At 35.1% G+C, this 57,671-nt stretch carries 67 protein-coding genes and 2 pseudogenes; 43 read left to right on the top strand and 26 right to left on the bottom strand.

The window, feature by feature from the left end; genetic code table 11:
- Positions 1-67: 67 nt before the first annotated feature.
- From LNN34_RS05030 to LNN34_RS05015, 4 genes and pseudogenes are all read right to left on the bottom strand, one after another.
- Positions 68-328, bottom strand: coding sequence for a permease (locus LNN34_RS05030; protein ID WP_229042872.1), 261 nt, complete (start codon positions 326-328; stop codon positions 68-70).
- Positions 329-383: 55 nt separating this feature from the next.
- Positions 384-515 (bottom strand): hypothetical protein, encoded by a 132-nt coding sequence (locus LNN34_RS05025; protein ID WP_153912259.1) that lies wholly within the window; start codon positions 513-515, stop codon positions 384-386.
- Between the two features lie 10 nt (positions 516-525).
- Entirely contained in the window at positions 526-741 is a 216-nt protein-coding gene (locus LNN34_RS05020; RefSeq protein WP_069322698.1) for a hypothetical protein, read from the bottom strand.
- Between the two features lie 3 nt (positions 742-744).
- Positions 745-1,002, bottom strand: a pseudogene (locus LNN34_RS05015) (hypothetical protein).
- A gap of 70 nt (positions 1,003-1,072) precedes the next feature.
- On the opposite strand from LNN34_RS05015, the gene LNN34_RS05010 reads away from it, so the two are divergent.
- Positions 1,073-1,252: a hypothetical protein gene (locus LNN34_RS05010; protein ID WP_019712287.1), complete on the top strand. Its 180-nt coding sequence runs from the start codon at positions 1,073-1,075 to the stop codon at positions 1,250-1,252.
- A 38-nt stretch (positions 1,253-1,290) separates the two neighbouring features.
- On the opposite strand, the gene LNN34_RS05005 is transcribed toward LNN34_RS05010, so the two are convergent.
- The 18 genes from LNN34_RS05005 to LNN34_RS04920 all read right to left on the bottom strand — a co-directional run bounded on the left by LNN34_RS05005 (position 1,291) and on the right by LNN34_RS04920 (position 13,176).
- On the bottom strand, positions 1,291-1,548 hold the full coding sequence (locus LNN34_RS05005; RefSeq protein ID WP_229042871.1) for a hypothetical protein: 258 nt from the start codon (positions 1,546-1,548) through the stop codon (positions 1,291-1,293).
- Between the two features lie 21 nt (positions 1,549-1,569).
- Positions 1,570-2,397: a hypothetical protein gene (locus LNN34_RS05000; protein WP_162105577.1), complete on the bottom strand. Its 828-nt coding sequence runs from the start codon at positions 2,395-2,397 to the stop codon at positions 1,570-1,572.
- 44 nt (positions 2,398-2,441) lie between these two features.
- Entirely contained in the window at positions 2,442-2,717 is a 276-nt protein-coding gene (locus LNN34_RS04995; protein WP_229042870.1) for a hypothetical protein, read from the bottom strand.
- 34 nt (positions 2,718-2,751) lie between these two features.
- The gene (locus LNN34_RS04990; protein WP_229042869.1) at positions 2,752-3,138 is read right to left on the bottom strand and encodes a hypothetical protein; all 387 of its coding nucleotides are present in this window, start codon (positions 3,136-3,138) and stop codon (positions 2,752-2,754) included.
- A gap of 100 nt (positions 3,139-3,238) precedes the next feature.
- Positions 3,239-3,466, bottom strand: coding sequence for a helix-turn-helix domain-containing protein (locus LNN34_RS04985; RefSeq protein ID WP_229042868.1), 228 nt, complete (start codon positions 3,464-3,466; stop codon positions 3,239-3,241).
- 200 nt (positions 3,467-3,666) lie between these two features.
- Entirely contained in the window at positions 3,667-4,368 is a 702-nt protein-coding gene (locus tag LNN34_RS04980; RefSeq protein ID WP_229042867.1) for a hypothetical protein, read from the bottom strand.
- Positions 4,369-4,409: 41 nt separating this feature from the next.
- Positions 4,410-4,682, bottom strand: a complete 273-nt coding sequence (locus LNN34_RS04975; RefSeq protein ID WP_229042866.1) for a hypothetical protein — start codon at positions 4,680-4,682, stop codon at positions 4,410-4,412.
- Positions 4,683-4,979: 297 nt separating this feature from the next.
- Entirely contained in the window at positions 4,980-5,147 is a 168-nt protein-coding gene (locus LNN34_RS04970) for a hypothetical protein (protein WP_229042865.1), read from the bottom strand.
- A 15-nt stretch (positions 5,148-5,162) separates the two neighbouring features.
- Positions 5,163-5,396, bottom strand: coding sequence for a hypothetical protein (locus LNN34_RS04965; RefSeq protein ID WP_229042864.1), 234 nt, complete (start codon positions 5,394-5,396; stop codon positions 5,163-5,165).
- Complete coding sequence (locus LNN34_RS04960; RefSeq protein ID WP_229042863.1) at positions 5,377-5,595, bottom strand: hypothetical protein; 219 nt, start codon at positions 5,593-5,595, stop codon at positions 5,377-5,379. Before LNN34_RS04960 ends, LNN34_RS04965 begins: the two co-directional genes overlap by 20 nt.
- Before the next feature lie 46 nt (positions 5,596-5,641).
- Positions 5,642-5,896 (bottom strand): hypothetical protein, encoded by a 255-nt coding sequence (locus LNN34_RS04955; RefSeq protein ID WP_229042862.1) that lies wholly within the window; start codon positions 5,894-5,896, stop codon positions 5,642-5,644.
- 52 nt (positions 5,897-5,948) lie between these two features.
- Positions 5,949-7,550 carry a class I SAM-dependent methyltransferase gene (locus LNN34_RS04950; RefSeq protein WP_229042861.1) on the bottom strand — a complete coding sequence of 534 codons (1,602 nt, stop codon included), beginning with the start codon at positions 7,548-7,550 and terminating at the stop codon, positions 5,949-5,951.
- 48 nt (positions 7,551-7,598) lie between these two features.
- Positions 7,599-9,470, bottom strand: a complete 1,872-nt coding sequence (locus tag LNN34_RS04945; protein ID WP_229042860.1) for an LPD29 domain-containing protein — start codon at positions 9,468-9,470, stop codon at positions 7,599-7,601.
- 328 nt (positions 9,471-9,798) lie between these two features.
- Positions 9,799-11,016 (bottom strand): hypothetical protein, encoded by a 1,218-nt coding sequence (locus LNN34_RS04940; RefSeq protein WP_229042859.1) that lies wholly within the window; start codon positions 11,014-11,016, stop codon positions 9,799-9,801.
- Positions 11,017-11,103: 87 nt separating this feature from the next.
- Positions 11,104-11,262: a hypothetical protein gene (locus tag LNN34_RS04935; protein WP_229042858.1), complete on the bottom strand. Its 159-nt coding sequence runs from the start codon at positions 11,260-11,262 to the stop codon at positions 11,104-11,106.
- 44 nt (positions 11,263-11,306) lie between these two features.
- A complete protein-coding gene (locus tag LNN34_RS04930; protein WP_229042857.1) occupies positions 11,307-11,558 on the bottom strand; it encodes a hypothetical protein in 252 nt (83 codons plus the stop codon).
- 18 nt (positions 11,559-11,576) lie between these two features.
- Positions 11,577-11,753, bottom strand: a complete 177-nt coding sequence (gene yonT, locus LNN34_RS04925; RefSeq protein WP_202663971.1) for a type I TA system toxin YonT — start codon at positions 11,751-11,753, stop codon at positions 11,577-11,579.
- Between the two features lie 922 nt (positions 11,754-12,675).
- Positions 12,676-13,176, bottom strand: a complete 501-nt coding sequence (locus LNN34_RS04920; RefSeq protein WP_229042856.1) for a hypothetical protein — start codon at positions 13,174-13,176, stop codon at positions 12,676-12,678.
- A gap of 372 nt (positions 13,177-13,548) precedes the next feature.
- On the opposite strand from LNN34_RS04920, the gene LNN34_RS04915 reads away from it, so the two are divergent.
- From LNN34_RS04915 to LNN34_RS04895, 5 genes and pseudogenes are all read left to right on the top strand, one after another.
- Positions 13,549-13,728, top strand: coding sequence for a hypothetical protein (locus LNN34_RS04915; RefSeq protein WP_229042855.1), 180 nt, complete (start codon positions 13,549-13,551; stop codon positions 13,726-13,728).
- Positions 13,729-13,763: 35 nt separating this feature from the next.
- The gene (locus LNN34_RS04910) at positions 13,764-16,289 is read left to right on the top strand and encodes a hypothetical protein (protein ID WP_229042854.1); all 2,526 of its coding nucleotides are present in this window, start codon (positions 13,764-13,766) and stop codon (positions 16,287-16,289) included.
- A gap of 244 nt (positions 16,290-16,533) precedes the next feature.
- Complete coding sequence (gene hupN / locus LNN34_RS04905; RefSeq protein ID WP_004399274.1) at positions 16,534-16,812, top strand: HU-related DNA-binding protein HupN; 279 nt, start codon at positions 16,534-16,536, stop codon at positions 16,810-16,812.
- Between the two features lie 557 nt (positions 16,813-17,369).
- Positions 17,370-17,477 (top strand): annotated as a pseudogene (locus LNN34_RS04900) (hypothetical protein); the annotation flags it as partial.
- A gap of 420 nt (positions 17,478-17,897) precedes the next feature.
- Complete coding sequence (locus LNN34_RS04895) at positions 17,898-18,413, top strand: hypothetical protein (RefSeq protein WP_061187729.1); 516 nt, start codon at positions 17,898-17,900, stop codon at positions 18,411-18,413.
- A gap of 441 nt (positions 18,414-18,854) precedes the next feature.
- Here LNN34_RS04895 and LNN34_RS04890 read toward each other — a convergent pair whose 3' ends face one another.
- Positions 18,855-19,037, bottom strand: coding sequence for a hypothetical protein (locus LNN34_RS04890; protein ID WP_229042853.1), 183 nt, complete (start codon positions 19,035-19,037; stop codon positions 18,855-18,857).
- Positions 19,038-19,308: 271 nt separating this feature from the next.
- On the opposite strand from LNN34_RS04890, the gene LNN34_RS04885 reads away from it, so the two are divergent.
- From LNN34_RS04885 to LNN34_RS04765, 25 genes are all read left to right on the top strand, one after another.
- Positions 19,309-19,500: a YonK family protein gene (locus LNN34_RS04885; RefSeq protein WP_229042852.1), complete on the top strand. Its 192-nt coding sequence runs from the start codon at positions 19,309-19,311 to the stop codon at positions 19,498-19,500.
- A 12-nt stretch (positions 19,501-19,512) separates the two neighbouring features.
- Positions 19,513-20,730 (top strand): hypothetical protein, encoded by a 1,218-nt coding sequence (locus tag LNN34_RS04880; protein WP_229042851.1) that lies wholly within the window; start codon positions 19,513-19,515, stop codon positions 20,728-20,730.
- A 299-nt stretch (positions 20,731-21,029) separates the two neighbouring features.
- Positions 21,030-21,554: a hypothetical protein gene (locus LNN34_RS04875; RefSeq protein ID WP_229042850.1), complete on the top strand. Its 525-nt coding sequence runs from the start codon at positions 21,030-21,032 to the stop codon at positions 21,552-21,554.
- 106 nt (positions 21,555-21,660) lie between these two features.
- Positions 21,661-22,581, top strand: coding sequence for a hypothetical protein (locus LNN34_RS04870; RefSeq protein ID WP_229042849.1), 921 nt, complete (start codon positions 21,661-21,663; stop codon positions 22,579-22,581).
- Positions 22,568-24,337 carry a terminase large subunit domain-containing protein gene (locus tag LNN34_RS04865; RefSeq protein ID WP_229042848.1) on the top strand — a complete coding sequence of 590 codons (1,770 nt, stop codon included), beginning with the start codon at positions 22,568-22,570 and terminating at the stop codon, positions 24,335-24,337. Before LNN34_RS04870 ends, LNN34_RS04865 begins: the two co-directional genes overlap by 14 nt.
- 17 nt (positions 24,338-24,354) lie before the next feature.
- Positions 24,355-25,875, top strand: coding sequence for a hypothetical protein (locus LNN34_RS04860; RefSeq protein WP_181219563.1), 1,521 nt, complete (start codon positions 24,355-24,357; stop codon positions 25,873-25,875).
- 30 nt (positions 25,876-25,905) lie between these two features.
- Positions 25,906-27,342, top strand: coding sequence for a hypothetical protein (locus LNN34_RS04855; RefSeq protein WP_229042847.1), 1,437 nt, complete (start codon positions 25,906-25,908; stop codon positions 27,340-27,342).
- A 24-nt stretch (positions 27,343-27,366) separates the two neighbouring features.
- Entirely contained in the window at positions 27,367-27,903 is a 537-nt protein-coding gene (locus LNN34_RS04850; RefSeq protein WP_229042846.1) for a hypothetical protein, read from the top strand.
- Positions 27,904-27,940: 37 nt separating this feature from the next.
- On the top strand, positions 27,941-28,957 hold the full coding sequence (locus LNN34_RS04845) for a hypothetical protein (RefSeq protein ID WP_229042845.1): 1,017 nt from the start codon (positions 27,941-27,943) through the stop codon (positions 28,955-28,957).
- A gap of 35 nt (positions 28,958-28,992) precedes the next feature.
- On the top strand, positions 28,993-29,463 hold the full coding sequence (locus tag LNN34_RS04840) for a hypothetical protein (protein WP_229042844.1): 471 nt from the start codon (positions 28,993-28,995) through the stop codon (positions 29,461-29,463).
- A 14-nt stretch (positions 29,464-29,477) separates the two neighbouring features.
- Positions 29,478-29,873 carry a hypothetical protein gene (locus LNN34_RS04835; RefSeq protein ID WP_041054460.1) on the top strand — a complete coding sequence of 132 codons (396 nt, stop codon included), beginning with the start codon at positions 29,478-29,480 and terminating at the stop codon, positions 29,871-29,873.
- On the top strand, positions 29,870-30,124 hold the full coding sequence (locus tag LNN34_RS04830; RefSeq protein WP_229042843.1) for a hypothetical protein: 255 nt from the start codon (positions 29,870-29,872) through the stop codon (positions 30,122-30,124). The genes LNN34_RS04835 and LNN34_RS04830 overlap by 4 nt, the downstream gene beginning before the upstream one ends.
- The gene (locus LNN34_RS04825) at positions 30,108-30,758 is read left to right on the top strand and encodes a hypothetical protein (protein ID WP_144460152.1); all 651 of its coding nucleotides are present in this window, start codon (positions 30,108-30,110) and stop codon (positions 30,756-30,758) included. Before LNN34_RS04830 ends, LNN34_RS04825 begins: the two co-directional genes overlap by 17 nt.
- Positions 30,755-31,261, top strand: a complete 507-nt coding sequence (locus LNN34_RS04820) for a hypothetical protein (RefSeq protein WP_229042842.1) — start codon at positions 30,755-30,757, stop codon at positions 31,259-31,261. The genes LNN34_RS04825 and LNN34_RS04820 overlap by 4 nt, the downstream gene beginning before the upstream one ends.
- Positions 31,258-31,986: a hypothetical protein gene (locus tag LNN34_RS04815; RefSeq protein WP_229042841.1), complete on the top strand. Its 729-nt coding sequence runs from the start codon at positions 31,258-31,260 to the stop codon at positions 31,984-31,986. Before LNN34_RS04820 ends, LNN34_RS04815 begins: the two co-directional genes overlap by 4 nt.
- Before the next feature lie 35 nt (positions 31,987-32,021).
- Positions 32,022-32,816, top strand: a complete 795-nt coding sequence (locus LNN34_RS04810) for a hypothetical protein (protein ID WP_229042840.1) — start codon at positions 32,022-32,024, stop codon at positions 32,814-32,816.
- Positions 32,817-32,833: 17 nt separating this feature from the next.
- Positions 32,834-33,445, top strand: coding sequence for a hypothetical protein (locus LNN34_RS04805; protein WP_229042951.1), 612 nt, complete (start codon positions 32,834-32,836; stop codon positions 33,443-33,445).
- Positions 33,445-33,672: a hypothetical protein gene (locus tag LNN34_RS04800; RefSeq protein ID WP_009967521.1), complete on the top strand. Its 228-nt coding sequence runs from the start codon at positions 33,445-33,447 to the stop codon at positions 33,670-33,672. The genes LNN34_RS04805 and LNN34_RS04800 overlap by 1 nt, the downstream gene beginning before the upstream one ends.
- Before the next feature lie 63 nt (positions 33,673-33,735).
- Positions 33,736-34,092 (top strand): hypothetical protein, encoded by a 357-nt coding sequence (locus LNN34_RS04795; protein ID WP_165634508.1) that lies wholly within the window; start codon positions 33,736-33,738, stop codon positions 34,090-34,092.
- Between the two features lies 1 nt (position 34,093).
- Entirely contained in the window at positions 34,094-35,311 is a 1,218-nt protein-coding gene (locus LNN34_RS04790) for a hypothetical protein (protein WP_229042839.1), read from the top strand.
- A 10-nt stretch (positions 35,312-35,321) separates the two neighbouring features.
- Positions 35,322-35,672 carry a hypothetical protein gene (locus LNN34_RS04785; protein WP_017696884.1) on the top strand — a complete coding sequence of 117 codons (351 nt, stop codon included), beginning with the start codon at positions 35,322-35,324 and terminating at the stop codon, positions 35,670-35,672.
- Positions 35,669-35,848 (top strand): XkdX family protein, encoded by a 180-nt coding sequence (locus tag LNN34_RS04780; RefSeq protein ID WP_229042838.1) that lies wholly within the window; start codon positions 35,669-35,671, stop codon positions 35,846-35,848. The genes LNN34_RS04785 and LNN34_RS04780 overlap by 4 nt, the downstream gene beginning before the upstream one ends.
- Before the next feature lie 51 nt (positions 35,849-35,899).
- Entirely contained in the window at positions 35,900-36,388 is a 489-nt protein-coding gene (locus LNN34_RS04775; RefSeq protein ID WP_114168621.1) for a hypothetical protein, read from the top strand.
- Positions 36,388-36,807 carry a hypothetical protein gene (locus tag LNN34_RS04770; protein WP_229042950.1) on the top strand — a complete coding sequence of 140 codons (420 nt, stop codon included), beginning with the start codon at positions 36,388-36,390 and terminating at the stop codon, positions 36,805-36,807. Before LNN34_RS04775 ends, LNN34_RS04770 begins: the two co-directional genes overlap by 1 nt.
- A 13-nt stretch (positions 36,808-36,820) precedes the next feature.
- Entirely contained in the window at positions 36,821-37,828 is a 1,008-nt protein-coding gene (locus tag LNN34_RS04765) for a tyrosine-type recombinase/integrase (protein ID WP_072183687.1), read from the top strand.
- A gap of 128 nt (positions 37,829-37,956) precedes the next feature.
- Here LNN34_RS04765 and LNN34_RS04760 read toward each other — a convergent pair whose 3' ends face one another.
- Both LNN34_RS04760 and LNN34_RS04755 read right to left on the bottom strand, forming a co-directional pair.
- Positions 37,957-38,643, bottom strand: a complete 687-nt coding sequence (locus tag LNN34_RS04760; RefSeq protein WP_229042837.1) for a hypothetical protein — start codon at positions 38,641-38,643, stop codon at positions 37,957-37,959.
- A gap of 24 nt (positions 38,644-38,667) precedes the next feature.
- Entirely contained in the window at positions 38,668-38,844 is a 177-nt protein-coding gene (locus tag LNN34_RS04755; protein ID WP_009966645.1) for a hypothetical protein, read from the bottom strand.
- Positions 38,845-39,190: 346 nt separating this feature from the next.
- On the opposite strand from LNN34_RS04755, the gene LNN34_RS04750 reads away from it, so the two are divergent.
- The 12 genes from LNN34_RS04750 (at position 39,191) to LNN34_RS04695 (ending at position 56,959) form a co-directional block, all read left to right on the top strand.
- The gene (locus LNN34_RS04750) at positions 39,191-39,601 is read left to right on the top strand and encodes a hypothetical protein (protein ID WP_229042836.1); all 411 of its coding nucleotides are present in this window, start codon (positions 39,191-39,193) and stop codon (positions 39,599-39,601) included.
- A 71-nt stretch (positions 39,602-39,672) separates the two neighbouring features.
- Positions 39,673-40,299, top strand: a complete 627-nt coding sequence (locus LNN34_RS04745) for a hypothetical protein (protein ID WP_229042835.1) — start codon at positions 39,673-39,675, stop codon at positions 40,297-40,299.
- A 52-nt stretch (positions 40,300-40,351) separates the two neighbouring features.
- A complete protein-coding gene (locus LNN34_RS04740; RefSeq protein WP_229042834.1) occupies positions 40,352-47,245 on the top strand; it encodes a phage tail tape measure protein in 6,894 nt (2,297 codons plus the stop codon).
- Positions 47,246-47,285: 40 nt separating this feature from the next.
- Positions 47,286-48,047: a distal tail protein Dit gene (locus LNN34_RS04735; protein WP_229042833.1), complete on the top strand. Its 762-nt coding sequence runs from the start codon at positions 47,286-47,288 to the stop codon at positions 48,045-48,047.
- A gap of 12 nt (positions 48,048-48,059) precedes the next feature.
- Positions 48,060-50,702: a DUF7361 domain-containing protein gene (locus LNN34_RS04730; RefSeq protein WP_229042832.1), complete on the top strand. Its 2,643-nt coding sequence runs from the start codon at positions 48,060-48,062 to the stop codon at positions 50,700-50,702.
- A 15-nt stretch (positions 50,703-50,717) separates the two neighbouring features.
- The gene (locus tag LNN34_RS04725; protein ID WP_229042831.1) at positions 50,718-51,539 is read left to right on the top strand and encodes a hypothetical protein; all 822 of its coding nucleotides are present in this window, start codon (positions 50,718-50,720) and stop codon (positions 51,537-51,539) included.
- Positions 51,540-51,575: 36 nt separating this feature from the next.
- Positions 51,576-53,510 (top strand): phosphodiester glycosidase family protein, encoded by a 1,935-nt coding sequence (locus LNN34_RS04720; protein ID WP_229042830.1) that lies wholly within the window; start codon positions 51,576-51,578, stop codon positions 53,508-53,510.
- Between the two features lie 173 nt (positions 53,511-53,683).
- Positions 53,684-54,751 carry an N-acetylmuramoyl-L-alanine amidase family protein gene (locus LNN34_RS04715; protein ID WP_229042829.1) on the top strand — a complete coding sequence of 356 codons (1,068 nt, stop codon included), beginning with the start codon at positions 53,684-53,686 and terminating at the stop codon, positions 54,749-54,751.
- Positions 54,752-54,865: 114 nt separating this feature from the next.
- A complete protein-coding gene (locus tag LNN34_RS04710; RefSeq protein WP_229042828.1) occupies positions 54,866-55,258 on the top strand; it encodes a hypothetical protein in 393 nt (130 codons plus the stop codon).
- Between the two features lie 19 nt (positions 55,259-55,277).
- Positions 55,278-55,529, top strand: a complete 252-nt coding sequence (locus tag LNN34_RS04705; protein ID WP_229042827.1) for a phage holin — start codon at positions 55,278-55,280, stop codon at positions 55,527-55,529.
- Positions 55,530-55,656: 127 nt separating this feature from the next.
- Positions 55,657-56,793, top strand: coding sequence for an aspartate phosphatase (locus LNN34_RS04700; RefSeq protein ID WP_229042826.1), 1,137 nt, complete (start codon positions 55,657-55,659; stop codon positions 56,791-56,793).
- The gene (locus LNN34_RS04695) at positions 56,783-56,959 is read left to right on the top strand and encodes an aspartate phosphatase (protein ID WP_229042825.1); all 177 of its coding nucleotides are present in this window, start codon (positions 56,783-56,785) and stop codon (positions 56,957-56,959) included. Before LNN34_RS04700 ends, LNN34_RS04695 begins: the two co-directional genes overlap by 11 nt.
- Positions 56,960-57,000: 41 nt before the next feature.
- Here LNN34_RS04695 and LNN34_RS04690 read toward each other — a convergent pair.
- Positions 57,001-57,671: DNA polymerase thumb domain-containing protein (locus LNN34_RS04690; RefSeq protein WP_416378565.1), on the bottom strand; the 671-nt coding region annotated here is incomplete at its 5' end.

Raw genomic sequence — 57,671 nt, 5'->3', positions numbered from 1 at the left:
TATTACTATTATACTACAATTTTCCATGGTCACACTAAACAAAAAGCAGTCTATTCAGATCTGCTTTTTATTGTTTTCCTTCTTTTAAATTTTTGTTTAGTTTGAACCCAATTAAGATATTGACAATAGCTGCTGGAAGATATAAAACTCCTGCACCTATTATTCCTAATGCAGTACTTGAGCTCACTATAAATGTCTGCATTTCTGTGTTTCTGGACTTCAAGCAAAGTAATACTAGGAGCCCAGCTAAAACCCCCATAAGCCTTGCAATACCTGGAATAAAGAAATCTGTTAGGGCTCCAAATAATTGCCCTATAATTGATAGCACAATCCCTAAAAAGCTGGACAATAAAACTAAATTTTTAATGGCATTTCACCCCTTTTCAAAGCCGCTTCCATTCAACACACTCAAACCGCTTCTGATACAAGTCTTCAAGTATAGCAGCCCATTCAATCCAACCTTCTGCAACAATGCTTTTCATTTCTCCATCCTCAATCCACTCTATCCAATACACTTGAACACTCCTAACGCTTTACGACTTGAATTTCTCTTACCTCACATTGGACATTACACTTTGTTTTAAGCTCACTTGCCACTTCAATGACCTCATACATTGTTTGCAATTTAGAAGCTCCATGGAGGTCGCTAGATGTCAAATAACCATCCTCATCTAATTTAAATGATTTGAAGTATTCCTTGTTTTCAAACTGCAGTACATAAAAATAATCAAGCAAAGGCATAAATCAACCTCTTTTAAATAATTTTGTAATCCTCATTGCTAATGGCAGTAAACCAATTAACATGAAAAAAGCAATAACGTTAAGCTTATTTTTGAAAAACAGGCTGGTCAAATTTCAAATTTCTTTCCATGCATCTGCTGTTTCTTTATCCATGAGTTCTTTAAACTCTTCATCATAGATCTGATCAACAAAAATAAACTTAATGCCAGTCAACAATCCAGCTCCTAGCCAGATAATTAAAAAATAAGCCAAACCAATCATTCGTTCCCTCCCTATATCGAACGAAATTTGCTATTCTTGAGTATGTTGAATAAATTATGTGGGTGATCTTGTGGAAGAGAAGTTTGAAACAAACGGGTATGACACTTCAATCGTTTATGATTACAAAGAATATCCTGATGTAAAATACGGCCGCTGCGACAATTGTGATTACACTTTGTTCAAAAGCTCAGTAAAAAGTGGAATATTCTTGCGTGAGTGCCGGCGCTGTGGAATGAAAAAGAGCATTTAGATTAATGCTCTTTTTTAAAATTTGTCTAAAACTTTCTTTTATCTTAAATGTGTTTTTACAGTATAATTTACAATGTCATTGGTTTTATAGACATTAGTTTCATTAAGGTCGAAGATTATGGTTTCATTATGTTTAATAAAAGACTCTAAATCTTGCTGTAGACGACTGGGTACTATATTATAGTTAAATGAATAAATTCCAGTTCGTTCCCCTTTAATTAATCCATCATAGTCAAATATTTTTTTAGTTCCATCGCTAAACTCGAAAAACACTTCAATATTATCCTTTGTATTCACTTCCAAATGCCTCCTTGTTTTTCACAACTCTAATTTAGCATCCATTGATAATTTGTTTTCCATTAATACGAAGGACTTGGTCATTTCTGATATTATTATTGCTTCTTTTTTATTAATACTAGGAGCACTGGTGCTTCCATGACCAGCTAGGGGTTCTAAATTTCTTTTTTTATAAATATCATGGATATAATCTAAAATTTCATTTGGCAATCTTGATTCTTTTCTGTATAAATCAAAAAAAGAACCAAGACTTTGATCTCCTATTGTGTCCCTATCAATAATGTCTTTTGCCAATGTTTCTAAAATTGTCGCTGAAGTATGTAACACTCCAGAATAATCCTGTTTATCAAACAATAAATTCATTCGGTCTATCAACAACCTAATATTTGGGTGCTCCTCAATATCATTGAACTGTGCTTCTTCTGTTAACGAAAATGTAGTTAGTTGAAATCCATCCTCAGTTTCTTCAATATAAAAAGAAGCTGAACTTTCATTGAATAGTTTTGAAACAACATCTAAAGACAGTATTCCTTGTTCCAACAAATCAATAATTATTTCAATAAATTGAATAGTGTTTGGTATTCTTAGAATCAACTCCAACTCACCAAAATGCCATCCATATTCAATTTCAAGAAGACCATCATCATACTGTGGGTCTAGAACATAGTTCTTTCTCCCAATTACACTATTGGCTATATTTATTATTCTATTTAAATGGACGATTCTCACTTTTTTCTCATCATCTAAACATTGACTTCTTATGTACCGTGTGAACTTTAACCTAGTTTCAGGTGAAATGATCTCGTATTTTAGGATCTCTTTCTCATTTTTAGTTAGACCCAAAAACATTTCCTCTCTCCTATCTTTAAAAGAATGATTTTAACTTAATTACTTTAATCATTTAAGTATTCTTTTTCCGTTTCAGATCTTATTCCGCCCCACTCAAATGACCACAGTGTAAATGTTTTGTCGTTTGTTAATTTAACGAAAATCGGGTAGGAATCAACTGGTTCTATTCTTGCCTTTTGTCCCAACACCTCTGAGTAAACTCCTTCAAAATCTTGTTTACTTGACCAGGAAGGCTTTTTAATGTATGCATATTCCACCACATCACCTAAAATATCTTTCATTTCTTTAGTTAGAATAATTGTGTCATTGATTAGTTGCATATTGCACCCCTATCTAGTTAAAAGTACGATTTTATTAGGAAACTTCATTTTCATATGATAATTGATATGTTGCAATTTCAGAAACTACAATGTCTCCAGAGAAATTGCCATCAACATATTCTTGTTGCAAGTAAATTTCTTCCTCATTTTTGAAGAGATTCTCTGCATCTTGTATATCAGATACGGCTTCTGATCCCATCTGATCTTCGACCGTAAAGACTAAGCATTTTTTCAGTTCAGTCCCATCCTTAAGAGTTAAGTTTGCTAGTACATATCCATCAGGCTTAAGTTTTTCTATTTCTGATAATCGGTTCTCGATAGCCTCCTGGAGGACTAATGAAACAGTTCTGTTATTACTTTCGCTTAATGCTATCTCTAGTTCACCAATTTCCTCTTTTAGTACTTTAATTTCTTCTCTCATTTTGTTTTTCTCTCCTATCCATTTTTATCTGAACTTCACTTTATGTAGACCTAGAAAAATTGTAATTCTTTCCTATGATTATAACTTTAGTATATCATTTTCATCCTTTGTGATCGATATGATTATGGTTTTTCTGGAATATCAATAATTCATGCAGCTCGATGTTTAGGTATGTACAGACTTTATCCAATAGCTCTCTTGGATAACGCTCCATTTCGTCATTATATAGCTTTCTGACAGTCGGATACTCGTGATCGATATCCCTGGAAAGTTTCCGGATACTGATCTTTCTTTGGTCTAATATGGGCTTTAAATTAGATTTAATCATTGTTATCACCTCAATTTTGATCACTTAAAATGATCATTGAATTTATAGTAATGGCTAAGGCTTTAAATCTGCTTTGACTCTAAAGAAGCTTAATATGGATAATCTCGGGCTCTTCCTGGTCAATCCCATATTTGCCTTTGATTTTCTCGTCCCCACAACCAGGATTCTTTTCGACTCATAACGAGCTTCACTAGCTGCGCTCAATGTTTTTCGTAATAATAGGATTTGACCCAATGATAATTTCTGCCCTTATTTTCACACCATTCAATAAATCCCTTTGATTGTTCTTCTGTAAACAACACCCAGTCATTCAACAGATCTTGATAATAGTTAAGTGCTTCGGTATTGTTATTTTTTGTTTGTTGACATTCTACCTTGTTGTTTAACTGCAGCGACTTAATAATAAGTGCTGTATCTTCTTTAATATCACCAAGGTACAAATCTTCGGATATATGATGAAATGAATACCAAAGTGCGTTCAAATTTATATCGATTAGCGTTAGTAAGGATAATTGTTCATTGCTGCCACCAAGTCTAAGCGCATTGTCTAAGTAATCGACACGTTTTTCAGTATTTAAAAACACGCCATACCACCTATATGGACTTGGATCTTCCGGATTACTCTTCATCCATCCCTCAAGTAAAGGCTTTAAAAGTTCCTCTTCCAAAGGATGAACGAGTACATGGTGAATATCATCTGATGCTTCAAATAAAGCAAATAGCCAACAAGCAAACTTCTGTTGGGCATTATTATCCCACGTCTTTGCTTCATCAATAAAAGAAGATAATGCTTTAAAGGATTCCTTACGTAACCCTTTTTCTTTGAGGGAGCAGAACTTTTGAAATAATGGATATTCATCCAATCTGTCACTTTTCAAGATTTTAGTTAAGATATTTACCATTGCTCACATCTCTCTTCGTTTAGAATAAAGTCCATGTTTTATCAGAACTTAATGTCCTTTGTTCCTTTCCCTCTTCCGTCCATTGCTGATGCTAGCCACTTCATATTTTCTTCACTATAGTTTTCAATAATAAAAGCTCCATGGCAATCTTCATGAGAAAAGGTCATATTATGCCGCTTGCACACAGCTTCAACTTCTTTTAAGAAAAATAGGATTTCCATGGGTGTTTCAGTACATTCTTCATTCTCTATATTCCAAGTTTTTGTTTCATTGCCTAACCATTGCTCAAGGTTAACCTCTTTTTTAGATGACACTTTGATCTCTCCATTCTGTGTGAAATTGTTGTTTTATTCACCTTCTACCTTGTCCCATTTCTCTTTGCAACTACTACAAATATAATAATCCTCGGTACCATCGTTCTCTACATAAAACTCTACTCCCTTTTTCATGTGAGAATTGATATTCATTCCACAAGTAGTGCAATGTTCTATAAAAAATAAAGGCTCAACGTTATACATTATTTACTCCCCTTTTAGAAAGATATATTGTTATTTAACATTACTAATTAGACATGATCAATAATCAATAAAGAATATTTCTTTATCCAAATATTATTTCTGCTTTTTATTAATATCCTCATCAAGTTCATACAGGTCAATACCTATTCCACGTTTAACCATAATGCATGCATGGTATTTCCGCCTATTGATGACCCAATCATGATCTGTTTTATTGCTCTCAACGATAGGCAACTGCCAGACTATATTATTATTTGTCATCTTCACGTCACCTTTTTAACCCATGTTATATATTGAACTGATTTCACCGATTAAATTTTCCTCATGGTCATAAACTTTTCTTGTTTCGATACAGACAACAACATCACCCATAGGACTAGAGAAAACAATCCTATCACCGTCATTAAACATAAATTCTAACCCATCCAATTTAAAGACTGTTTCAAGGTATTGTTTTACTGTACTCTCATTCGACTCTTCTCCTTTCTGTTTATGATTTACTCTTTTCACACAGTAAACCCTCGTTATGCAATTTTTCTAATAGCTCTACTTTTGATTTTGTACCCATAACCATTAGAGCTAATACAGCGTTATTAGACGTGTTCACATTAGAACCTGTATTCATATGCGTTTCAATTTGTTGTTTGTCGTATATTAGATATTCACCGACGCAATATTTTTCCATCCACTCAGGCATTTTCCAAGTCATTTTAATCTCTCCATTCTGTTTAAATTGTTATTTTATTCGTATTTCTTTAAGGTAATAAAGCTACACTTTCCCCTGTTTGAATAAAGTAAGCATGTTGTAAAAATGTTACAGTGTGGTCATATTTACCTTCCATGTATTCTTTTGCTTCCTTCTTCCTCCATGCGAAATACGATTCACGATCATTCACATAAACTTTTCCACTTTTAACTTCTTCAATACAAGCTATGGCATTATCAGCAAACCATTTTCTTGTTTTTTGAATTGATTCTTCTGTTAGTTGTACCCCATTAAATTTTGTCATACTATCACTACCATTCTGTTTAAAATATGCATTTTATTTGAATTCAAGAATGTTATGATGTAAGCATGAGAAGCTTTGATGTATCAATGATGTAATATGATCTGTTATTTAGCGTTTCACTGTATGATAGCTCGCCCTCAAAATCATTTATCACATCTTTTTCTTCTGTAGTCATATCTTGATACTTAACCTTCCCATATGATGGAGGAAGCCAGTTTTTCTTTTGGCTGCCAAAAACATTAAACTTCTTAAGTATTTCCTCATCTTTAAACTCGATGTGACATGTCCCTTTTTTATAGAAAGTTACATAGAAGTACTTTAACTCTATTTTTTTCGTCTCCCCATAATACTCAGCTAATTTTAAAGCTTCATCAATATTTATGTCTTCTGTCAATCCATTGTCAAGATAATTGAAAACTTTTTCGATATCTTTCAACTTTTCTAAGACCTTATAGTCTGTTGGATTAAACCGACCATCTAGCCAGCTATAAACGTTCAATGGGATAATCACTTTTTTGTTAATCTTGTACGATTTATTTGTTTTCCACCCATTATATAAGTGCACATTTTTTGATGATTCGTCATAGTAATGCTTGTGACTGAATTCTTCAAAAAGATTAAGTATTGTATCTTCTACACCTTGTGTCATCTCTTTGCTCATCTGGATTCTTAATGTATAGATATTGAATAAAGAAAAGTCATAGTCTTTTAATTCCTCAACATGCTGCAAATATTTTTGCTTCAGATTGCTTGTAAAGAACCCCATAAATTGATCATTATTAAATAACGTATTCCAATACTTCGCCCTAATTTGTTTTATATATGCATTCTCTATATCATTTTCTTCATTATTCTTATCAATTTGCAGCCTCAATATTGGAGTACTATTATCATTGAAACTATGTAGCATTAAGGGTTTTAAACTATTGTATTCATTGATTAGCTTTAAACCCGCTTTGATTTCATAATTGAATTGTTCTACAATCCCTTTTATAAAGTCTGCATTCACTAACTGTGTTGCTTTATAGTCGATATTAACTTTATGAGACTCATCTTTTTTTAAGTCTTCTATTAGGACACTGCTATATTCTTGTTTTTCAATGCTTATGTATATTAGAGCCGTTTCAACTTCTGTGCTTCGCTCTGAGTTCGAAAAAGCGTTTTGAATGTATTCAACTTCTGCATTTATTTCCTCTAGCTTACGAAACAAAAATTTCCTGTCATTTGAATACGGATTTTTTAATGTTTCGGCATTTAGTACGCAAACAATTTGACCAGGTCTTTGTTGCTTCTCTATTAATTCAATCGCCTTTAATAAGTGTTTAACACCGCTGCTAAAAGGTGGATTCATAAAAATCAAATCGTACTTCTTGTAAGTGTTAAAGGTCAAAAAATCGTCTGCTATCACTCTGTAATCTTTGCCTTTAAGTATGTGCTGTAAGTTTTCATCTTGCTCAATTGTATCCACGTCATACTTTGAATTCCTTCTGTAGTTCTTAGTGTTTTTAAATTGAGTGTAAATGGCTTCTACTAAGTTTCCTTTACCTGCTGACGGCTCTAGAACAGAGTTAATGTACTTCCATTCTACTTTAGATGTCATTTTTCTAATTAATTGCGTTGGTGTTGGATAAAAATCTGGATTATCTTTAAACATTTTGATTTCCCCTTTTGTGAGGGAATGAGATGTTTACCCATCCCCTCTTTATAGACTAGGCTTATAAGTATTGATTAAAGGTCTGAAGCTTTTTTCGTTTAAGTAGTCTAAAACCTCATCAAATTGTCTTTTGTCACAAGAGTGGTACTTACTATGAACTATTTTGATTCCCTCTGGTCTAACCTCAACATTATTCAATACTGTGTCGGGCAGTGAGTGCCACCCTTTGAACATCAATAAATCTGAATAGAAGTGACGGTAATATAAATTTCTTTTATTTTCGGGTTTGTATGTCAACTTGATTGCATTATCATATTGAGCATATTTCAATGGCCGATAACTTTCATATGTTACTCTTTCGCTAATCAAAGACCCAAGATCAGATATGTAGAATAGAGTATATTTTTCACCTTTTTCAAGTTCAGCCTTTTTGAATTGCTCTTGAATACTGTCAACTTCCTGGAGAATTCTATATAAAGAAATTTTCAATTCTTCAATTTCTACTTGCTGGATAATATTTTTATTCAACTTGAAATTATTTAATCTTAGCTTTTCTTTCAACGCAGCTTTATATTTGTTCCAATCTTCCTTTTTCCAAGTCTCAAATATATTCAATTCTTCAATGACCGAAGTTGAAATGTCTTCTAACTTATCTGCTTGATCTTTTAACTCCTGCAATTCTCCTTCATTTAACGCTTGCTTATGAGAAATCGACTTTTCAATTTTTGCATTATCCACTAAACCGACATATCTTGCATAAGAGTAGCCTTGAGCATCTACAATAAATTGTAATTTGCCATTGTAGTACACACCTACACCGTACAAATTCCATTGAATCGTTCTCTTTTCTAGGTCGTCCATATTGTAATAGTCAATCATTGAATTGATTCTATTGTCTTCCGTAAAGCTCCCACCTGTTTCAGCTAAGAAATCAAATTCATTTAGTAGCATGTTAGAAAAGTTGTTTAGAGCTTCTTCGGTATTGAAATGCACTTCCTTTATTATTTTTACATTTTCAAGAGTAAAATCACCTTTAATAACCTCATCTTTATACTGATTAAGTGTGCAATTCTTATTTAAGTTTGCGAACTGTGAATCAATAACAAAATACTGTTGTTCTCCGTTCAATTGTTTTACTACAATGCTGCTATAGATATTTTCAATTTGCTTCTTTTCTTCTTGTTGTTGTCTCTTATATTCAGCATTTTTGATTTCTTGTTCTTTTAGATATTCTTGAAGTTCTTTTTCTTTTCTTGCTTTCTCGGCTTCTTCAAATTCTTCAAGCTTTGAATCAAACAATGTCATATCTTCTTTAATTTCTTTTGTCTGTTCTGTCTCTTTGTATTCCCAATCTAATGAAACATGACCATAGAAATTGTAACTGCCAGCATAATCAGTATATGGATCAGCTGAGCTGTAGCAATGGCGATAATTGTTTAAAAGACTGTTGCAATAATCATAGATTGCAGTCAAATAAACTGAACCTTTTTCATAAGGGCTTGACTTGATTGTAATGTTAATCGTGCTATGTAAATAACTTCCTCCTGTAGTAACAGAGAATTTGCATTGCGGGAAACGTTGTCTTACATGCTTTCTTATTTCCTTAGCCATTTCTTTAACTTCTTGTTCCTTATTAACTTCGAACTCATGCCAATGTGTTGCATCCCACAAATCAATATTTTCAACCTTAGATTTCTTTTTGATTTTAGTGATTGTTTTAGAAGATGTAATTTTTTGTTTTGTTACGCTATTAGCTACTTGCATAGACTTTTCTGTGCGTTTGTTCCACCAGCATTTTTTGAATCCAGAGTATCGAAAACCGTTTGATTTAAGATGAGTTAACACCTCTTGTTCTGGTTTGCTTTCAAAATAAAGCTCAATTCCGTTTAACTCTTCATTAATTCTTAAAACAACTGTCATTTTCAACCTCTCCATCCATCATAGTAATTTTATTTTTATTCTTATTTTATGTAATAATTTCTCATTCCCTTAACTTGCTTTAAGTATAACATGATCATTATAAAATATCAAAGGTTATTTTATTTTTATTCTAATAAATTTATATAAGTTTTCGTTCAGCTTGCTGAACAAAACCGGACGTAAAGCGCCGTTCTTTACGGACGTATGTACTTAAAATGTTCTCCCTTTTTTAAAATTTATTTTTATACCCTTTCCCTAAAGACTTAGGCTCTGAAACCCTTGATATGACTGACTTTTTTTCAAAGTTTAAGAGGTTTGTTCTATTAACCTATTTATTTAACCATTCTAAAAGTAGCTTCTTCATCCTTAAAGATGGAATGAATAATGTTATTTCTTTACCATCTCTTATACCTGATCTCCATATCCACTGTACTAATTCAGATAAAGCAAATAAATCCTGATCAATTGCAATATTATATTTATTCTTAAAGTAACTATAAAGGATTGTATTAACGTATCTGTTTATTGTATAAGCTAAATGTTTCTTATGTTTAAATTCATTTGTAGCACGTGCATTGCAGGAAACAAAACCTTTTGTATATCCATTACCTTTTATTTTATTCTTATGTTCTGAATAGGTCGTCCACATTGCTTCATCACTTGATGACTTAACAATGTTGTTAAAGTAATTGAATACATTGTTCTTTACCTTCTTGATTGTATAAGGTGACTTATCTTTGTACCAGGTTGATGATAATGAATAATCTAACTGGCCTACAGCATTCAAGTTACCTTCATAAATTTTAATCTTATTACGGATCATTTCCTTAACGTTGTTCTCAAAGTCTTTATTGTATTGAGTAAACCGGTATTCTCCATCTACATAGGATGAGACATATTTTTCATAAGCAATATTATTTACATCATAATAATACCTTTGTATCTGAGCATCAAACATGTAAGTTAATATGTAAACCTCTTTAAACAATTTGAATACCTCAGCTGGAAAGTTCCAAATCAATATACTGTCTTTAAAATACACAAGATTATTGTTCAATGCCATATCTCTAATGTCATTGTAACGTGTCTCATAATCCCTTTTATCTTCGTTCCATTTAACAAATCCATCTTCAACATAGATAAGATTAGAATCAAATAGTGTTGTAAGATCATGTGTCTTCACTTGTAGCTGCTCAACTACTTCCATAACCTCGTCTAATATTAAAGTGTAGTTACCTGAAAGGATCAGCTCTTTTGTTTCATCGTTTGCATTCTTAAATAAGTTATGTGTTGCAACAATGTTTTTATTCTGTGATAAGAGTTCATGAAGTGATTCAAATTTATATTGAGTCTTATCCCCTTTTGTTCTTACTTTAGGTTCATACATTTGTCTGTTGGTTACACTTTTCTTTATCCGCTCAACCTCATTAAGATAAGGTGTGACAAATATAAAGTTATCTTCTGCGTTAGAGTTGTTCATGTAGTTAATAGCTGCTGATGTCTTACCAGATCCCATTATGGAATCAACTACTTTAACTTTATTCATTTAGCATCTCCTTTTGATTTAATTAAAATAAAGGAACGATAAATGTTTACCGCTCCTTATTTACAGTTTGATATTTAACTGGTGTGTTCAAGGTTCATGTTGTTTAACTTTGCTTATCTCTTCTCTGTACTCTAAAAGGTCTGAATCAATTCTGTCAGTTGTTTTCTTGATGGTGTCTATATCTTTCTTGAGCATTTCCAATTCCTTAGTAAGCTGCCGAATAGCATCCAGGAATTTATTCTCCACTCATCTCACCTCAATAATTCAATTATATCATGAGGCCTATGTGATTAGCGTGACTTGTTACTCAGTTTAGCAAATACAAAAAAGATGATCCATAACAGTATGGCAATGATACATGTGACTACAAAAATTGTGTTGATTAGTGCCTTTCCTTCGCTGCTGAAGTAATCTTTGATGAGTTGAAACATTAAGAATAAGCCAATGAATGTAATATGGGTAAACCATAGTGAGAATCGTTTCATGTTTACAATGTGCTTGATCATGTTATAATATGGGTAGGAACTAAAGGAGAAGTTCATTCCCCTTTAGCTTAGCTCTCATCGGCGTATACGTTGGCGTTGTCTCTTTGGTCGGAGCCGCTTGCGTATACGCTTTTTCTTTTTGCTTGTCCCATTCTTTAGGTTTCTTATCTTCTCAACTATTGTTAGACTGTTGATTGTAAGAACCGTTAAAGATATGAGGAAAGCAACCATGATACCCACTTTCTCAAGCACTATGTACACCTCCTTTCCTATGACTCTATTATAACACAGTTTATCTTATAAGTCATTTTATTTTTACTCTAAATAATTATATTTTGTTGAAATAATTATATTTTGTTGGTGATTGTAATGATGCATTAATATTAGTCTGTATGGTGGTTTAGCCGTTAGGACAGCAATGATATGGGGATGGACATTGGATGGCTTAGATAGGTGTTATATTGATTGTGAGAGCGTGTGTGAAGAGTAATAACGAAGAGTATATGATTATATAAGATATGGTTTTGTATAGTGATGAGTATAAAATAAATATGTCTTCGATTCCCTCGGATTCGTTATAAATACGATTATCTTTAATGAACGGTTATTCATTTTTTATATTGCCGACCAATTTATTTTTTAAAATTTATTCTTGTGTTTGGCCTGGAATTATGTTAGATCTGTGTTGAATAAACAGGATTAAGTAATTCCCTACATAAGGTATATTATATAGGGTTTTCACTTCCAGTATACGGGGGTATATTTACATCTAATGGTAAAATAAGAGGAACAAATGTGCCCATAGCACTTCCATTTCCACACCCTATCCAAATTTACATTTTTCCAATTCCACATTAAATCGTCCTTTTTCACATCGTAATCGTTATCGTAAAAACCTATATTATCAATGTTTTTTCCTCTTCAAATTTCTACTTTTTCATTAATATCTCCTTAAAACAACTTCTTTCCCCTACTCCCACTTACGTTTTACGATCGTTTGTCCCCTATTCAAAAATTAAAGTGTCAATAATCCTTATGTTTACTGTCTTTTTCAGCCCTTTATAAATTATTACGATAAGCATGTTTTTCGAGTACAAATAACATTACGATATGCAAACCAAATCCAAAAAATAAAATAGGTGATCTTAATTTCGATCACCACCTTTTCTTGTGTCTATTCCCATTTTTCATCAACTGATATCCACTTATTTGCTCGTAAATCCAACGACTTATAATCATCATGAATAACAAAGTATGAAGGCAAGTTCATTATATGACCTTGAGCTGCTTTCCAACATTCATAAAACCACTCTGTGAATGCTTTATGTTCTTCCCTTTCTATTTCAATATCGTTGTTTTCATAAAACTCGTTAAATTCCTTTTTATTCTCCATAGATAGTTGAAAATATTTAATATCAGGTATAACTTGAGTGCTCCCTGAAAAGATTGTTTTGTCTTCTCCTTCATAAAACACTTCATTTGCCTCTTTATCCATTGAAAACATTCTTATTGATATCTCAAATCTTGTTGGATCAATAAAGGCCATGTAGTCCACTAAATCAATACCATTATAAAAATTGTAGTTGATTGTTTTTTTGATTTCCCTTGTTAATAAAGCTGAGTGTTGACCGAGATTTTGCTGAACTGTTTTGATATAGTCTTCCAGTGAGAACATTTAATTACCCCTTTTTCTTATTTGTTTGTTTAATAAAGTAGTAAACCATCCATCCAATTAAGATGACAGACAACCCCCAATACTTTTGCTCAGTTGGAAGCATGTAAGATACTAAAATAGATAAGACTAGTGACGGCAACATAATCATGTAGTATTTCTTTCTATTTTTCATAATCTTCTTCCCCTTTTTGTTAATAACCTTAATACGCTTATATCGCCTATTAGTTTCGATAATACATCTCCAATTTAAAAATTTTTAAAATTTATGTTTACAAGAATAAAAATAAAATATATAATCAAGTCACCTGCTACCACAGGGATTTTTATTAGTTTTTTTAGAGTAAAAATAAAATTACTTATGGGGGTGATTGAATGAAAAAACAATATATGTTTAGTAACTTAATTGGTTTTCTTGAAACTAAAGTTATTAATGAAACAGCAACACCAGAAGAAGAAAACCTTTATCAAGACTATTTGTGGTACGGAACAGTTAATAAAAAAAGTCATACATACAAAAATTTAGTGTCTCAATATTTAAATAGCAGTTATTAAGAATAAAAATAAAATAGTTATAAGGGGAGAATTTATTGAAAGGAAAAAAAGACGGTCTAAATAAGCAAGTACATATTTACAGTATTGATACTTCTGCTTTTTATAATGATCAAGAAAACAAATTACATAACAAGATTTTAAAATCATATAGGTACAGAGATCATCTCAAAAAACTTGAACATGTTGATAAAAAACATAAGAAGTACATAACGCAAAGGATTATTTCCTTAAAAGAAAATCTTTATAACGCCTTTAACCATCATAATCAAATAAGAACACTTAGAACAGATTCCCTGAAAGATAATAATGTGATTTCATTATTTGATTCAGTCTTAACTCGAACGTTGGGAATCAAAGAAAACTCTCTCTCTGAAGAGATCATGGTTGTCCAAACTTATCACTTTCAAATTTTAAGGGACATTATTGATAAAGGATTCATACATAACAATGAGAAATACGTTTATTTCACTAGCAGTGCCGGTCAAATACGAACCAAAAAGTCTTGTTTTATCAAGCAAAGCACCTTAGATAAGTATCAAAATGCTTTAACTTGTGGTCTTAGTGTGGAGCAAATCAATGCTCAAGGTGGAAGCAGCATAAACAAATGGAATAGCTACATGGCCTTATCGAATAGCGCCAGCAGTCCATGGGAAATTGATATTGATAAAGCAATTGTCGTAAATGACTTAGAAACAAACGTTTCCAGCCTGGTTGATTATATTGACCGTGATACATATGAAATCACTCGTAAGATTATGGATATTCCTATAGAACATACAGATGGTTGTGGAATGATGCTTCCTAGTTTGAGCCAGAAAAGCTTTATGGTCAGATTGCCTTGGGTTAAGGGTCTACTAGTTCCATTTGATTTTAGAAAGTTTGCTGAAAAACACAGTTCATTTATAGTTAAGGACGTCTATGGTAAAGAATGGGACATTATTAAAGATGATATCCAAATAATTTTTACGAAAAGCCAGTTTAAAATGTGGAAGTACTATGATTCATGGGATGACTATCGCTATAAATTTAAAAAGTATGGATGTTTAGGAGCTAAATTAAATGAAGAAGATCCATCTGTTGAGGGAAAACTAACTTACCAGATGCTACAAACACTCACTGATATCACAGATGAGGAATTGAAACAAATCAGCTCAAAGACTGTTAGAGAGATTACACAATTAGGCACTGATAAAGAAACCATGATGAAAGTTTTGGGAGCTACCGAGAAACATAAACATAAGACAAGCCTTCAAGAAGCTCTACTGATATATCCAGAGCTACTAAATGATGATCACACCAAAGAAATCATTAAGAATAAGAAGAAGAGTATGATTAAGGACGCCAAATCAGGAAAATTACTTGTCAATGACGCCCGGTATACATATTTATGTCCAGATCTATATGCTTTTTGTGAAAGATTGTTTCTTGGAATTGAGAATCCGAAAGGACTGCTTTTAGGAAGCGATGTCCATTGTTCCTTATATGATGAAGGGTACATTGATATCCTTCGCTCCCCTCACCTATACAGAGAGCATGGGGTTAGGTGGAACAAAAAAGATGAGGAAAATGAAAAGTGGTTTATTACCCCAGGTGTTTACACCAGCATTCATGATCCGATATCTAAATTGCTGCAGTTTGACAATGACGGGGATAAGGCATTAATTATTTCTGATGAGTTAATCGTCAATATTGCCAAGCGTAATATGGAGAACATCGTTCCTTTGTATTATGAAATGTCAGTAGCCCAGAAGCAAGAGATTAATAGTAGAAACATCTATGAAGCACTAACTCTTGCTTATGGGATCAATATCGGGGAGTACAGTAATAATATCACTAAGATATGGAACAGTGACAATATAAACCTGGACGTTATCAAATGGTTATGCATGGAGAATAACTTTACTATCGATTTTGCAAAAACCTTATTCATGCCCACCCGCCCTGATCACGTTGATGAGAAAATCAAAGAATACATAAAAAATAAAGTGCCCCACTTCTTCATCAATGCAAAGGATAAAGAAGAACATAGCGTAGAATCGATTAATGAAAGTACAGTAAATAATCTAGACTCAATTATCCCATCCGACCGAATTAATTTCGCAGCTGTTGCAGGAAAATTCGATTATCGTTTCCTGCTCAAGAACAAGGAGATTAAGTTGGACGATGCAATTATTAGTGAATACAAACGATTAGACCAGAACAAGAAATGGCTCATGAATGATGAAGACATTAAGCCTGGACAAAAACTTTATGTTTATAAGGTTATTAAAGACAGATTGCTGAAGATACATGAAGATGAGCAATATGTTGCTGATGTTTTGGTTAAGCATTTATATAAAAAGAAAAGCAAATTTAAATCAACATTATGGGAGAGCTTTGGCGAGACTCTATTAGAGAATCTAAAACAAAACTTAAAGACTTATAGAGGATGCTGTAGTTGCGGTAAGATGTTCAAATCAGCATCGAACAAGGCGAAATATTGTCCAACCTGTGCAAAGAAAATAGCACAAAAGCAAAAAAACAAGTGGAAAAGGGATAAATGGAGGAAAGAAGAAAAATAGAAAGTGCCTTGAGCCTTACTCCCCCAAGGGGTACAGAGATTTTACCGAAAAAAGTTCAACAAAAAAAGTGCCTTAAACCCTTGATGCGACTGGTCTGGAAGCCCCTTTTGAGATAATCGTCATAAGGGAGACAGAAAGCTAATTTCCACATAAAAGGGCTAGTACGTTTCCCCCCGTCTATATAAAAGACAATCTTTATTGCTCATTTAGAATAAATTTAAATTTACTTAGGAGGAAATTGATCATGAATAAAACAGAACTAATCGCTAAAGTGGCAGAAAAACAAGGGGTATCTAAAAAAGAAGGAGCTCCCAGTGTCGAAAAAGTCTTTGACACTATTTCAGAGGCATTAAAAAGTGGAGAAAAAGTAAGTATTCCTGGTTTCGGAACATTTGAAGTTCGTGAACGTGCAGCTCGTAAAGGGAGAAATCCCCAGACAGGAGAGGAAATTGATATTCCGGCTACAAAAGCACCTGCATTTAAGCCGGCAAAAGCACTTAAAGACGCAGTCAAAGCTAAATAATCAGTTAATGAGGACGACAGGAAAGGCTACCTGCACGCTTTGTCACAAAGAGCTTATGCTCCTAAAAGTGTCAGAGTTAGAAGTTATGGAGGAAATTGTCGACCTCCCCTCTTATCGCTTATCTTCATCTCTGGGTTAATTAATTATAGTTGTTTATTGATGGCATGGGGTGCCGTCAATAATTAGTTGATTACTGATATTTGGGATATCAGTTCTCGACTAATGTTCATTTATGAAGATACAGACTAATCAAATGAATATTAGTGGAGATTCCTCTCCAGTGTGGACTAGCTTTTATTGATTAAACAATATCTACTCCCTTGTTTTCTGTATCATTCTGACACAAAACTGCGACTGGTCATTGCAGTTAGTCGGATAATAGTCATTTATGAGGGTGCGGGGTTAACTCGGATGTCTGTATCTAAAGGAGACAGGTAAATGACTATTATCGGGCTAAACATGTCGGTAAGACCTATGCTACTCAAGCTGTTTATGTAGGGTGAATCCCATCACAGTCTTACTATGGGTGACATGTAGCCTGAATATTATTAATTGCGGTGTTCTGCTTCGGCTTACACTTAGGTAAGGTAGATGCGTCTCCCTTCCCTTTAAATAATGCCCTAGTAAGCTTTGATGCTTATTATGCGGTCTCAAAACTTTCCGGTTAGCGAGTCTACAATCCTCGTAAAATAAGTGGAATAGTGTTTGGGCGATTGATCACCGCTCCTATTTCACAGAAAAGGATTATTTTCGGTCTTGTCTTTTCAATTTTACTTAGCAATTCTTCACTTTATTTCACTTCATCCCCCTCATTCTGAATGGAGACTCATCTTTCCCATGCACATACCTCCTTACACGGGTCAGAGAAAACTGTGCAAAATAAGAGGCTGGCGATCTACACGCATTGTATGTAGATAAGGTGTGTGACCTGACATGAAAAGACAGGAATGTCTCTGAAAAGGGTTATATGGTTTACCTTTTCGATTACTTTTGATTAAAACGAAGGATAAAATTTGTTTTATTGGCAATTTATTTAAGAATCTATTAGAATATAAAAGATGTATGTCTAAAGGAGAAGATAATAAATGTCAAAAATCGCTTTGTTCGAAGCTTTACCTTTAAGAAATGCAATCTCAAAACGTATTCAGGAACTGTTACAGGAACGAGATAGTGTTGCATATGTTGAACATGATAAAGATGAAAAATATACAAAACCAACAAAAACTGTAGACCAAATCACAGCTGAGCTGGAATCGACTAAAAAAGATTATCGTGAATTGGTAGTACTAATCGCTAAAGCCAACCTGGATGCAAAAGTGTTGTGGGATGAAAAGGAATTATCGATCACAGAAGCACTTGAATTAGCACAGCAACTTAGAGGTGAAGCGAATAAACTCAAAAGTTACGGTCGTTCTCAGAAAACTGAACGAGTAAATTCTTATTCTGATGTTATTAGTTATCGTGAAGCCTTGTTTGATCCTGATAAGATGCAAACTAAAGGATTAAAGTTAGAAAGAATGGCTAATCGTCTTTCCAACTCTATTGAAAAAGCTAATCATAATTATGAAATTGAGTTTGAAGCTGCAGATAAGTATCTATAAAAGCTAAGGTTTTAACTTAGCTATGAGGGTAAAATCACTTTTATCTTGATAGCTAGGTGTAAAACTGCCCAGCTTGGACAACAGAGAAGTAGAAAGCCGCTTTAGTTTAGAGCGTATCTAAACTGTAATACAAAACTCATTTATTTTCCTAGGTTGGAAACGGATTACGTTTTACAGCTTACGAATTACGAGATATACGATTTTACGGACGCAAACCTTTATTAGTGATATTTTAATCAAAAATATACTCTGTTCTCTGTTGTTCCAATAATTTAATAATTTAACTCATGTGCCAAGCTGTACAAGGAGTTCCTGAAGACGTCCTTATGACGTCTTTTGTTATTCAGATTTCCCTGTCGATCCGAAGGCTTGCGTTCCTACGTGAGTTACTGGTGTAGGTGAGATGGGTAAGAAAATAACTAGAACAATAGAATTTAATAGTCATTTACTCTTTTTTGTTGTAGCTTTTACTTTATCATAACCAAACATATAGCCAAAAGCTATCAATGCTGCCCCACCAAAACGAAGATATTGATGATATTCAAAATCTTTAAAAACAGTAACCGCTCCAACTATCAACAAAACACCTATTATAATAAAGGCATTCAAAACTTTGTCTAACAAAAAAACACCTCTTTTTCAAATTTCATCTACACTTCATTATACCTATTGTGGATTATTTTTCCACACAAAGTGCTTCTTGATAACTGGAATGGGTCTGTAATACATATGTACAAAAGTTATCAATAATCTCCTTCGGGCGTTTCCCCAACGCCTATCCGACTTATCTTTCATCTCCTTTATATCCCCTTCTCGGACGTTACCGATGCTTCGGATCATCGGGCTTCCGAAGGAGCTTATTGTACGTAAATAGAAAATTATTGGAGGAATTTAAATGGCAAGCAAAAAAGTACATCAAATTAATGTTAAAGGCTTTTTCGATATGGACGTAATGGAAGTTATCGAACAAACTAAAGAAGCTGAATACACATATGACTTCAAAGAAATTCTCTCAGAGTTTAATGGAAAGAATGTTTCAATTACTGTAAAAGAAGAAAATGAACTTCCTGTTAAAGACGTTGAGTAAGGCGGTGACTGAATGATCGATCCTGTTCAAACTAAGCGTCACTCAGATGAAAACCTTAAAGAATGGAAAATAAGAATCTGCTCTAATAAAGACATTTATAATCTAAACTGGGAAGAAATCAAAGAGTTAATCAACAAGGAAACCGGCGAACCTAAAGGTGAATCAGCTTATAGAAAATGGTTCAACAACTTCATTGAAGGAGTTGAATACCAAAAAGAAAAGTCAGCTGAATCAAATAATTCTCTCATTGAATTGGAACTGAAAAAGGTTGAAATCATGGAAGAGAGAAAAAAGCTTCAAGCTGTAAAGCATGAAATACATAAAAACACACGTGTCAAAGGTCGAACAGAGCTGCTATATGAAAATGTAACTGAAGCAATTGAGAAAGCAGGCACTCTCCCTCCCCCTTCCTTCTATCCATTAAATAAGAGCGAAAGAAAAAGAGCTGCTGTTCTAGGGTTTGGAGATGAACACTTCGGGAAGCAATTTAAAAGCAACAACAATGAATACAACGAACAGATTTATTTGCAGCGTATGAATCAGATTCTTTCTGAAACTGTTGAGTACATTCAAAAAGAAAATTTAGATGAGCTGGTCGTGTTAAATGGTGCTGACAGTGTTGAAGGTATGGCATTGCGCGTATCGCAATTAACTGCCCTTCAGTACGGGTTTATTGACCAAGTGATAAAATACTCTAGGTACAAAGCTGAATGGCTTTTAGAACTTTCTAAGCACGTCAAAATTAAGTACATACATATCCCTTCTGCAAATCATACTGAACTAAGATTACATAATACAAATCGCTCGGAAATGCCTAAAGAAGATGTAGAACGTATTATCGCTACTTATATTCATGACGTACTCAAAGACAATGAGCGAATTGAAGTTCCTTTATACGACGAAGGAATTGTGGATTTTAAATTACTTGAATTTGAAATTGTTGCTTGTCACGGACACCAGATTAAAAACAAAAAGAATGCTATTCGTGATATCTCACAGATGAAACGAAAATTCTACGATTACATGTACATCTCCCACTTCCACCACGGAAACATGCTCACTGTAGGTGAAGCAGCCACTCATAATATCCAAGTTATACAACTCCCTTCTGTAATGGGTTCCGATGAATACAGTGACAGCTTAATGACAGGTGCCAAAGCTGGAGCAAACCTTTCAATTTATGAGTCCGGTAAAGGTCGTACTATTCAGTATGATTACATATTGAATTAATTTAATAAGGAGTAAAACTAAATGAAGACAAAATGTTTTATTAACGAATTAAGTGGTCATTGGGTTAATTTCTCAGATGAATTTAAAACGGAGTTTCCCATAATTATTGCTGGTTAATCCCTACAACTGAGTCTAATCGAAGTGTTAGGACATTATTTCTTCAACTAAGGGAGCCTCGATGTAGGCTCCAACTTTGTTTAAAACTTTAATTTTATTTAGATTGGAGTCGCATTAATGGCTGACTACAAAAAGGTTTATTAAAGTAATACAAAAAAAAACGATTGAGGACGAAGAAGAAAATGACGAATGAAGACTTTAAATATCTGAATAAGCACTTAGAAACTCTCTCAGAGTTAAAACAGTCTGGATACAGATGTGATGCTGAGATTAAGCGAGTATTAGAAGCTATTCATTTAACTATCTTTGGTGATAAAATCGAACCGCCATTCAAGCGAATGAAAGTTGTTTTTAATGATGTTGATAAATCACTACAAGAAAAGTTCCATAAAAATGTACCTAAGATTCTTCTGGTAAATGATTCTCAGAGAGGTAAAGGCAAAACAACTCTTCTTCTTAGGTTATCACAAGAGAATAATATTCCTTTACTTGTAGGTGCTCATAAAAAGATTTACAAAGACTTGGCTAAAGAAAAAGGAATTAGTTGTACTATTATCTCAGCCAATAATTTAGAAGGTAATCATTTTCCGAATGGCGTTTATATTGACAGTACTGTTACTAAAGATCAACTCAAAACAATTAAAAAATTAGGAATTGATGTCAAAGGAGGGTTTCATCACGATGAAGTCCTCTCTTCTTTAGTTTAAGCACCTTTTTAGAACGCCCAGTGATGATTGTGGTACTCCCCTTCCGCTCTATTACTGGGCGTTTTATAAAACGTGTTTACATCAACTAACTTTATGGAGGTGAAATATGGCTACAGAAAAAATCAAATGCTCATGCTGCGGCAAAGAACAAAATGCAAATCAATATTATATATCGGAATCTCCTTTCAATTATGCAACCGGCAAGCTGTCAGTATGTAAAAGCTGTCTCCAAAATGAATTCCAAAAAGACAAAGATAACTTAAAGAATGTGCAAAACATCTTGAGAATGATTGACCGTCCATTTGTTTACGATTTGTGGGTTTCCGCTGTTAATGAATCAGAGTCAAAGAAAAAATCAGCTGGAAATGTGTTAGGTACGTATATGAAAAATATCGGAATGAAAGATTACAAGTCAAAAACTTGGGCAGACAGTGAATTTGACTTTGAAGAAGAACAAGAATACACAACACAACTGTTACTAGCTAAAAGTACAGAAGATATATCTAAGGAAGACATAGATGAATTAATGCAATTCTGGGGTCGTGGTCTTGATGTTGAAGATTACATTTGGCTTCAGAATGAGTACATTGACTTCACGAATAGGTATGAATGTGATTCTAAAGGAATGGAACTCCTTATAAATGAAATATGTTTGACTCGGCTAGATATCCGCAAACGGCGTGAAAATGGTGAAAAAGTCGATCAGCAACAAAAAACTCTTCAAGATTTACTTGGATCAAGTAATTTAAAACCAGTTCAAGAAACTGGAGCAAGTGGAGTTGAACAAGAGTCTTTTGGCACTCTGATCAAAAAATATGAGAATGAGAGACCTATTCCTGAGCCAGAGCCTAGGTGGAAAGATCCTGATAAAATCGGGAAATACATTAAGGTATTTTTCCTTGGGCATCTGTCCCGAATGCTTGGTTTGAAAAATCAATATTCAGAGGAATATTGGGAAGAAATGAATAAGCACACTGTTGAAGAACCTGTTGCAGAAGAAGAGGAACGAGAAAATGACCTCACATAAAAATTTTACAACAGATCGCAACAAGCATAGCCGAGGAATCAATATCTTTAAAAAGGGAAACAACTTTAAAAAGAAATCAAAATCCGAACGATTAATGGATGGTATTGGCGCATGGACTTCTTTCTATAGAGCAAACCCACATCGCTTTGTAAAAGAATACTTGGGTATTACACTTAAATTGTTTCAATGTATTTTAATTTACATGATGGTACATAACCATTATTTTATGTACCTGGCCAGTCGTGGTCAGGGTAAAACTTGGTTAACCTCTGTATACTGCTGTGTGCAAGCCATACTCTTCCCAGGTACTAAAATAGTTATCGCATCGGGCACAAAGGGACAAGCTCGTGAAGTCATAGAGAAAATTGATGACTTACGTAAAGAATCGCCTAATTTAAGGCGAGAAATAGAAGATTTAAAAACCTCAACGAATGATGCTAAAGTGGAGTTTCATAACGGCAGCTGGATTAAAATCGTAGCCTCAAATGATGGCGCCCGCTCCAAACGTGCAAACCTCCTTATTGTAGATGAATTCAGAATGGTTGATTTTGAAATCATCAGTAAAGTACTCCGAAAATTCCTAACAGCTCCCCGTTCTCCTAAATATCTTGAAAAAGAAGAGTACGCTCATCTAAAAGAACGAAACAAAGAAATTTACTTGTCTTCCTGCTGGTATAAGGTTCATTGGTCATTTAACAGATTCATAACTTACTACAATGCCATGATGAAAGGATCTAAATATTTTGTTTGCGGTCTCCCTTACCAGATCGCAATTAAAGAAGGGCTTTTGGATAAAGATCAGGTTAGAGATGAAATGACCGAAGAAGACTTCGATCCTATTGGTTGGTCTATGGAAATGGAAGCTCTCTGGTTTGGTGAATCTGAAAAAGCTTATTTTAAATTTGAAGACATTGAAAAGAACCGAAAGCTTGCTTCTCCCCTCTTCCCTCCTGACTATTACAGTCTGATCAAGGATTCCAACTTTAAATATGAAGGCAAGAAACCAGGAGAAATTAGACTGGTAAGCAATGATATCGCTGGAATGGCTGGTAAGGATAATGATGCCAGTGTTTACACTGTATTCAGACTGATTCCAAACTCCAATGGGTATGATCGTCATATTGTATACATGGAGAGCATAGTAGGCGGTCATACAGGCACTCAAGCAACTAGAATTCGACAAATATACGAAGATTATGATTGCGATTATATTGTATTGGATACTCAAAGTATTGGACTTGGTGTGTATGATGCATTATGCCAGCCTCTATATGATAAAGAACGTGCAAAAGAATATGAGCCATTTTCATGTATTAACGATGAAAGAATGGCTGAGCGTTGTACTTATCAAAATGCCGAAAAAGTAATTTATAGCATTAAAGGTAATGCACAATTGAACAGTGAAATCGCTGTATTACTCAAAGATGGATTCAAACGAGGGAAAATCAAAATTCCTATCAACGAAAATGAAGGAAAAGAATATCTGAAAAGATTTAAAGGCTATGAAGGGCTATCTCCTGAAGTTAAAGGAAAATTCCTTTCAAGCTATGCTCAGATTACCCTTCTGATAAATGAAATGATCAACTTAGAAGCTGAATATAGCGATAACGGACAAGTTAAGCTTAAAGAGCCAAAGAGCAAACGAAAAGACAGATATAGCTCAGTGGCTTATGGCAACTACATTGCCACTGTATTAGAAAGGCAGTTAAACAAACAAACTGAATATGACGTTGAAGACGAACTAGTTTATTTTTAAAAGAAATGAGGTGAAACATGGTAACCTTAAATAAAGTTGACATTGAGTCTGAAGAGTATAAGCAAATGCTGAATGACTATTCAACTTATACTTCTACATTTGCTTCCGGCTTTATCTCAAATATGTTTTCCAATGGTATTGTTACGGAAATTGAGGCCGAACAATTAAAAAATTATTTTTCTAACCCCGATGAATTTCAAGAAGAAATTGAAGATCTTGCTGAGTATTTTTACATTTCGACTGCAGAGATTCACCAATTGTTTGAATTGATTGAAGCCCTCCCTACCCTCAACTATAAAATTGACTCCTTTAATAAAGTTAAGTCTTCAGATAAGCACATTTCTCTTTTGAATAAATCCTTACATAAGGTCAAACATAAAAGACTTACTAGGGATCTGTTAAAACAGGTAGCTACAGCTGGCACTCTTGTTGGTATATGGCTTGGGGATGCTAAGAGCCCCTATCCGTTTATTTTTGATGAGATTAAATATGTATTCCCCTCCTTTAGGAGAAATGGAGACTGGGTATGTGTAGTTGACATGGAAATGTTCACTAAGTATAAAGATGATCACAGAAATGAATTGTTAAAAAGCCTCTCCCCTTATATTAAACAAAGCGATTATGAAAACTTCATGAAAGATCGAGAGAAATATCGATTTAAGGAATTGCCACAAGAAAGAACTTTTCCACTACGCACAGGGACGCTAAAGAGAAATCAAGGATTGGGAACATCTTGGGTTACCCCAGGACTATATGACGTTCTCCATAAAAAGAAACTTAAAGATGTTGAAAGATCGATTGCAAATAAAATTATTAACGCTGTTGCAGTTCTAACGATTGGAACAGATAAAGGTAATGGCGAATACACAAACATGAAGCTGCCTAAAGCAGTTAAACAAAAAATTCATGGTGGCGTTAAAACAGCTTTGGAAAAAAACCAAAAAGATGGAGTAACTGTAGTATCAATCCCTGACTTTGCTGATATCAATTTTCCAGATGTCAAAGCAGATGGATTAGATGGAGCAAAATTTGATCATATCAATAGCGACATTCAATCTGCTTACGGCTTATCCGGCTCCCTTTTAAATGGTGATGGAGGTAACTACGCAACTTCGTCATTAAACTTGGATACATTTTATAAGCGTATTGGCGTTTTAATGGAGGATATTGAACAAGAGGTTTATCAAAAGTTATTCAACCTTGTTTTGCCTGCTGCCCAAAAAGACAATTACTATATGAATTACGATAAAGACAAGCCACTCACTCTCAAAGAAAAAATGGACATCTTAATAAAATTAAACGATAAGGGCTGGTCTATTAAGCACGTAGTTGATAATTTGGCAGGAGTTTCTTGGGAGAGTTACCTTGAACAAACTCTATATGAAACTGAAGAACTTAAACTCCAAGAAAAGATTATCCCTTATCAAACTTCATATACCTTCACCGGGAATGAAGCAGGTCGCCCAAATGAGGGTAATAAAAACAACGACAATACGGTGAAGTCAGCTACCTCCAACGGTAATGACAATCCTATTTAAAACTTCACTTTTGAAGGGAGGTGAAATTATTTGACAAAGAAGCCAAAGAAAAAACTATGCCAACTTCAATTAAATGAGATTAAAACATCAGATGATCCAACAAAGTTGTCATGTAGCTTTGTCATTATTGATTTCGATGTCTCTCACAATAACGCAGTAATTTCTAAGGAAGTTGCTCTTGAAGCTGCTTCAACAATTATTAATAAACCGATAGTTGCAAAGTATTACGAAGTTGAAGAATCAAATACTTCTACAGATGCTTTGGGAACTCATGAAGCTTTTCTAGACACAGACAAGCACGGAGAACTTGAGGTGAAGAGAGATACTGCCCCAATTGGCGTCTTTACATCTGAGGGATACATAACTGAAATTGAAACCCCAGAAGGTAAAAAAGAAGTATTGGCAGCAGATGCAATCCTTTGGAGCTCTCGATTTAAAGATGCATGTGAGCTTTTACTCGAATGGTATGGTCGGGGCATTAACATTAATACAAGTTGTGAGATCCTTTATTCAAATTACACTATGCAAGATGGCATTGAACACCTACAGTCCCCCATCTATTTCGAAGGTCACGCAATTTTAAATTCAGAGAAACGTGGAGAGCATGACATTGTCCTCCCCGCTTATGATTCTTCCAAACTTCTAAGCTTTAATGAAATTCAACAATTTGAAAGATTAGTTGCTCAAGCAGCTACAAGACAAAATAATGAGGAAGGTGAAAAAATGAATAAGTTTAGAAAAGTGTTTGAATTGTCTCAGTCTGACGTTCGAACACTTCTTTATAACCAATTAGATCCAACCCTTAACAAGGAGTCAGCATCTTATATTGCAGATGTATATGATACATATTTCATCGTAAACGTGTATAGCTGGTCAGATGAAAATAGCTATGACAAATACTTTAAGTTCAATTACACAAGAACAGGCGATACCGTTTCTATTGATTTTGACAGTAAAACCGAGGTATTCATGACGCGTAACTGGGAGGAAGTTCTTCCTGAACCTATTCAAACACAACTTAACCAGAAAGATGAACAGATTAAAGATTTAACGAAACAAGTAAATCAAATCAATAAGAATAAGGCAGAAATTGAACAGCAATTCAACACTGCCAGTGAAAAGCTTGTGCAATTAAATTCTGAAGTGGAACAATTGAAACCTTATAAAGAAAAACACGAGAAAACTTTATTTGAACAAAAACTGTATGAGAAAAATGAATTTTATAAAGCGAAATTTGAAGCTTTAAATGCTGAGGATAAATTCAGTACAGAAGAAGTACAAAACCTTATCCATGCTTCCATTAAACAAGGTGAAGAAGGAGAAAAAGCTGTATTACAACTTAACACAATGTTAGTTGATTTAGTTAGTGTTCCTACTGAAACAAATACAACCATTAGAGAATTTTCAAGTAAACGGGAAAATTTAATCCCTAACGATGACTCTTTTGAATCCCGCTTTTCACAATAAATTTTAAACTTGGAGGAATAAAATATGGCTACAAGATTACAAAAAGCCCTTACAGAAGTAGGTAATCATACTACTGGAAACTTGAATTCTTTAAAAATTAAAACAGTTGCTCACGGTGCAAAAGTAACTGGATCAGACATTGACAACTTTATGCTTGTTGAACTTGGTTTTGATGCTGAGGGGAACCGTACAGCTTCGAAGCTATCAGATAAAACAAAAAAAGCATATTTAATTGCATCTCCTGAAGCACGCTATCTTGGTGAATCAATGAGAGACTTTTATAACGGTGTGGGAGAACATGCTCGAATTGTTATCCTTGAGCCAGCTTATACTCGTTTTGATGTTTCTGCGTTTTCATTTAATACAGGAGTGACTGAGGTTAAACAAGGTCAAGTAGCTCACTTTGATATCGCTACTCAAAAGTATATTATCAGTGATCCTGCTTCACCTCACGAGGATTATGCTGATTCTTCTGCTAAGTTCCTCGTTGTAAATAATGAAGAGGACCTTGTTTACACAATGGGACAAAAGCTTGTTCGCCTTGAAGTAATCGAGGCCTAATACATAACAAATAAATTTCAATAAAAGGAGTATTATAATGAAATTAGATACTGTGAAAATCAAAGGCTTGTTTAGCCGTGTATTAAATAACAAAATGGACGGTACAGACCAAGCTGATATCCAAACTTACATTAAGAAAGTGTTTGGTGACGGCGGTACTACACCTGACCCTTCCATGCTCCATCAATTTAATAACCTTGTCGTTGAGCAAGCTGATGAAATTGCGAAACCTAAAGTAACTCAGCTCCTCTCCCTTTTGGCCAATGTCCAACAAGAAAAACGAGGCAATATTAAAGAAATTAAAATTCCGAAAAAGAATAAGGCAAAAGTCATTTGGTCTGCTACAGGCTCTGGTGTAGATTTAGTTCGTGTTGAAGGACAAGAAACAGTTCCAGCTGTTCCGAAAACTATGTCAACAGGTTTCTATTATGAACCCCTAGATCTGGTAACAGATTCAATTGTTTACTTCAATAAATTGGTGAATGATATTGCAGATGCTAAAGTCCGCTTGTACCTCGATAAAATTCATCAATTAACTGCAAGCGCAATTACAGCTGGTAAAATCCCTGTAAAAAATGTTCAAACAGGCTCAAACCTTACTCTTCAACAATACAACAAAGTAGCTTCCGTGCTTCAACGTTATGGTGGAAAACCAATCTTCGTCGCTGACACTCTTCTCATTGACTACTTCGCATTCCAACAAGGAACAGACTCTACGTTTAAGAACTTCTTAACAGAAGAAGTAAAAGGAGAGCTTCTTACTGCTCTAAATCCAACAACTATCGGCAGAACAACTGCTGTTAACCTCACTAACCCATTTACAGATGATACAAATAGTAAAGTCGAACTTCCTGTCAACAAAGGTTATATGTTTGCCGGCGGCGTTTCTCAAAAACCATTTTCTGTTGTTGAGTATGGCGGACTGCGTCAATTGACAGAACAAGATATCGAAGATGAAAGAATCAAAATGAAAATTGTTCAAGACGCTTCTGTTAACCTTCTTTTTGGAGAAGCAATCGGAATTATTGAAGAACAAGCTGCAGTATCTATCTAAATCAAAATATGAGGATTTTTTAGGAGGATATTAATTTGACTGAAAAAATTAAGTTAGCACGATACAGAAGTACATCTTATTTTGTTGGGTATACCGGCGATGGCGGACATAAACAATACACTTGGGCTGGAAGTAAAAATGGGAAGGCCGATATTAAAGAAGTTCCAAAAGAAGTTGTTGAATGGCTCACAATGAACAGCGTTTGTTTCGATAAAGGTGAATTAGTTATTGTTGAAGATAATGATACCACCAAAGAAATTAAAGATTCTATTGTTGAGTCGGAGGTTTATGAAAATAACATCCATACCAAAGAAGAAATTGAAAAGATGATTAAATCAGGAAATATTGCTCAACTAAAAAATAAGCTCGATAAAATCACAGTGGATTCTGAGAAACAATTTATTATTGACGTTGCTTCAGAATTTAGCGATGACATTGCTGCAGGCAAATTAAAAGTTTTGGCTGATTGGATGGGAGTCGCTGATCCTTCCCTTCTCTTTGACTAAGAGGAGGGATTTTTATGACATCTTATGATCAAATATGGGAAACCTTTTTAAACAACTGCGAGACGTCCGATTTTGATGTTCCTCAAGAAGAAGAGGACATTTATAAATCAATTCGAAATGCAATCCTTCATTTCAATAACCGGCTTAGAGACAATTTAAAAGCTGATAATTCAACTGAAACTGTTAATCGGGAATTATCTGAGGATGATCTTCTTATTCTTGCACACTTCTTGAGATACATCTTTTTGTTAAATAAAAAGACCTTGTTTGAGAATACGTGGCAGCCCTTCACTAATGACGTGGGGATCAAGAACTTTAGTACGCAACTCAATTCACTTAAACAAAGTGTAATAGATCAGAAAGACGAAATTGAGCGCTTGATATTGAACGCTGCGGTGGATTATCTATGAGTACAATTAAAGTTAAATCAGCACATAAAGATGGACAAATAAAGCTTGAGGACTTAGATGTTGTTTGCAATAAACTGTGTAAGAAAAACAATTCAGTCCTCTTCAAATTGGAGAAATACCTTAATAAAAAGCTGCTAAGTGATCCTGATCTCACAGAAATCAGGGACACTATTTTAACAGTAAGTGGTGAATTAAGCAGACTTAGGGATAACTTAGTAACAGACGGTGATTCGAATGAAGGACTACAGTAATTACCACAAGGTTAACATTAATAATAAACTTCTTCATGATGGTAAGCTTATTTTCCAACAAGGCCTTAAGGGGTTTGAATCTGAAAAAGTCACAATTGATGGAATCGAAAAAACAGTAATGATCACTTCTAAGTACTCTAGTGGCGATGGTTCTGCAAGATATATATTAGGTGAAATTGCTGACATTTATCGTGGCGGAGTTGTTAAGTTTAATGATGAAACATGGCTCATCACCTCCCACCCTCTCAGTAATAAGATTTACAAAAAGGCTGAAATAAAAATATGTGGAACATCATTTTTTCTTACTTCAGAAGACAAGCTAATCGATACTGGCAAAATTAACGAAATCACTGGTAAGCCAATTTATGAAAAAGTACCTGGTGAAAAAACTGAAGTCCCCTGCATATTCGAAAGGACAACTTCAATAAAAGGCACTGAATTGGCGGTAAATCTTCCAGATGGTCAAGCAAACATTACAATTCCTTATCTTGTTCATGAAAAATTGAAAATCGGACTTACCCTCACCTTCTTTGGCGAAGATTATCAAGTCGATGATATAGACTATTCTAAAGTTTATGGAGACCACGGAACAATAAAATTGGTTGCCAAAAAGAAAGTTGGTGAAAAGACATGAGCATGACTGTTGAACAGATGACAAAAATCTTCAGATTAGTTATGGATGATGTTCAGCTAAATCGGCTTCTGTATTATAAAGATGATCCTCTCTCCCCTTCTCATCCAGATGTTCAATCACTCGAAAATTATTATGACTCCACAAATGACTCACCCGCTATAATCAATACCATATTTAAGCGAGCACCTAAAACAGATGATCTATCGGATTCACCGTTATGTAGGATGTGTGTTTATTTAGGGAACGCATTACCAAAACCATCCAACCAAAGTGCGATGCTTCTTAATCAAGACTTGATGATTGATGTTTTCACCCATATTAACACCTTTGAAGAAACCGAATTTAGAAATCTTAAGATTAATGACAGAATTAATAGGCTCTTGTTCAATCAGAATTTTGCTGGTATTGGTAAGACAAACTCTTATAAAAGATTGTTAATCACTAATCCACCTGACGGTTACCTCGGATATAAATTAATATATACCTTTGGGGCGATGAAATGATTGATAGTGAATTCTTTATAACCGGTGAACCAATCCCTACTGAATTTGGCGATTGTCGGTTTATAAAAGTTAAGGAATATGCTTTTTTAACTCCGTACCTCAGCTGGTTTAAGATGTCTAAGAAAGAGATTATTTATACTTACAGCAAAAAGGAAAATAATCAATTTGGCCAATTAGATGGTCTTATTGACGAACTTAAAAAACTGTCATTATTTGAAATTACAAGTATCCTTCCGAATTTTAAAGAAGCATATGAAGTAATATTTAGTACAGTTTTTAATGGCGTTGAAATTTTAGAGAAACTTACACCGGAAAACTTTGAAGCCCTAAGAGAATTGGTCTTGAGAATGTCTTGTCTAAAAGAGGAAAAAATCAGCTCTAACCCAGAGATACAGCGAGCTAACGAGCGCAGCAAAAGGGTGAAAAGTCAGGATTCAGATATGGTTGATATGGCAGACATCATGAGCAGTGTTGCTGCTCACACTGGATATTTGTACAAAGATATAAATGAAATGACTCTGTTTCAGTTATACATGACTTACTACAGAGTTGGTCAATTCAAACAGTACGATACCTCCACCCTGTTTGCAACCGTTTCACCTGATGCAGCCAAACACATGGAAAGCTGGGGAAAACATATCGACTTATTTGAAGAAGAAAAACACTACATAAGCAGAGAAAGTTTCATGAAACAAACTAAAGGTTTTGGTAAAGGCAGCGCATAGCTGTCTTTTTTATTATTTAAGGAGGCAACAATTAGATGAAAACAGTTATTCAAGATACAGCTGACGTTTATTTTAAACGAAAATCTGACGGTAAGCTTGTATTCACAGCCGAGGCACAAACAGCATCATTCTCCCAAGCAATCTCCGAAGAAAAACTCAGAGGTGGAATCGGAAATAAACCACTTTACATTCTTAAATCTGAGAAGGAAATTAACCTAACTGTCAAAAATGCTTTCTTTGATTTAGAATGGCTTGCAATGACACAGGGTGAAACAATTCAGGAAGAAACAAAAGTAAAGGTTTTCGATAGAGAACATGGACTGATTGTAGATGATACAAACAAAGTTACTGTAAAAGGAAAACCTGTAAGCGATGTTACTTTCTATAACAAAAAAGGTTTAACATATAAGATTGCTGTTTCAACTGATGGCACATATACAATTCCAACAGCATTTGCGGCTGCTAAAGACAAACTAACAGCTGTGTACCAAATTGAAAAAGTCGGTAGACGTTTAGCCATTAAAGCCAGCAAGTTCTCAGAACGATATGAAGTTGAATATCGCACCATTGCTTATAACCCTGATACAGAAGAAGTTTACAGTGACATCTATATCCAGTTCCCTAATGTTTCTCCTTCAGGGGAATTTGAAATGTCATTAGAAAATGGAAATGCTTTAGCACCTGAAATTAAGTTTGAAGCGTTAGCAGATACAGATACAGACGAAATGGCTGTAGTAATCGAAGCAAGTAGAGATGAAAATACCGCAGCTCCGGTTGAGGATACAACAGGTTCAACTCAAAGCTCAGATCTTGGCGGAACAACTGAATAATTAAGGAGGCGTTTATTATTGCTTTTTTAAACCAGGACGGTGATAAATACACCTCTGCAAAAGATGATGGGACAGGTAATCCCATAACTGCTGTATCAATTGAACGTTCCACTGTCCCTTTGGAGGTTGGTCTCAATAATGACCAGCCTCTTAATGTTAATGTGGCCAACACTGCACTTGATGTAAATATAACTAATACTGCTTCTGTCCCTGTTTTGGTTAAAAACACTACAGCAATTAAAACCCAAGTTCAAAAATCCTATTCTGAATTTGTTGTTATTGATGCTGATACAGTTGCTACAGGTGCAACTAAGTCTTATACAGTTGATCTAATCGATTCACTTGGTGTTTTCAGAACTTACGGTGTTGCTATGTACACAACTCAAACAGACAGCTCAAACAGCAAAGTTTTAGCAAGTATTTATTCCGTACCGAAAAACATCCCATTTTATTCTGCAACTACATCAGGTAATGATAATTCTGTTTTATTCAACAGCATTGCCTTTGTTCAGAATTACCCTTTGCAAAAACAATTAACTTTCACTGCTCCCAAAATACATCTGACAGTTAAAGCAGCCGGTACAGTTGATCTAACTGGGTTAAAAATCGTTGTTTGGGGGATGGAATAATGACATTTGATGAAGTATGCGGTCTGTTCAAACAATTTGATGGCTTGGAACAAAAATTCCTATTGCTATCAGATGGATCTTATATCAGTGTTGATGATTTCAAGCAACGCTTTGAAGGCGACTTCAATGAGTACGAACCTTTAAGTTCGCTTCAGTCATCCCCTTCTTCTACCCCAGCTTGGGAAGGTATATGGAATAAGCTACAAGAGGATGGGCTTTTTGAATAAGTCCTCCCCTCTTGTTTTTCTAGATAAAAGACAGTTTTTATTCAAATTAAGGAGGTGGAGTTGTTGACAGAAACGACTGAAAATGTCGTAATCACGATTCCAGACAAAACTTCATTTACATTTCACGAAGCAACAACTTCCCCATCTGAAGGTGAAGAATTTGTAGTTGGTCATTTTCGGGAACTTACTGTTAAGATCTCCGGTTCCTCAACTTCACGAGAAATAAAGTTTTATGCAGTTGATGAAAATGGCGAAAAAACTGCACTTAGTGGCACCAATAAAACAGATTTCCAACTTGGAAGCAGTACTTTAAATACTAATGAGTATTGGGACTTTGACATTGCTGGATTGTTTAAAGTTATGTTCGAAGTTGTTTCTGTTACTGGTGATGTAACTGTTAAAGGGATTGTGGTGAGTTAAGATGAGCAGCAGTAAATACGTCGGTCAACTCAAACAAAACAATATTCAGATCAATTCATTAAGAGGATCCAATGACAGAGCTGAAAAACATATGCTTGAGCATGAACAAGCCTTAACAGAAAAAACGAATTTATTTATGGAGTATCAACAGAATGAGCTTAAGAAACATACTGATGATCAATCTAATCCTCATTTAGTTACCAAAGAGCAAGTTGGCTTGGGCAATGTTTTAAATAACGTCCAAGCAACTAAAGAGGAATTTGACGAACATCTAAACGATACTCTCAATCCCCATTCAGTAACTAAAAGCCAAGTTGGTTTAGCAAATGTCCTGAATGAAAAACAAGCAACTAAAACTGAATTTGATCAACATGCTCAAGATACAATTATTCATATTACAGCTTCTGAAAGAACTACTTGGAATGCCGCGGAAAGCAATTCTAAAAAGTATACTGACGCACATTCTCAGAACACAAACAATCCTCATAAAGTAACTGCAATTCAGGTCGGGTTAGGAAACCTTACAAATGATAAACAAGCGACAAAATTAGAATTTGATGCTCACATAAAAGATAATGAGCGTCATATCACTAGCACTGAAAGAAGCAAATGGAATTCTGCTCAATTAACTAAAATATCAGGCGATGATGGTCAACCACTAGTTTCTATAACAAGCGACTTTCATTCTGAACTTTTGAATTCTCCTACTTTAACATATTTCGGATATGATAAGGCTGCCTTAGAAGCACCTCCAAGTAACGGGCGGGGATTTTGGACATGTAGTGCTGATAAACTTTATGGTCAAGCTATTGTTCTGACTAATGATAATAAGACTTACAGAAAATCATTGATAAACGGAGCATGGTCAAGTTGGGAACGATTGATAAGTAGCAGTGAAATTGATAACGTGCCTTGGTTAAGCGTTACATATAAAAATGGCGCAAAGACTGGTTCTAGACCACTTCAATATCGTAAAGTAGCTGGGACTTTACAGCTTAGTGGGCACGTTGTAACAAACCGAGATGTAGTATTTGCTTCTATTCCAACTGAATTTTCTCCAACACAAGGTGCTGTTAAGTCTGTTGAAGTAAGTGGAACTTTCGGCAGAAGTAAATTATTTGTAAACTCTAATGGGGACCTTCAGCTAAGTGGGGTATCAGCTGACAACAGTGCTGCAATAACTGGTTACTACTTAGATGTAGTTGTTCCGTTGAATTAGGAGGTAAGTCATGATACAAGTCTATAAATATGACGAAAATTTTATGTTCGTTGAACCCCTAGTTGTAACTGAAATGGATGAAAAGGGAGATTATATTTTTCCCGATAATTGCACTTCTGTTCCATTACCTGACTCTCCCTCCTATTACCTTCCACGATTTGATTTATCAAAACAAGTTTGGATAGAAACAGCCTCTCAAGAATACATAGACAGCCTCTCACCACTCCCTGAAGAACCTTCTGATGTGGAATTACTTGGACAATCACTAGCTGAAGCCAGAATTTTAATCTTAAAACAAAATCGCCTAATCTTAAATTTACAAAATGAAGTTAAAAACTTGAAAGATGGGACAACAGCATGAGCAATTTTTGGGTTATAGCCCTAAACAAAAACTGGGCAACTCTTGATCAGGTTAAAGAAGCCTATTATTACGATGATGTAACTAAGGAAGAACTCAAAGAAGGAGTAGACAATAACTTAATTACTCCTGAACAATATCAAGAAATCTATACTTCAGTTACCTTATCTACTGAATAAACAGATGAGCATGGTTTTGCTCAAAATGAGGATATTAAAGGAGGATATTAAATGGCATCAAAAAAGTTGAATTTAGGTTTAATTGAGGAAAGCATCAGTAAATATGACAAGAAAGAAAAAGTCACATTAACTGATGACGTTCATGTATTCATTTATCCATACTTCTCCCCTTCTCGATTAACAAAAATGTTAACAGGATTGATTTCAGATCCACAAGAAGCAAAAGAAGCAGGTATCAAATCCTTCAAGGATATAAATCAAGTTCACTGGGCATTCTTCTCACTAATCAAGGAATTTACAGATTTGGGTATTCCAAATGACATTAAAAATAAAGTTAAGTGGTATCTTAAACTTGTAGACTCAGAGTACTTTCCTTTAATTATCAATAGCTTTCCTAAAGAGAGCTTAGAAAAGCTGGGTAAAGCCACTGTAATGCTGCAACAAAACATAGATGAGTTATCAAAAAAATCTCAGGAAGAAGCAAATAATCTTATCCTTCAGAAGGTCGAAGAAATTGAAGGCAGCGCTGTCTCACAATGATGGCGAAAAATATAAAAGAAATTAAAGTAATGATTGAGAAAGCTGCAATTCAGTCTATACATAAGTCTTCCTCCAATGTTAAGCAAGTCATGATGAAAACTGGCCAAGCTCATGTTGAAGAGGATGTTTATGGCGCCTATAGCCCCCTACTCTATGAACGCACAGGAAACCTAAAAGGCGCTTTTACAACTATTAATGAAAGTAACGGTATCTCATTAGACAATACCAGAGAAGACGAAGGAAAAGATGTTGCAACAGTCATCGAAACTGGACAGGGCTATACATATCCAGATTCATACGGTTATGGCTACGGGAAACCTCGTCCTTTTATGAAGAATACTGCCGAGACTCTAAAAGATGGACGATTAACAGAGGCATTAAAAAGTGATTTAAAAGCAGATGGAATTAAAATGTACTAATGGTGGTGAATTAATGACCAAAATTAAGAAAAATATGCTTCGGGATAGGGCTAAAAAACTGCCTGAAATCACAGACGAAATGTGGCAACACGTAAATGACGAATTAAGGACAATTGTTGATGAGTTCATTGCTGTTCAAAACTTTAGTCCAGCAACAAAAAGACAATATCAATCTGGACTAAGGCAGTTTGGTTATTACGTATATCAATCGATGAATAACAAACCTTTATACAAGCTCACCAAAAGGGATATTCTTCGTTATTTAAGCTATCTTCGTGATAACCGCAAACTCTCCTCTTCTGCACAAAGTTTTAAAAAAGCTTGTGTTTCATCCATGTTTAACTACATCGAGAATGTTATTGCTGATGACGAGGATTTCAAAGAGTATCGGAGTTTTAGAAATTTAACCCGAGGACTCCCTCCTATCCCCAAAAACAAAGTATATGACAAAGTGAAAATTACTTTTAATGAGTACAAAGATATGATGGATGTACTTGAAAAGGACGAGAACTATTTAGGTATGGCCTGGCTTGCAACAGCCTTTAATGTTGGAGCCAGAAGGAGTGAAATTATACAATTCAAAACAGAAATACTTGATTATCCAATACCTGAAGGTAAGACATTTGTATACAGTCATAATGTGCGACTAAAAGGTCAAGGTGATGATGGGAAAGTAGAGCCTTATATGATTAATCTTGAAGCATTAAAATACATGCGATTATGGGTTGAAAATAGAGGTTATGAATCAGAGTACATATTTTCAACTAAATACGGTGGCGAAGTTAAACAAGCTTCAAAGTCATGGGCTGATTATTTTTGTTCAAATGTTTTAAGCGATATTCTCCAACGAAGAGTTAATCCTCATATATTTAAAGCCTCTTGTGTAACATATCTTCTTGAAAGTGGAGTGGATTTAAAGCTCGTTTCAAAATATGTTGCACACCACGAAGATGTATCAACTACCATTGCTCACTATGATCTCAGGGAATTTGAAGAAGAGAAGAATAAAATATTCTCTTAATACCCCCCTCTCCTTCCAAATAAAATCCCTCTTTTATTCAGAATCAAGATTCCTCAGACGAGGAATTTTGCTTATGTATAAAACAAAGAATCACTTTGTCCCCTTATAAAGACAAAGTGATTTTAAAATTAGCTATTAGGTAAATCTACTTTTGCAGGAGTACTAGTCCAAGGTTTGCCCATTTTCTTTTTATGAGCTTTATCTTCAAAAAATTGAACTGTAGAATACTGATACCAACTATCAGTCATCGCTCCTTTTTCATATAAATCATATTTATAATATGCATCAGGGATTTGTTCTTTAGCCCAATAAGAGAATAAAATAGTGGCAGCCTTACTCCCCCATCCCAAGCCTGGGACAATTCCGACTAATGACATTGTAACTGATAACGCATTTTTAGCCGCTTTTGTATGCCCAGATAAAGTCCCCACATAATGGTATCCTTTTTTAGGTTTTGCAGCCTGTGTTGTGAATTCATTAGATTTCAAATTATTATTTTCATAATTTGTTCTGTTAGCAACATTTTCATCATACTCAAAGTTTAAGCCTTTTTGTTCTATGCCATCGACTTTTACAGTATGATCATTTCCGTTCATCTGAACTTTGTGAGTTTCATTTCCACTCACATACTCAATTTCAACTAATTTCCCGTTCGATGAAATCTTTTCACTTTTCATTTTGTAATGTAGAGCTAGTTCTTCGTAAGAAGGGGTTGTCTTAGAGTCCTCCTTTGCAGAAGCGTAACCTGCAGGTAAAAGTGAGCCTAAAGTCAATGATGCAGCCATAACACAAGTAATAACTCTTTTCTTTCTCAATTGAAATCCTCCTTGTGTTACACCTTAAGAATCTGAATTACTAAATACTTGCTTAATTTTATAAGCAATTACAGCGAGGTATAAAATTGCAACAAACACTAAAACTCCAGTGCCATAATCAGTTTTTGCAACTAGAAAAAGACTTAACACACCGAAAATAATGTACATTACAATATCAAAGATATTTTTCTTGTTGTTCATTTAAACTCCCCCGTTTAGCAATTGATTCCAGGTGCATATTTGATTGCAGCACCAGTGTATTAAATACTTACAATTTTGTCCAATCCGAACTCTCTGGCAATAATACTTTAATCATATCGCAAAATAATTTTTTGAATTATTTTCAGCACACCTACTCTAACATGATTCTTTTTTGATTTACATAAAAAATCGAAAAATTGAGTCATTTTTCCTTGGAGAATGACTGTGTATAAATTTTAAAAAGGACTATTCATTCATTTTGAGAATTAGAGATACATACTCACACTAATTTAATTTCCATTAAAACCCTTTACATATTTGTCGATAATATGAAGAGGTGATGGAAATGATCAATAAGAAAACAGTTAGAAGAAAATTAGCTGAACTTAATGCGAAGGAGCTCATAAAATTCATAAGAAAAGAATTCCCTTCTACTGGTCAAGATTTCAATTCATTAAATTTAAAACTCCAGGTTTTAAAATCTTTAAATCATGAAGAATTATCTTCAGCAATAGCAAGGATGTCTAGAATAGAAACAGCTTGCGATGTTTCAAAAACAATGTCTTTAGCAGCGATTGTTGTAACGAGCGTAACGCTTTTATTCAAAACTGTGTTTGGTGATGATAATACAATCATGTCATTTTTGGTTGTTCTTTGCGTTCTAGCTCTATACATTTACACAATACTTGACAGGCAAACTCATACAACAGCTGTTTATTTTAAAGAACTCCTTATAAGAATAAAAAGTGATAAATAATTATCTCCCATTCACTGCCATTGTTTCTAAACCATGGTATAATGCAGGAAAATGGTACCGGTGGTGGTTAAATGATTTGGGCAATTTGTGTTTTGTTAATAATAGCTGCTTTCTTTATAATAGGGGATTTTGGAGCAGATAAACAAAAGGAGATAGAAAAACAAAATTTAGAGAAAATAATTTCCGCAGGAAATTACCCAAAGGATTATAAGTCATATATAACCCCAGATAAAAATAAAAAGCTGACTTTAGTTGAATCCGAAAATAAGTTTGTTATTCATCATTTCAATGAAATAATGGCAATTGAAGAAAAATCAATCCCATTTAGCAAGATAATCGAAGCTGAGATAGCTATTGACGATCAATCCATAACAAGAGTTTCTAGAGGTAGTCAAATGGCAGGAGCCGTTATCGGAGGGCTTGCTGCAGGAGGTATTGGGGCTCTTGTTGGAGGGTTATCTTCAGACAGAACTGAGTCCAAATATTTTAGAAAGATTGATCTTAAGTTAAAACTTGATGATTTTTCTAACCCCGTAACTAAAATAGAGTTCTTACCAAGTAAAACTGATACTGGATTAGAAAACACTAAAGGATTTAAACAAAATGATCAAAAAGTTAAGGAAGCTTTATCTAATGTTGAAATTTGGCAAGGGATTATAGAAATAGCAATACGTAAAGGAAGTAAAGCCGCTCAATAGCTGAGTGGCTTTTTTATTTTCCCTCCCCCTACTGAAAGGAAGTGATTCTTACTTGAGTCAAAACCTCAAAATCATATTAACCCCGCAAGCTGATACCTCATCAAAAACTGTCGAACAGTTAAATCAGCAAATCAAATCTTTAGAAAAGAAGCTTAACTCTCTCAAACTCAACACCAATATTGATTCTACAACCTTAAAAGCTCTGCAAGAATTCTCTTCTGCTGTAGATGCGTATCAAAAAAATCTAAAATCCTATAATCAAACAGTAAAAGAAACATCGACAGTAATTAAGAATGCTGATGGATCAGTTGAAAAGCTCACTCAGCAATACAAGAAAAACGGTGAGATTCTTCAACGTGAAACGAAGATAATTAATAATCGCAATGATGCTCTCAGGCAAGAAACTCAAGAAGTTAACAAACTCGCTCAAGCTACTGAAAAATTAGGCCAAGTACAAAAAAAGACGGAACAAAAGAATTTACAAGGTCAAACCACAAAGGTGGTACAGAAAAACCGTAACGGTTTTGAAGATATTGTTTATACGACTGATCCTAAAACTAATGCAACTTCTTCAAAAACTACAACTAACTACGATCAACAACGGAAAGCAATTGAACAGCTAAATCAAAGCCTAGAAAAGTTGAGAGCAAAAGGAATAGTCTCATCCCAGGTACTTACCCGCCTCTCGACTTCAATTAACGGTGCACAAACATCTGCTCAAATTGATCAAATTGCCAACCGTATAAAGCGTCTTGATGATTCATCGACTGCTAAAGCAAAAACAAAAGAACTTGAGCATCAACTTCAATTATATCAACGTCAAGCGCAAATAAATGTTCAAAACCTCAGTACTCGTTACAGCAGTTCACTTAGCACTGCTAACTCCTCTGCTCTACAGAATTACCTCAACTTAGTTAACCAACTTACGGCAAGAACTCCCAACTTAAGAACACAGATGCAGAATCTGAACATGCAATTCAGAGAAGTATCTGCAAATGCATCATCTGCCTCCACTAATGTTTCAGGGTTTGGAGAACAATTAGCGCAATCATTCAGTCGTATGCCCGCATATTTTCTGAGTGGGACAATGTTCTATTCTGGGATTCAAGCACTAAAGTCAATGGTGGAACAAGTTATCCAAATCGACACATTAATGACAGACATTAGACGTGTAATGGATTTACCTGATTACAAGTTTAATGAACTGCTAGAATCCTCAATTGATCTCGGTGATCAGCTTTCTAATAAGATATCAGACATCTTAGAAATCACTGGATCATTTGGACGTATGGGATTTAGTGAATCTGAGCTTGGTGACGTAACTAAAACAGCTCAAGTGTTACAGAACATTTCAGATTTAAATCCAAACGACACTGTTAACACTTTAACAGCAGCAATGCTTAACTTTAATGTTGCAGCAGGTGATTCAATCTCAATTGCTGACAAACTTAATGAAGTTGATAACAACTATGCTGTTAGCACCTTAGACCTTGCAAACAGTATTAGGAAAGCTGGTTCTACAGCCTCTACTTTCGGTGTTGAATTAAACGACTTGATTGGTTACACAACGGCAATTGCTAGCACTACTCGTGAGTCAGGAAATGTTGTAGGTAACTCACTAAAGACCATTTTTGCTCGTATTGGTAATAACCAAAGTTCAATCAAGGCATTAGAAGAGATTGGTATATCGGTTAAAACAGCTGGTGGTGAAGCAAAGTCTTCGAGTGAATTAATTGAGGAACTCGCTGGGAAATGGGATACGTTAAGTGATGCTCAGAAACAAAATACATCAATAGGCGTTGCGGGTATTTATCAGTTATCTCGTTTTAATGCAATGATGAATAACTTCTCCATTGCCCAAAGTGCTGCGAATACTGCTGCAAATTCAGTGGGTAGTTCATGGAAAGAGCAACAAAAATATGCCGATAGCTTGCAAGCAAGAGTTAATCGTTTATCCAATGCTTTTACAGAAATGTCTGTGGCATCAGGTGAAGCGTTAATATCTGATAGTATCGTAGTGTTCGCTGATGCGTTAAAAAGTTTAATGCAATTAAGTGCCCAAGTAACCAAGTCCGTTGGATTACTTCCGCAAGTATTTGGAGCAGCAACAGCTGCAGTAATATTATTTAACTCTTCACTTCGTGCAAGTGCTATAACTTCAGGCACTGCAATGGGTACAGCTCTAAAAAATCTTATCCTTAATTTTAATACTTTTACGGTTGGAGTGACAGCAGCTTCAGCCAAAACAGCAATTTGGAGTAAAATCACAACTGCCTTTTCAACTTCACTTATGAACTTAAAAAAGGCAGCAGTGACTACAGGAACTTTCTTAGCTGGTAGCTTCCTTCCTATGGCAGCAATGATGGCTTTTGGTGTTGTTATTGAGAAGCTAATATCCTCATACTCCAAATTAAAACAAGCACGAGAAGATTTTGAACAAGCTAAAATTACAAGCATTGAAGCAATTACGACCAATAAAGACACAACAGATCAATTAATTGCTCAATACAAAGAGCTTCAAAAAGCAAAAGAATCAGGTACTTTAAGTTCTGAAAAAGAACAGGAGTATCTTCAGGTCACGCAACAATTAGCTCAAACGTTTCCTAACTTAGTTGCTGGTTACGACTCACAAGGGCAAGCAATAATTAAAAATAACGACGCTCTACAAGATGCCATCAAATATACACAAGAACTAGCAGACCTCAATAAGAAAGATATTCAAACGGGTGCCAAAGACACTTTTTCGGATAGTTTGAATGAAATTAAGGATCTTCAGGCTGAAATTGATCAATACGCAAAGATGGCTGACACATACTCAAAAGGAAAGAGTTTCTGGTCATTCTTTGAAAATCCTTTTGCAGATGACAGTTCAATTAAAAATAAAGGTATTAAAGCTGAACAAGATGCTCTTCGTGTTGAACAATCTCTATCTAGCTCACAGTCAAAAATCCGTGAACAAGTCTCTAAAACAGTAGAAGCATTTAATTCCATAAAAATTAACCCTAAACTCACCAAGGAAGTCAATGATGCATTTAACAAGATTGACTTCAGCAAAATGGATGCATCGCAGTTAGAGTCCTTTTCTATCAATGTATCTCAATATATGGATAAAATCCAAAAGGCTCTACAATCAGGAAATCAGACTGATTTTTCTAAAGCCTCTCAAGGTCTTGAAAACCTGATAAGTCAATATGTGAATGGTACTGATAAAGCAAATGGTCTTGTGCTCTCTTATGGGGATCTGAAGGATGCTATTGACTCAACAAACAATTCAGCCGAATCAGCTAAAGTAACATGGGATGAAAATGGAGAAGGCGTAGATGCTTTAGGAGAATCTGTTGGTACCCTATCTGACAAACTTAAAGATGCCAAAGGTGACTTTGAAGCAATTAGTTCCATTATTAGTGACCTTGTTGATTCTAAACAAAATGATTTAGCAATTTCTGCACTGCAAAACGATGCTTATGATGCCATGGCTGATAACATTTCCCCTTTAAATGAATTGCTTGAGAAAATGGCTGAAGGTAAAAGTTTATCAGCTTCGGAAGCTATGAAGTTAATCCAGAAAGAAAACGATCTTGCAGACGCTATTTCAATTGAAAATGGCGTTGTGAAAATAAACAGGGATGCAGTTGTTAAGCTACGTGACGCCAAGCTAAAAGCATACAATGACATGCAGCAGTCTGTTAAGCAGGATCTAATAAATCAAGCTAATGCTTTAAACAAGAAGATTAATATGTATAAATCTGAAGTTAAAGCAATCAAAACTGTTCAAGATGCTTATAATTTGAAATCAGATCTTGAAAAACAAAAACAGAAAATTCTTGAGGAAATGAAAAAAGGTAATGGCGGAGCAATTCAATACCTTCCTAAAACCCAAGAAGATTTAAATCAAGTTACTGACATTACTGATCAACTTGATGAACTTGATAAATTAGCTGATTTAGCCTCCTCTTCTCTATCAGAGACTGGTACATCAATGGAAGATATGTCTTCATCTGCAGAAAAAGCTTCTGAAGAAGTAAAAACTTCCATGTATGTTGTTGATAAATACAAGGAAGCATTAGAAAAAGTTAATGCTGAGATTGACAAGTACAACAAGCAGGTCAATGATTATCCGAAATACTCTCAGAAATATCGAGATGCCATCAAGAAAGAAATTAAAGCACTTCAGCAAAAGAAAAAGCTTATGCAGGAACAAGCTAAGCTGCTTAAAGATCAAATTAAATCCGGTAACATTACTCAATACGGTATTGTAACCTCTACAACTTCTTCTGGCGGAATCCCCTCCTCAACTGGTGGATCATATTCAGGCAAGTATTCAAGCTACATAAATTCAGCAGCTAGTAAATACAATGTTGACCCTGCCCTTATTGCAGCTGTAATTCAGCAAGAATCAGGGTTTAATGCTAAAGCACGATCTGGTGTAGGTGCCATGGGATTAATGCAACTGATGCCAGCAACAGCAAAAAGCTTAGGAGTAAATAACGCTTACGATCCTTATCAAAATGTTATGGGTGGAACAAAGTACCTCGCCCAACAACTTGAAAAGTTTGGCGGTAATGTTGAAAAAGCATTGGCTGCATATAATGCTGGGCCTGGTAACGTAATTAAATATGGTGGTATCCCTCCTTTTAAAGAAACACAGAATTACGTCAAGAAGATCATGGCCAACTATAGCAAATCGCTCTCATCTGCCACTTCTTCAATCGCCAGCTATTATACAAATAATAGTGCTTTTAGGGTAAGCTCCAAATATGGACAACAGGAATCTGGTCTCCGCTCCTCCCCACACAAAGGAACTGATTTTGCTGCAAAAGCAGGTACAGCAATTAAATCTCTTCAAAGTGGTAAAGTCCAAATTGCTGGCTACAGTAAAACTGCAGGTAACTGGGTTGTTATTAAACAGGATGATGGAACAGTTGCCAAGTACATGCACATGCTTAACACTCCTTCTGTAAAAGCAGGTCAAACAGTTAAAGCCGGTCAAACTATTGGTAAAGTTGGTAGCACAGGGAACTCGACTGGGAACCACCTTCATTTACAGATCGAACAAAATGGAAAAACAATCGATCCTGAAAAGTACATGCAAGGTATTGGAACTTCTATTTCAGATGCGTCACAAGCTGAGGCAGAACGACAACAAGGGATAGCTCAGGCTAAATCTGATCTTCTCTCCCTCCAAGGAGATATCAGTTCAGTCAATGATCAGATTCAAGAACTTCAGTATGAACTAGTTCAATCTAAACTCGATGAGTTTGATAAAAGAATTGGAGATTTTGATGTTCGGATAGCAAAAGATGAATCAATGGCTAACAGATACACTTCTGACAGCAAGGAATTCCGAAAATACACCTCTGATCAGAAAAAAGCTGTGGCAGAGCAAGCTAAAATCCAACAACAAAAAGTTAATTGGATTCAAAAAGAAATTAAAACAAATAAAGCATTGAACTCCGCTCAACGTGCACAGCTTCAAGAAGAGCTTAAACAAGCCAAGCTAGATTTAATTTCTGTTCAAGACCAGGTTCGTGAGTTACAGAAACAACTTGTCCAATCTAAAGTTGATGAGACACTCAAATCAATTGAAAAGTCATCTTCTAAAACCCAAGGGAAAATTAAAGATGTTGATAATAAAATATCAATGACTGAAGAAGATGAAGACAAGGTTAAGTACTATAGCAAACAGATAAAGCTTATTCAGCAACAACAAAAGGAAGCCAAAAAATATATCAAACAGCTTGAAGAGCAAAAGAAAGCTGCGAAAGGTTTCCCTGACATCCAGGAACAGATTACTGAAGAAATCGAAAACTGGAAAGATAAACAGAAAGATTTTAACCTTGAGCTTTATAACACCAAGAAGTCGATCAAGGATATCTATAAATCATTGGCTGATGAAGTTGTATCCATCTACAAAGAGATGTACGAAAAAATGCGGGATATTGAGTTAGAAGCCCATCAGAAAGCGACACAAGATAAGATTGATGAGATCGACAAAGAAGACGAAGAAGCTAAGTATCAAAAGGAATTGAAGGAGAAAAACCAAGCAATACAGGAAACAAAAGATAAGATCAATAAACTTTCCATGGACGACTCCTCTGAGGCTAAATCGCAAGTCAAAGACCTAGAGAAACAGCTTCAAGAACAACAGGAAGCTTTGAATGAGTATATTAAAGATCGTAGCAACACAAAACGGAAAGAGGCCCTTCAGGATCAGCTTGATAAAGATGAAGAATCAATTAACAACAAGTACGATGACCTGGTAAATGATGAACGAGCATTCAAAAAGCTTGAAGATAAGCTTATGGATGGTAAAATCACTGATATCGCTAAACAGCTTAATGAATTCACCAAGTTCATAAACGAGAATATGAAGTCGATTGGGAAAAGTATTTCCAATAACTTGATTGATAAGCTTAAGGACGCTGCCAGTGCATTAAATACCGTTACAACTGGAAATACAACAGGTAAAAAGGTGTCATCTTTTGCTTCTGGTGGATATACAGGCACGGGACTTGGAGCAGGAAAGCTTGCATTCTTACATGACAAGGAACTTATTTTAAACAAGACAGATACTGAAAACATGCTGGAAGCTGTGAAACAAGTACGTCAAACGTCCACTGATAACTCAGTAAAGACTGCCTCTAAATGGGGTCAACCTGGTAAAATTTCAGATGTTTTAAGTAAGAGTATTTCTCTTGTTACACCAGCAATGAACGCTGCAGTTGCTAGTCAAACAAATCTAACTAAAGGCTTAATTCCAACTCTTAAGAACTTCTCGACACCTACTGTAACCCCTTCTACACTTCAAGGAAATACATCAAACAATCAGAACTCATTCACAATTAATGTAACAGAAGCTAGTAATGCTAAAGAAACTGCAAGCTTAGTGTACAAACAATTAGCAAATGGTCTTAAAAATACTGGACTGAATTTCAACATTACATGAGTCGGCTAAAGCCGGCTCTTTTTATATTGGGGGTGAAAAATTGATTAGACAGAGCCAATATTTCCTGTTTGACAACGAAAAGTCGATTGACTACGGAGTGGAAAACGTTAATACAGAGTCTGGGTTAGTTGAGGAATCTTTTTTGGGTTCACGATCAGTTAATGAAACTTATGTAAAAGGAAGATCAGAGCCGTACACTGAAGGTGTCAAAAGAGAAGCAAAACAATTTCCTTTAAACTTTTATGTTGGTGAAAATTATGATGAGAAAAAAATAAGAGCAATTAAGCGCTGGCTAGATGTTGATGATTACAAGCCTTTAGCGTTCAGTGAAAATTTAGACAATGTGTATTATGCAATGCCCGTGGACACCAGTGATTTAGTCCATAATGCGGCTAGACATGGATATGTTCGTTTGACAATGAAATGCAACTCCCCTTATGCATACAGTCGAAACACAAGTACCCACTCCTTTGATATATCATCAGGAATGAAAATCATTGAACTCCATAACAAAGGTGATGTTGTGATTTACCCTACTGTTGAAATTCTTAAAATTGGTGACGGCGATGTAAAAATCGAGAACCTGAGTGATTATACTGAACCCTTTATATTTAGCAATCTAAAAGACAGAGAAATTGTTAAAGTGAATGGTGATAAAGAAATAATCGAGTCGTCTTTATATGGGAATGAAAGATACGATAATTTCAATGACAATTATATTAGATTAGATTACGGAAAAAACCGATTAAAAGTGTCAGGGAAATGCAAACTGAGATTCGCTTTCAGATTTAAGTATCGGTAAGAAGGTGAAAAATTGATAACTATTCGCAAGGATACAGAAATAAAAAACATACGTTTATCCCTTGCTAAGCCAGATAAGACTAAAATAGCCAACATTGATGAAGTTCTAAATCCCACTGTAACTTTAAATCATGGAAGCAGCGTCCATGAACTCTCCTTCTCTATCCCACGTAAGGCCACCTATGATGGAGTCATTAAAAGAAATCATGTTGTAGATCTACTAAAACCCTGGTATCTAATTAAAACAGAGTTTTATGGGCTTACGATTTGGTTTATTATCACTAAAAGAACCAAGTCATTCAGCAGTGAAATGGATACTGTACAAGTTGAGTGCCGATCTCTTCAACATGAATTGAGCAGAATAAACGTTCTTAAATATGAAGAGACATCTAAAAACCTCCAGGAAGTAGTTACAGACTGTTTAAAGAATACCAGTTGGACGGTTGGATACATAGATACTCTCTTTAACATAAAACGAAGACAGTTTGATGTATCATCAACTAACAAGCTTGATTTTTTATATTCAATCTGCGAGAAGTTCGATGCAGTTCCAGTCTTTGATACAGTAAAAGAAACTGTAAGCTTCTATAAAGAATCCGACATTTCCAAATACAAAGGCCTTCAACTGAACCCTCGGCAATATATGATTAGCATGGACGATTCTGAGGATGCAGACGAATTGGTAACAAGACTATATGCTACTGGAAAAGATGGTATCAGTATTAATTCAGTTAACCCAACTGGACAATCCTACATTGATGACTTTTCTTATTTCCTCTTCCCCTTTCAACGTGACGAACAACGAAATGTTATTTCCCACAGTGCCTATATGCCAGATGAACTTTGTCATGCAATTCTTGATTATAATGACCTTGTTAATAACGAAGGAAATGCGTTTAATAAACTTCTCACACAAAAGAACGCAGCTGAAACTAGTTTAACCGAATTGAATAATGAGCTTTACACCTTTGACCTTGAAGTCCAAAAGCTATTAGATCGAATTGAAGTTGCGAAGAAAGCTGGAGATGACACAAGTCAACTGAAAGCTCAACTCGCCATAAAGCAGAAAGCAGTTGTAGAAAAGAAAAACCAAATTGCTACGATTGAATCAACAATTTCTCAAATATCTGCTTCAATTTCCAAGCTTAAAGAAAAGCTCTCTTTTGAGAACAATTTTAGTGAAAATCAGCAAAAACTGCTCTCACGTTTCATTTCGACAACTGAGTGGTCAAATGACAGCATCTATGATGAGAATGAACTTTATGATGATGCCAACGAAGAACTCGAAAGTCGTAATACACCGCCAGTGAATGTAACACTCGATATAGTAAACTTTTTTAACTGTATTAGTGAAAAACATAACTGGGATAGGTTCAGTTTAGGAGACATAGTACGAGTTCAACAGAATGATTTAAATACCGATATTAAAGCCATACTTTCAGCAATAACAATTAATTTTGAACAATCAAATATTAGTGTCACTATAACAAATGGAAAAAGAGTTCAATCTGATTTTGAGAAAATCGTTAAGACCGTTTACAGAACAAACAAAATAAGTACTGAATTAAATAAAAGAAAGATTGAATGGGACAAAGTAACTGAAAACTTCAATATCCGGAATGACAGAATCTCAGTGCAGCCTGCACCTCCTACCATTGCTTCTGATGGCACTGCAATTACCCATAAAGTAAATGATAACGGGTCAGTTGATATTTCCATTCAGTGGAACTATGTTGATTCCGATGAGGACAAATACAACATTGATGGATTTGAGGTTTACTTACACGGTAGTGATGACAATGAGGAATACACATTTGGCTCTGTGCAAGCCAGTGAAAATTTACAAAATGTTAAATATGACAGACGCACAGCCACTTTTACCGGATTACCTTCAAATATGTACTACACTATCGGTGTTCAAGCTTATCGAAGAGTAGATGCAGATATAGATATAAATCAGATTCTTCTTTCGGATATAGTTAAATCAAATCATCCTTCTGAAAACCCCTACCTCCCTTCTCCATCTATCGAAGTAAAAGGAAGCCTTAGTGGAAAAGTTAATGGTCTCTATACAATCTCCACAGAAACTAAGCCAGAAGATCCAGAGACAGGGACAATTTGGATCAATCCCCAGAACAATAAACAAGAACTGTTTAACGGAGAAGAATGGATTGTCTCATCTGCAGGTTCGGCAGACTCCTTAAATGGTTTTACAGCTTCTACAACCACCTCGCCAAATTCAATACCAGTGCGCAATGAATTAGGAATTATTAGTGGTTCAATAGACGGTAATGCAGAGTTGTTAGGTGGACGACCAGCATCAGATTATGCATTAGCTGAAAATATCCCCCTACCTCCTAAGTTCTCAAAGGGTGTTTATATAGGAGATGGTACTCCAAGTAAACAAATCCCCCTCTCCTTTACTCCAGATCTAGTCAAAATAACTCCAATTTCAACTGATGACAGTATGCTGGTTATTGAAAGTCCTACAGGTGGTTATGCCTATCAATGTACAGCGTCTGGTCTCTCTCTAGTTGGCGGAGATTTAAGCTACGGAGCTTTAGACGATAAAATCTTTATAACTGGCTCAGATGAAAATTTTAGAGGAAACAAATTAAATGTCAAATATATATGGGAAGCTTACCAGCAAAATTAAACGGAGGTGATTAATTTGACCGACTTTGCTGAATTGTATAACGATCCAATTTTAAGTAAAAAAAGAAAAGGTTCAGTTGATGATCCCTATCTGACTTATAATGAGACATTAACTGTCTATAACGGCAGAGTACTTCTGACTGAGATTCCAAACAGAGAGTTTCGTGTCGAAGTTATAGGAAGTAACGAGGAATGGCGAGAAATTGAAGATGGTGAGCTTGAAGACAATTATTTTAAGGTTGATTACCTTATGGGTGTTGTCTTTTTTAATGTTTCAAATGAAGGAAAATCACTTACCTTTAATTACAGTGGTGAAGGTGCCTCCTTCTTCCCTGCCTCTCGAATTTGGATAAAACGACAAGGGAATATGGTTATTGAAACTCTTCAAGGACTTATCGATGAAGCTGAAGATACAATAATTCGAATGAATGAACGTATAGCTGAATGTGAACGAGTTACAAAACGGTGCCAAGAAGTGACAGCCTGGTGTAGACAGGCTACATCAAATTATGAAGAAGTTGTAGAAAATACAAGAAAAATTTATAAACCATCTGTCTATACTTATTCAGATATTCTCACATATTACCCAACCCCACAAATTGGTTGGACGGTGACTGTTAAAGAAACAAAAATCGTTTATCGATGGGATGGATTTGAGTGGGTAGATATTGGAACTTCCGAGGTATATGAAGGTTTTAATATACTCCTAAGCGCAACCGAACCATTTAATGCAAATTATATCTGGTATAAGGATGTCTCTTTTTCACCTGAGAAAAAAAGAGTTGTTGTTTCAGATACAGCACCAGATTCAGGACAAGTATGGTACAAAACTGACTAAGATCCCCTCCGGGATCTTTTTTATTGGAGGAAAGTTATGGCTGGTTTTTATAGATATGATCAAAATTTAGATAAATATGTTCCGATGCCTGTTGAACTACTAGCTTCAGAAGGAGAAGAATACACCGCTCCTAAAATTACTCAGAAGTTTAATGAAGTAGAAACGAAAACAACAGAAATTTTAAACAAGGTATTAACTGATGACAGATATTTTACAGTAACAAGTTCTTTTAAACAGGATGCCACTCTTGGTATTGAGTACTATGTTACTAAGGTTACTCCTAAAACAACCGAAGCTAAAAAAAGTATGGTTCAAAAAACGTTTGCATATGACTTTGAAAAATCCATTGATCCCACATCTTCTTATTTTGGTACAACAAATCGTGAAACAGTTTTAAGTATGGCCAAACGAAAAAGATCTGTTGTTGCAATAAATGCTAGTGGTTGGCGATCAAATGGTGAAGTCATGGGGCTTCAAATTAAAGACGGAGTACTCTACAAAGATTATGACGCTGCTGGATACACAGGTGCTGAAGCTTGTGTATTTTTTGATGATGGAACTATGAGGGTTTACGGAAACAGAGAAGTTGATGCCGACATCCTAATTTCTAAGGGCGCACGAAACTCTTTTGCTTTTGGCATTTGGTTAGTTAAAGATTCTAAACCAAGAACCGCTCAAATGACTACATGGGCAGATTTAAATGTTAAGCATCCTCGACAAGCCATTGGGCAAAGATCTGATGGTACACTAGTTATCATTACTGTAGATGGCCGCTCACTTCGATCCAGTGGTATTACAGCTTATGATATGCCATCTTTATTTTTATCTGAAGGCTGTATTAATGCATTTCTTTTAGATGGTGGTGGAAGCTCTCAAACTGCTGTTGAAGGAAAATATATTAATAACATTAGTGATGGCATTGAACGTGCAGTGGTCGATACCTTAACAATTTCATATCCTGATGACGATACAGATAGCAGATTTTTTGAAGTTCAAGAAGGAAGAGGTTTGGCAACAAGTCTAAACAGACGTGTAGAGTTTATTGAATCCAAGCCTACTTGGAATGTATTAGATTTAGGCTTCTCACCAGATGGCTTAATCGATAATACAGCTAAGTTTAAAAAAGCCCTTAGTGATTTATCTGAAAAAGGTGGAGGGAAACTACATTTTCCGAAAGGTACATATTTAATCGGTAAGCAGAATACAACTAGCGCTAGTGAAAAAATTGAACTTCCTTCAAATGTCTCAATTGTTGGTGAAAGACGATCCTACACTAAACTCCTTCGAAATCCAAATCACTCACTTGATGAATTGTTGCGAATCACAGATCACAATTATATAGAAGGCATTGAAATTGATGGCAATAGCAGTGTAAATAAGAGTAGCTGCCGATTGATCGCAGGTGGAAATATAAAATCATTTAAAATGAAAGACTGCAGCTTGGTTAATGCTACAGACCGAGGAGTGAGTATTCACGGGATCGGCAAGTCTATAACGATTGAAGGAATGTATATTTCCAATATAGCCAACGAGTGCATTAACGTTGCTGAAGGAGAAATTATTAAACTAATTGACTCTGAGATCACATTTAGCGGTACTGCCCTTTGGGTGGGTAATGCTGCAAATATCTTCACTAAGAATAACCTCGCAAAATCCTTAAAAACCTTCGTCCGGTACAAAAACTCTCAAAATGCAATTTGCTCAGGAAACATTATCACTAATAATATTGATCGCGCAATTTGGGGATCTGTAAGAGAAGCTGTTTTCTCTGATAATGTTTTCAAGCAATGCCACTCTGATTATCACCTTTACTTTATTCAAGAAGACACTGGAACAAACGATTTAATTGTAACTGGGAACTCAGTTTATAGTGATGTTGAAGGCACAGCTTTCATTAGAACTCCATCAGATATAGACAGAAGACGAGTATCGGGTAACGTAGGTAATATTCCTAGCTTGAACTTGGATTAAGACTAAAGGAACAATAAAGGTGGTGGTTACATTCTAGATAAAATATAGATTTTATTCAAAATACATACTTGAAAAACAGAGATAGCAAGAGCATACGTGAGATAAAGAGAGATTGGGTTTATCCCCTTCTCTCTTTTTTGTGTTCAAATTTAATTTTAGGAGAGATTTTTTTTATGACAATTCAAGCGAGACAAATGCTGGTACCGTCAAGTAAATATTCAATTAAATGTCCTTATGCAATGACAGCTGAGTATATCACATTCCATAATACAGCCAATGATGCATCGGCAAATAATGAAATTAGCTATATGAGAAACAATAACGCAACAGTATCATATCATTTCGCTGTAGATGATGAAGAAGTTGTTCAAGGACTTCCTACAAACCGTAATGCATGGCACTGCGGTGATGGAGAACACGGGACAGGAAACCGTAAATCAATTGGTGTGGAAGTTTGTTACTCTAAATCAGGTGGAGAACGTTATAGAAAAGCAGAAGCACTGGCAATCAAGTTCATTGCACAACTACTCAAAGAACTAGGCTGGGGAGTTGAGCGAGTTAAGAAGCACCAAGAGTGGTCTGGCAAATATTGTCCTCACCGTGTTTTAGATGAAGGTCGTTGGAATGAAGTTAAAGCTGCAATTGCCGCTGAATTAAAATCTCTCGGTGGCAAATCAACTACTCCAACTAAAACATCTACTAAACCAACAACATCCTCTCCTTCCTCTTCATCAGCAGCAAGTGGTTCCCTTAAATCAAAAGTTGACGGTCTTCGTTTCTATTCAAAACCATCATGGGAAGATAAAGATGTTGTCGGCACAGTAAATAAAGGCATTGGATTTCCTACAGTTGTTGAGAAAGTTAAAGTCGGATCTGCGTATCAATACAAAGTTAAGAACTCTAAAGGCGCTACATATTACATCACTGCTTCTGACAAATATGTTGATGTTACAGGATCAGTTAAAGCCTCTTCTCCTGCCCCAAAAACAACATCAACTTCTTCAAGCTCCTCATCTATTAAATCCGTGGGAAAAATCAAAATTATCGGTGTATCAAGCGCAGCAATCGTAATGGACAAACCTGATAGAAATAGTTCTAAAAATATTGGCACAGTCAAGCTTGGAAGCACTATTTCAATTTCTGGTTCAGTTAAAGGTAAAAACAATTCCAAAGGTTACTGGGAAGTTATTTATAACGGTAAACGTGGATACATCTCAGGACAGTTTGGTTCAAAAATCTAATTATATTCAATTATCTCGGGGATATTTGTTGATCTAATGTATCAGTGACTATCCTCTTAATTTTAGGAGGTGATGTAATGTCACCTTTCTATATTCATTAAAGGTTGGTGACAAATGGATAACTTTGAGCAAAGCACCATTTCAAGATTAAGTGCACTAGAAGAAAAAGCAAAACACACCAATAACAAGATTGACTCTCTTGAAGAAAGAACAAATGTTATCGGTCGTATCGCAACACTTGTTGAGCAACAAGTCGAAATTAACAAAGACTCTCAAGCGCAATCAAGAGAACAGTTCAGCACTCTTAACGAAATGAGTAACAGTTTAAAAAATCTAAGCAAATCATATGAAAAACTGGACAATCGAGTTGAAATATTGGAACGCTCTGATTCCACTCGTAAAATTGATCCCTCACAGTTTACTAAAGACCTTGTATTCAAGGTGCTACCAAGTGTGGTTGCAACTATTGTCGGTGCATGGTTGCTCATACATTTTGGCCTTAAATAAAATTACAGGAGACGATTAAATGACTAAAATCAACTGGAAAGTAAGACTGAAAAAGAAGACATTCCTTGTTGCGATTTTCTCTGCAACACTTTTATTTGTACAAGCAATTGCCTCTGCTTTCGGATATGACTTGACGGTATTTGGTGAAAATTTGACAGAGAAATTTAATGCACTTCTAACTTTTTTAACTGCAATGGGTATCATTGTTGACCCAACAACTCAAGGTATTTCTGATAGTGAACAAGCAATGGATTATGATTCACCGAGATAAAACCCCTACCCTTCTCGTAATTGAGGAGGGTATTTTTTTCGTTATTTAAGGTAACATTAATCTTCCTTATTCATTTAAATATGATAAAATATTACATATTTAGATATTTAATATAGGAGGGCTTGTGTTGGAGCAGATGATCTCTTCTTCTAAAGTTGGAGTGAAAATAAATGAGTGGTATAAATACATAAGATTATTTAGTGTCCCAGATTCGGAAATATTGAAAGCTGAGGTCGAGGAAGAAATAAGGCATATGAAGGAAGACCAAGATTTATTGCTGTACTATTCTCTCATGTGTTTTCGCCATCAATTAATGCTGGATTACCTTGAACCAAAAACAATGAACGAAGAACGACCTAAAATTTCAGACTTATTAGAAAAGATCGAAAGTAGCCAAACTGATTTGAAAGGGATTCTTGAATATTATTTTAACTTTTTCCGTGGAATGTATGAATTTGAACAATACGAATATCTTAATGCCATAAGCTTCTATAAGCAAGCCGAGAGAAAATTATCACTTGTTGCAGATGAGATTGAGCGAGCAGAATTCCACTACAAAGTTGCAGAAATTTATTATCATATGAAGCAAACTCATATGTCGATGCATCACATTGTTCAAGCAATCGATAGTTATAAAGCACATGAAAACTACACTGTAAGAGTTATTCAATGCTCATTTGTCATCGGTCTAAACTATTTGGATATGGACTTCCCTGAAAAAGCGATCCCTCATTTTAAAGATGCTCTAGATAAAGCAAGAAAAATTGATATGTCACGATTAATTGGATCATCTCTGTACAATCTTGGCTTATGTTCATTTGCTGAGGAAGCTTATGAAAAGGCGGCTGAGTACTTTAAGGAGGGTATTAGAGTATACCAGGATAATGGGTATGAGCACTCAAATCGTTTATTAGACATATTACTTATGTTGACAAAAACCACATTTAAAATGAGAAATCATTCCGAGGGAATTTCTTGGTGTGCACATGGTCTGTCTTTGTCCGAAGATTTAAACGATGAGATCATGGCCAAAATGTTTGAATTCATTCATGCCCTATATGTAGATAACGACAAAGGAAAATTAAATTCGATTCTAAATTATTTAGAATTAAAGTCAATGTTTTCAGACGTGGAGGATTTAGCATCAGATGCAGCGAAGTATTACAATGAAAAAGAAGACCATAAAGTGGCTGTTGCTTATTATGAGAAAGTGCTTTATGCCCGTAAACAAATTCAGAGAGGGGATTGTCTTTATGAAACTTAAGCATGCATCTGTCTTTATTTTAGCCATTGTTTTAATTGGATTTGTAAGCATTTATTTAACTAACACTCAAAAAGATGTCCAAGAAGCACGCAGAGGACATACAGCCAGTATCGTTTTTACTGATGGTCATTCGTATGAAATTGCAAGTAGAGGACATACTTCTTAATGTGTTTTTCTTATACCCCCTCCAAAATGAGGGGGTTATTTTTATGATTTATGTCCCCCAGTAAGTCCAGCTCTGTGAAGTGCAGTTCCTGCGGGTGTATAAGAGACTGCTCTCAGAATGGCTTTCGATCCATACTTGCTTCTAATCCCATCCATTACAAACCCGAGTCTCCTTCTCTTTTCATTATCCACTTCAAATAAACTCAGCTGCTGATTAACATCATCCTCAATATTTGATAACGTAACTGAGATACTTCTCACTGTTTTACCCGAGTAAAACTTATTAAAGAGCATCAAACAGCACCTATAAATGTCCATGGTGATATTTGTGGGAAGATCAATTGTTTTGGATCGGTGAAACCCACCACCAAGCTCATCCTTACTGTAACCAATTCCCAGGCTGATTGTTCGCCCAACTTTATTATGTGTACGAGCCCTTCTTGCAACTTCTTCACAAATTTCCAAAAGAACAGCTTTAATCTCTTCTTTTTTCGTATAATCCCTCAGTAAAATCTGACTCTTGCCAAAACTAATCTGACCCTGCATCAAAGGAGCACCTATTTCAGACAAATCGATTCCATGAGCATGATAATACAACTGGTTCCCCATTATTCCAAATTTCTTCTCAAGCAACTCTAAAGGGAACTTAGCTAACTGCCCTACAGTTGATATTCCCATCCGATTCAGATTTCTTTCCATCCTCCCTCCTATTC

The organism is Bacillus sp. AF23, assembly GCF_020861455.1.
GTDB classification, from domain to species: domain Bacteria; phylum Bacillota; class Bacilli; order Bacillales; family Bacillaceae; genus Bacillus; species Bacillus halotolerans.
The sequence above is the reverse complement of the archived record's forward strand: the minus strand, read 5'-3'. Positions and strand labels throughout refer to the sequence as shown.

Coding starts and splice junctions, on each gene's coding strand:
- LNN34_RS04990 (WP_229042869.1), bottom strand. CDS start 3,138: ATGAGAGAAGAAATTAAAGTACTAAAAGAGGAAATTGGTGAACTAGAG.
- LNN34_RS04860 (WP_181219563.1), top strand. CDS start 24,355: ATGGTAACCTTAAATAAAGTTGACATTGAGTCTGAAGAGTATAAGCAA.
- LNN34_RS04930 (WP_229042857.1), bottom strand. CDS start 11,558: ATGAACTTCTCCTTTAGTTCCTACCCATATTATAACATGATCAAGCAC.
- LNN34_RS04875 (WP_229042850.1), top strand. CDS start 21,030: ATGACGAATGAAGACTTTAAATATCTGAATAAGCACTTAGAAACTCTC.
- LNN34_RS04830 (WP_229042843.1), top strand. CDS start 29,870: ATGAGTACAATTAAAGTTAAATCAGCACATAAAGATGGACAAATAAAG.
- LNN34_RS04780 (WP_229042838.1), top strand. CDS start 35,669: ATGAGCAATTTTTGGGTTATAGCCCTAAACAAAAACTGGGCAACTCTT.
- LNN34_RS05000 (WP_162105577.1), bottom strand. CDS start 2,397: ATGTTTTTGGGTCTAACTAAAAATGAGAAAGAGATCCTAAAATACGAG.
- LNN34_RS04785 (WP_017696884.1), top strand. CDS start 35,322: ATGATACAAGTCTATAAATATGACGAAAATTTTATGTTCGTTGAACCC.
- LNN34_RS04825 (WP_144460152.1), top strand. CDS start 30,108: ATGAAGGACTACAGTAATTACCACAAGGTTAACATTAATAATAAACTT.
- LNN34_RS04870 (WP_229042849.1), top strand. CDS start 21,661: ATGGCTACAGAAAAAATCAAATGCTCATGCTGCGGCAAAGAACAAAAT.
- LNN34_RS04775 (WP_114168621.1), top strand. CDS start 35,900: ATGGCATCAAAAAAGTTGAATTTAGGTTTAATTGAGGAAAGCATCAGT.
- LNN34_RS04980 (WP_229042867.1), bottom strand. CDS start 4,368: ATGGTAAATATCTTAACTAAAATCTTGAAAAGTGACAGATTGGATGAA.
- LNN34_RS04815 (WP_229042841.1), top strand. CDS start 31,258: ATGATTGATAGTGAATTCTTTATAACCGGTGAACCAATCCCTACTGAA.
- LNN34_RS04745 (WP_229042835.1), top strand. CDS start 39,673: ATGATTTGGGCAATTTGTGTTTTGTTAATAATAGCTGCTTTCTTTATA.
- LNN34_RS04810 (WP_229042840.1), top strand. CDS start 32,022: ATGAAAACAGTTATTCAAGATACAGCTGACGTTTATTTTAAACGAAAA.
- LNN34_RS04850 (WP_229042846.1), top strand. CDS start 27,367: ATGGCTACAAGATTACAAAAAGCCCTTACAGAAGTAGGTAATCATACT.
- LNN34_RS04985 (WP_229042868.1), bottom strand. CDS start 3,466: ATGATTAAATCTAATTTAAAGCCCATATTAGACCAAAGAAAGATCAGT.
- LNN34_RS04710 (WP_229042828.1), top strand. CDS start 54,866: ATGGATAACTTTGAGCAAAGCACCATTTCAAGATTAAGTGCACTAGAA.
- LNN34_RS04880 (WP_229042851.1), top strand. CDS start 19,513: ATGATCGATCCTGTTCAAACTAAGCGTCACTCAGATGAAAACCTTAAA.
- LNN34_RS04820 (WP_229042842.1), top strand. CDS start 30,755: ATGAGCATGACTGTTGAACAGATGACAAAAATCTTCAGATTAGTTATG.
- LNN34_RS04865 (WP_229042848.1), top strand. CDS start 22,568: ATGACCTCACATAAAAATTTTACAACAGATCGCAACAAGCATAGCCGA.
- LNN34_RS04920 (WP_229042856.1), bottom strand. CDS start 13,176: ATGTTCTCACTGGAAGACTATATCAAAACAGTTCAGCAAAATCTCGGT.
- LNN34_RS04845 (WP_229042845.1), top strand. CDS start 27,941: ATGAAATTAGATACTGTGAAAATCAAAGGCTTGTTTAGCCGTGTATTA.
- LNN34_RS04915 (WP_229042855.1), top strand. CDS start 13,549: ATGAAAAAACAATATATGTTTAGTAACTTAATTGGTTTTCTTGAAACT.
- LNN34_RS04995 (WP_229042870.1), bottom strand. CDS start 2,717: ATGCAACTAATCAATGACACAATTATTCTAACTAAAGAAATGAAAGAT.
- LNN34_RS05020 (WP_069322698.1), bottom strand. CDS start 741: ATGCCTTTGCTTGATTATTTTTATGTACTGCAGTTTGAAAACAAGGAA.
- LNN34_RS04800 (WP_009967521.1), top strand. CDS start 33,445: ATGACATTTGATGAAGTATGCGGTCTGTTCAAACAATTTGATGGCTTG.
- LNN34_RS04750 (WP_229042836.1), top strand. CDS start 39,191: ATGATCAATAAGAAAACAGTTAGAAGAAAATTAGCTGAACTTAATGCG.
- LNN34_RS04835 (WP_041054460.1), top strand. CDS start 29,478: ATGACATCTTATGATCAAATATGGGAAACCTTTTTAAACAACTGCGAG.
- hupN (WP_004399274.1), top strand. CDS start 16,534: ATGAATAAAACAGAACTAATCGCTAAAGTGGCAGAAAAACAAGGGGTA.
- LNN34_RS04970 (WP_229042865.1), bottom strand. CDS start 5,147: ATGACAAATAATAATATAGTCTGGCAGTTGCCTATCGTTGAGAGCAAT.
- LNN34_RS04895 (WP_061187729.1), top strand. CDS start 17,898: ATGTCAAAAATCGCTTTGTTCGAAGCTTTACCTTTAAGAAATGCAATC.
- LNN34_RS04720 (WP_229042830.1), top strand. CDS start 51,576: ATGGCTGGTTTTTATAGATATGATCAAAATTTAGATAAATATGTTCCG.
- LNN34_RS04955 (WP_229042862.1), bottom strand. CDS start 5,896: ATGACAAAATTTAATGGGGTACAACTAACAGAAGAATCAATTCAAAAA.
- LNN34_RS04790 (WP_229042839.1), top strand. CDS start 34,094: ATGAGCAGCAGTAAATACGTCGGTCAACTCAAACAAAACAATATTCAG.
- LNN34_RS04770 (WP_229042950.1), top strand. CDS start 36,388: ATGGCGAAAAATATAAAAGAAATTAAAGTAATGATTGAGAAAGCTGCA.
- LNN34_RS04765 (WP_072183687.1), top strand. CDS start 36,821: ATGACCAAAATTAAGAAAAATATGCTTCGGGATAGGGCTAAAAAACTG.
- LNN34_RS04960 (WP_229042863.1), bottom strand. CDS start 5,595: ATGACTTGGAAAATGCCTGAGTGGATGGAAAAATATTGCGTCGGTGAA.
- LNN34_RS04940 (WP_229042859.1), bottom strand. CDS start 11,016: ATGAATAAAGTTAAAGTAGTTGATTCCATAATGGGATCTGGTAAGACA.
- LNN34_RS04695 (WP_229042825.1), top strand. CDS start 56,783: ATGAAACTTAAGCATGCATCTGTCTTTATTTTAGCCATTGTTTTAATT.
- LNN34_RS04950 (WP_229042861.1), bottom strand. CDS start 7,550: ATGTTTAAAGATAATCCAGATTTTTATCCAACACCAACGCAATTAATT.
- LNN34_RS04755 (WP_009966645.1), bottom strand. CDS start 38,844: ATGAACAACAAGAAAAATATCTTTGATATTGTAATGTACATTATTTTC.
- LNN34_RS04705 (WP_229042827.1), top strand. CDS start 55,278: ATGACTAAAATCAACTGGAAAGTAAGACTGAAAAAGAAGACATTCCTT.
- LNN34_RS04715 (WP_229042829.1), top strand. CDS start 53,684: ATGACAATTCAAGCGAGACAAATGCTGGTACCGTCAAGTAAATATTCA.
- LNN34_RS04885 (WP_229042852.1), top strand. CDS start 19,309: ATGGCAAGCAAAAAAGTACATCAAATTAATGTTAAAGGCTTTTTCGAT.
- LNN34_RS04945 (WP_229042860.1), bottom strand. CDS start 9,470: ATGACAGTTGTTTTAAGAATTAATGAAGAGTTAAACGGAATTGAGCTT.